48 protein-coding genes, 4 tRNA genes and 2 pseudogenes (1 of these 54 running past the window's edge) are annotated in these 56,837 nt (G+C 71.6%); 23 read left to right on the forward strand and 31 right to left on the reverse strand.

What is annotated here, in order from left to right; all coding sequences use genetic code 11:
* Positions 1-273: pseudogene (locus AB0F56_RS07250) on the forward strand (calcium-binding protein); the annotation flags it as partial.
* 141 nt (positions 274-414) lie between these two features.
* On the opposite strand, the gene AB0F56_RS07255 reads toward AB0F56_RS07250, so the two are convergent.
* Positions 415-645, reverse strand: a complete 231-nt coding sequence (locus tag AB0F56_RS07255) for a hypothetical protein (RefSeq protein WP_362005130.1) — start codon at positions 643-645, stop codon at positions 415-417.
* Between the two features lie 238 nt (positions 646-883).
* Between AB0F56_RS07255 and AB0F56_RS07260 the strand changes: the two genes are divergently transcribed.
* Both AB0F56_RS07260 and AB0F56_RS07265 read left to right on the forward strand, forming a co-directional pair.
* Complete coding sequence (locus tag AB0F56_RS07260) at positions 884-1,327, forward strand: MarR family winged helix-turn-helix transcriptional regulator (protein ID WP_362005133.1); 444 nt, start codon at positions 884-886, stop codon at positions 1,325-1,327.
* Between the two features lie 74 nt (positions 1,328-1,401).
* A complete protein-coding gene (locus AB0F56_RS07265; RefSeq protein WP_362005136.1) occupies positions 1,402-3,003 on the forward strand; it encodes an MDR family MFS transporter in 1,602 nt (533 codons plus the stop codon).
* A gap of 94 nt (positions 3,004-3,097) precedes the next feature.
* Here AB0F56_RS07265 and AB0F56_RS07270 read toward each other — a convergent pair whose 3' ends face one another.
* The 11 genes from AB0F56_RS07270 to AB0F56_RS07320 all read right to left on the reverse strand — a co-directional run bounded on the left by AB0F56_RS07270 (position 3,098) and on the right by AB0F56_RS07320 (position 15,151).
* A complete protein-coding gene (locus tag AB0F56_RS07270; protein ID WP_362006088.1) occupies positions 3,098-3,883 on the reverse strand; it encodes a TetR/AcrR family transcriptional regulator C-terminal domain-containing protein in 786 nt (261 codons plus the stop codon).
* A 48-nt stretch (positions 3,884-3,931) separates the two neighbouring features.
* Positions 3,932-5,506, reverse strand: coding sequence for an MFS transporter (locus AB0F56_RS07275; protein WP_362005138.1), 1,575 nt, complete (start codon positions 5,504-5,506; stop codon positions 3,932-3,934).
* Positions 5,507-5,582: 76 nt separating this feature from the next.
* Positions 5,583-7,748 carry a glycosyltransferase family 39 protein gene (locus AB0F56_RS07280; protein ID WP_362005141.1) on the reverse strand — a complete coding sequence of 722 codons (2,166 nt, stop codon included), beginning with the start codon at positions 7,746-7,748 and terminating at the stop codon, positions 5,583-5,585.
* Entirely contained in the window at positions 7,745-9,064 is a 1,320-nt protein-coding gene (locus tag AB0F56_RS07285; protein ID WP_362005144.1) for a bifunctional glycosyltransferase family 2/GtrA family protein, read from the reverse strand. Before AB0F56_RS07285 ends, AB0F56_RS07280 begins: the two co-directional genes overlap by 4 nt.
* 82 nt (positions 9,065-9,146) lie before the next feature.
* Positions 9,147-10,637 carry a HAMP domain-containing sensor histidine kinase gene (locus tag AB0F56_RS07290; RefSeq protein ID WP_362005146.1) on the reverse strand — a complete coding sequence of 497 codons (1,491 nt, stop codon included), beginning with the start codon at positions 10,635-10,637 and terminating at the stop codon, positions 9,147-9,149.
* A gap of 29 nt (positions 10,638-10,666) precedes the next feature.
* Entirely contained in the window at positions 10,667-11,407 is a 741-nt protein-coding gene (locus AB0F56_RS07295; protein WP_362005147.1) for a response regulator transcription factor, read from the reverse strand.
* A gap of 84 nt (positions 11,408-11,491) precedes the next feature.
* The gene (locus AB0F56_RS07300) at positions 11,492-12,322 is read right to left on the reverse strand and encodes an amidohydrolase family protein (protein ID WP_362006091.1); all 831 of its coding nucleotides are present in this window, start codon (positions 12,320-12,322) and stop codon (positions 11,492-11,494) included.
* Positions 12,323-12,389: 67 nt separating this feature from the next.
* Positions 12,390-12,722 (reverse strand): antibiotic biosynthesis monooxygenase, encoded by a 333-nt coding sequence (locus AB0F56_RS07305; protein ID WP_362005150.1) that lies wholly within the window; start codon positions 12,720-12,722, stop codon positions 12,390-12,392.
* A gap of 78 nt (positions 12,723-12,800) precedes the next feature.
* Positions 12,801-13,670 carry a DUF2797 domain-containing protein gene (locus AB0F56_RS07310; protein ID WP_362006093.1) on the reverse strand — a complete coding sequence of 290 codons (870 nt, stop codon included), beginning with the start codon at positions 13,668-13,670 and terminating at the stop codon, positions 12,801-12,803.
* Positions 13,671-13,932: 262 nt separating this feature from the next.
* Positions 13,933-14,715 carry a Bro-N domain-containing protein gene (locus AB0F56_RS07315; RefSeq protein ID WP_362005153.1) on the reverse strand — a complete coding sequence of 261 codons (783 nt, stop codon included), beginning with the start codon at positions 14,713-14,715 and terminating at the stop codon, positions 13,933-13,935.
* 133 nt (positions 14,716-14,848) lie between these two features.
* Positions 14,849-15,151 carry a hypothetical protein gene (locus tag AB0F56_RS07320; protein WP_362005156.1) on the reverse strand — a complete coding sequence of 101 codons (303 nt, stop codon included), beginning with the start codon at positions 15,149-15,151 and terminating at the stop codon, positions 14,849-14,851.
* 67 nt (positions 15,152-15,218) lie between these two features.
* Between AB0F56_RS07320 and AB0F56_RS07325 the strand changes: the two are divergent.
* A pseudogene (locus tag AB0F56_RS07325) lies at positions 15,219-15,458 on the forward strand (hypothetical protein); the annotation flags it as partial.
* Here AB0F56_RS07325 and AB0F56_RS07330 read toward each other — a convergent pair.
* A tRNA-Arg gene (locus AB0F56_RS07330) sits at positions 15,424-15,496 on the reverse strand. The pseudogene AB0F56_RS07325 and the gene AB0F56_RS07330 sit on opposite strands and share 35 nt — an antisense overlap.
* Before the next feature lie 240 nt (positions 15,497-15,736).
* A tRNA-Ser gene (locus tag AB0F56_RS07335) sits at positions 15,737-15,827 on the reverse strand.
* A gap of 213 nt (positions 15,828-16,040) precedes the next feature.
* Here AB0F56_RS07335 and AB0F56_RS07340 point away from each other — a divergent pair.
* Both AB0F56_RS07340 and AB0F56_RS07345 read left to right on the forward strand, forming a co-directional pair.
* Positions 16,041-16,472, forward strand: coding sequence for an SSI family serine proteinase inhibitor (locus AB0F56_RS07340; RefSeq protein ID WP_362005159.1), 432 nt, complete (start codon positions 16,041-16,043; stop codon positions 16,470-16,472).
* A 177-nt stretch (positions 16,473-16,649) separates the two neighbouring features.
* Complete coding sequence (locus AB0F56_RS07345; RefSeq protein WP_362005162.1) at positions 16,650-20,372, forward strand: PAS domain-containing protein; 3,723 nt, start codon at positions 16,650-16,652, stop codon at positions 20,370-20,372.
* A 78-nt stretch (positions 20,373-20,450) separates the two neighbouring features.
* Here AB0F56_RS07345 and AB0F56_RS07350 read toward each other — a convergent pair whose 3' ends face one another.
* The 8 genes from AB0F56_RS07350 to AB0F56_RS07385 all read right to left on the reverse strand — a co-directional run bounded on the left by AB0F56_RS07350 (position 20,451) and on the right by AB0F56_RS07385 (position 28,409).
* Entirely contained in the window at positions 20,451-22,097 is a 1,647-nt protein-coding gene (locus AB0F56_RS07350; protein WP_362005163.1) for a long-chain fatty acid--CoA ligase, read from the reverse strand.
* A 260-nt stretch (positions 22,098-22,357) separates the two neighbouring features.
* A complete protein-coding gene (locus AB0F56_RS07355) occupies positions 22,358-22,906 on the reverse strand; it encodes a SigE family RNA polymerase sigma factor (protein WP_362005166.1) in 549 nt (182 codons plus the stop codon).
* Between the two features lie 159 nt (positions 22,907-23,065).
* Positions 23,066-24,232, reverse strand: a complete 1,167-nt coding sequence (locus AB0F56_RS07360; RefSeq protein ID WP_362005168.1) for a lipid-transfer protein — start codon at positions 24,230-24,232, stop codon at positions 23,066-23,068.
* On the reverse strand, positions 24,229-24,630 hold the full coding sequence (locus AB0F56_RS07365; RefSeq protein ID WP_362005169.1) for a MaoC family dehydratase: 402 nt from the start codon (positions 24,628-24,630) through the stop codon (positions 24,229-24,231). Before AB0F56_RS07365 ends, AB0F56_RS07360 begins: the two co-directional genes overlap by 4 nt.
* Positions 24,627-25,721: an acyl-CoA dehydrogenase family protein gene (locus tag AB0F56_RS07370; protein WP_362005171.1), complete on the reverse strand. Its 1,095-nt coding sequence runs from the start codon at positions 25,719-25,721 to the stop codon at positions 24,627-24,629. Before AB0F56_RS07370 ends, AB0F56_RS07365 begins: the two co-directional genes overlap by 4 nt.
* 1 nt (position 25,722) lies before the next feature.
* The gene (locus AB0F56_RS07375; protein ID WP_362005174.1) at positions 25,723-26,709 is read right to left on the reverse strand and encodes a bifunctional MaoC family dehydratase N-terminal/OB-fold nucleic acid binding domain-containing protein; all 987 of its coding nucleotides are present in this window, start codon (positions 26,707-26,709) and stop codon (positions 25,723-25,725) included.
* A complete protein-coding gene (locus AB0F56_RS07380) occupies positions 26,706-27,872 on the reverse strand; it encodes an acyl-CoA dehydrogenase family protein (protein WP_362005177.1) in 1,167 nt (388 codons plus the stop codon). Before AB0F56_RS07380 ends, AB0F56_RS07375 begins: the two co-directional genes overlap by 4 nt.
* Positions 27,873-28,100: 228 nt before the next feature.
* Positions 28,101-28,409, reverse strand: a complete 309-nt coding sequence (locus AB0F56_RS07385) for a hypothetical protein (protein WP_362005180.1) — start codon at positions 28,407-28,409, stop codon at positions 28,101-28,103.
* 355 nt (positions 28,410-28,764) lie between these two features.
* Between AB0F56_RS07385 and AB0F56_RS07390 the strand changes: the two genes are divergently transcribed.
* Positions 28,765-29,646 carry a bifunctional DNA primase/polymerase gene (locus AB0F56_RS07390; protein ID WP_362005183.1) on the forward strand — a complete coding sequence of 294 codons (882 nt, stop codon included), beginning with the start codon at positions 28,765-28,767 and terminating at the stop codon, positions 29,644-29,646.
* Positions 29,647-29,932: 286 nt separating this feature from the next.
* On the opposite strand, the gene AB0F56_RS07395 is transcribed toward AB0F56_RS07390, so the two are convergent.
* Both AB0F56_RS07395 and AB0F56_RS07400 read right to left on the reverse strand, forming a co-directional pair.
* Positions 29,933-30,020 (reverse strand) — tRNA-Ser (locus AB0F56_RS07395).
* Between the two features lie 46 nt (positions 30,021-30,066).
* Positions 30,067-31,488: a trypsin-like peptidase domain-containing protein gene (locus tag AB0F56_RS07400; RefSeq protein ID WP_362005186.1), complete on the reverse strand. Its 1,422-nt coding sequence runs from the start codon at positions 31,486-31,488 to the stop codon at positions 30,067-30,069.
* A gap of 189 nt (positions 31,489-31,677) precedes the next feature.
* Between AB0F56_RS07400 and AB0F56_RS07405 the strand changes: the two genes are divergently transcribed.
* The 3 genes from AB0F56_RS07405 to AB0F56_RS07415 all read left to right on the forward strand — a co-directional run bounded on the left by AB0F56_RS07405 (position 31,678) and on the right by AB0F56_RS07415 (position 34,483).
* Positions 31,678-32,511: a glycerophosphodiester phosphodiesterase gene (locus tag AB0F56_RS07405; RefSeq protein ID WP_362005188.1), complete on the forward strand. Its 834-nt coding sequence runs from the start codon at positions 31,678-31,680 to the stop codon at positions 32,509-32,511.
* Positions 32,512-32,606: 95 nt separating this feature from the next.
* Positions 32,607-33,209 carry an ATP-binding protein gene (locus tag AB0F56_RS07410; RefSeq protein ID WP_362005191.1) on the forward strand — a complete coding sequence of 201 codons (603 nt, stop codon included), beginning with the start codon at positions 32,607-32,609 and terminating at the stop codon, positions 33,207-33,209.
* A gap of 305 nt (positions 33,210-33,514) precedes the next feature.
* Entirely contained in the window at positions 33,515-34,483 is a 969-nt protein-coding gene (locus AB0F56_RS07415) for a DUF5926 family protein (protein WP_362005194.1), read from the forward strand.
* A 1,095-nt stretch (positions 34,484-35,578) separates the two neighbouring features.
* On the opposite strand, the gene AB0F56_RS07420 is transcribed toward AB0F56_RS07415, so the two are convergent.
* The gene (locus AB0F56_RS07420; RefSeq protein ID WP_362005197.1) at positions 35,579-36,259 is read right to left on the reverse strand and encodes a bifunctional DNA primase/polymerase; all 681 of its coding nucleotides are present in this window, start codon (positions 36,257-36,259) and stop codon (positions 35,579-35,581) included.
* Positions 36,260-36,640: 381 nt separating this feature from the next.
* On the opposite strand from AB0F56_RS07420, the gene AB0F56_RS07425 reads away from it, so the two are divergent.
* Together AB0F56_RS07425 and AB0F56_RS07430 are read left to right on the forward strand one after the other, a co-directional pair.
* On the forward strand, positions 36,641-38,260 hold the full coding sequence (locus AB0F56_RS07425) for a PP2C family protein-serine/threonine phosphatase (protein ID WP_362006096.1): 1,620 nt from the start codon (positions 36,641-36,643) through the stop codon (positions 38,258-38,260).
* A 219-nt stretch (positions 38,261-38,479) separates the two neighbouring features.
* Positions 38,480-39,937, forward strand: coding sequence for an aminopeptidase P family protein (locus AB0F56_RS07430; protein ID WP_362005199.1), 1,458 nt, complete (start codon positions 38,480-38,482; stop codon positions 39,935-39,937).
* A gap of 87 nt (positions 39,938-40,024) precedes the next feature.
* Here AB0F56_RS07430 and AB0F56_RS07435 read toward each other — a convergent pair whose 3' ends face one another.
* Entirely contained in the window at positions 40,025-40,471 is a 447-nt protein-coding gene (locus tag AB0F56_RS07435; RefSeq protein ID WP_362005201.1) for an ATP-binding protein, read from the reverse strand.
* A gap of 221 nt (positions 40,472-40,692) precedes the next feature.
* Here AB0F56_RS07435 and AB0F56_RS07440 point away from each other — a divergent pair, with 221 nt between their 5' ends.
* From AB0F56_RS07440 to AB0F56_RS07480, 9 genes are all read left to right on the forward strand, one after another.
* Positions 40,693-41,499 carry a hypothetical protein gene (locus tag AB0F56_RS07440; RefSeq protein WP_362005204.1) on the forward strand — a complete coding sequence of 269 codons (807 nt, stop codon included), beginning with the start codon at positions 40,693-40,695 and terminating at the stop codon, positions 41,497-41,499.
* Between the two features lie 264 nt (positions 41,500-41,763).
* Positions 41,764-42,534, forward strand: coding sequence for a YcnI family protein (locus AB0F56_RS07445; RefSeq protein WP_362005207.1), 771 nt, complete (start codon positions 41,764-41,766; stop codon positions 42,532-42,534).
* Between the two features lie 88 nt (positions 42,535-42,622).
* Entirely contained in the window at positions 42,623-43,360 is a 738-nt protein-coding gene (locus tag AB0F56_RS07450; protein WP_362005209.1) for an SCO family protein, read from the forward strand.
* The gene (locus AB0F56_RS07455; protein WP_362005212.1) at positions 43,357-43,839 is read left to right on the forward strand and encodes a copper chaperone PCu(A)C; all 483 of its coding nucleotides are present in this window, start codon (positions 43,357-43,359) and stop codon (positions 43,837-43,839) included. Before AB0F56_RS07450 ends, AB0F56_RS07455 begins: the two co-directional genes overlap by 4 nt.
* Positions 43,840-43,863: 24 nt before the next feature.
* Positions 43,864-45,888 carry a copper resistance protein CopC gene (locus AB0F56_RS07460; RefSeq protein WP_362005215.1) on the forward strand — a complete coding sequence of 675 codons (2,025 nt, stop codon included), beginning with the start codon at positions 43,864-43,866 and terminating at the stop codon, positions 45,886-45,888.
* Between the two features lie 6 nt (positions 45,889-45,894).
* The gene (efeB, locus tag AB0F56_RS07465; RefSeq protein WP_362005218.1) at positions 45,895-47,166 is read left to right on the forward strand and encodes an iron uptake transporter deferrochelatase/peroxidase subunit; all 1,272 of its coding nucleotides are present in this window, start codon (positions 45,895-45,897) and stop codon (positions 47,164-47,166) included.
* Between the two features lie 28 nt (positions 47,167-47,194).
* Positions 47,195-48,130, forward strand: coding sequence for a prephenate dehydratase (gene pheA, locus AB0F56_RS07470; RefSeq protein WP_362005220.1), 936 nt, complete (start codon positions 47,195-47,197; stop codon positions 48,128-48,130).
* A gap of 574 nt (positions 48,131-48,704) precedes the next feature.
* On the forward strand, positions 48,705-49,994 hold the full coding sequence (gene serS / locus AB0F56_RS07475) for a serine--tRNA ligase (protein ID WP_362005222.1): 1,290 nt from the start codon (positions 48,705-48,707) through the stop codon (positions 49,992-49,994).
* Positions 49,991-50,806: an HAD family hydrolase gene (locus tag AB0F56_RS07480; protein ID WP_362005224.1), complete on the forward strand. Its 816-nt coding sequence runs from the start codon at positions 49,991-49,993 to the stop codon at positions 50,804-50,806. Before serS ends, AB0F56_RS07480 begins: the two co-directional genes overlap by 4 nt.
* Positions 50,807-50,973: 167 nt before the next feature.
* On the opposite strand, the gene AB0F56_RS07485 is transcribed toward AB0F56_RS07480, so the two are convergent.
* The 3 genes from AB0F56_RS07485 to lpdA form a co-directional block, all read right to left on the reverse strand.
* Positions 50,974-51,058, reverse strand: a tRNA-Ser gene (locus AB0F56_RS07485).
* Between the two features lie 117 nt (positions 51,059-51,175).
* The gene (locus AB0F56_RS07490) at positions 51,176-51,844 is read right to left on the reverse strand and encodes a rhomboid-like protein (protein WP_362005226.1); all 669 of its coding nucleotides are present in this window, start codon (positions 51,842-51,844) and stop codon (positions 51,176-51,178) included.
* Positions 51,845-51,958: 114 nt separating this feature from the next.
* Complete coding sequence (lpdA, locus tag AB0F56_RS07495) at positions 51,959-53,362, reverse strand: dihydrolipoyl dehydrogenase (protein ID WP_362005229.1); 1,404 nt, start codon at positions 53,360-53,362, stop codon at positions 51,959-51,961.
* A 161-nt stretch (positions 53,363-53,523) separates the two neighbouring features.
* Here lpdA and AB0F56_RS07500 point away from each other — a divergent pair, with 161 nt between their 5' ends.
* Complete coding sequence (locus AB0F56_RS07500) at positions 53,524-54,207, forward strand: FCD domain-containing protein (protein ID WP_362005232.1); 684 nt, start codon at positions 53,524-53,526, stop codon at positions 54,205-54,207.
* A gap of 53 nt (positions 54,208-54,260) precedes the next feature.
* On the forward strand, positions 54,261-55,487 hold the full coding sequence (locus tag AB0F56_RS07505; RefSeq protein ID WP_362005234.1) for an MFS transporter: 1,227 nt from the start codon (positions 54,261-54,263) through the stop codon (positions 55,485-55,487).
* A 63-nt stretch (positions 55,488-55,550) separates the two neighbouring features.
* Here AB0F56_RS07505 and AB0F56_RS07510 read toward each other — a convergent pair whose 3' ends face one another.
* Positions 55,551-56,270 (reverse strand): ABC transporter permease, encoded by a 720-nt coding sequence (locus AB0F56_RS07510; protein WP_362005236.1) that lies wholly within the window; start codon positions 56,268-56,270, stop codon positions 55,551-55,553.
* A gap of 14 nt (positions 56,271-56,284) precedes the next feature.
* A protein-coding gene (locus AB0F56_RS07515) for an ABC transporter ATP-binding protein (RefSeq protein ID WP_362005239.1) crosses the window boundary here: on the reverse strand, positions 56,285-56,837 show its 3' portion. The gene runs 359 nt beyond the window's last position; 553 of the gene's 912 nt are visible here — the last part of the coding sequence; its start codon lies off the right edge, out of view — the gene reads right to left on this strand; its stop codon occupies positions 56,285-56,287.

Consider the following 56,837-nt stretch of genomic DNA (forward strand, 5'->3'; position numbering starts at 1 on the left):
GACGTCATCTGCGCGCTCAGCGGCCACGACACCGTCAACGGCGGAGGCGGCAACGACACCGTCTACGCCGGACCCGGCAACGACCTGGTCAACGGTGGCAACGGAGCCGACCGCCTGATCGGCCAGAGCGGCAACGACCGCCTCAACGGCGACGCCGGCAACGACAACCTCGACACCCGCGACAGCGTCACCGGCAACGACGCCGCCTACGGCGGAACCGGCATCGACACCTGCACCACCGACACCGGCGACTTCCGCAACAGCTGCCCGTAGCGGGACGACACGGCCGACAGCGCCGATACGACTGACCCGGCCAACCCGGCCGATCCGGCCCGGAAGACCGTCACCGGAGCCCCCGAAGGGTTCCGGTGACGGTTCACGTCGGGCGCCAGGCCCAAGGCCGGAGTTCGGCTGTCAGGCCAGGGCCAGCCAGCCCACGGCCGCCAGGACCACGATCGCGGCGATCACGCCGACGATGAGGCCCACGCGGGGGCCGGAGGGCTGGGGCGCCGCGGCCTGACGGCCGCCGCCGCTCTGCGGGCCCTCGTCGACGAAGGCGCGGAACATCTGGGTGCTGCCGGCCGGGTCGTAGTTGCCCTCGGGGCCGGGGCCCTGGCCGTACGGTGCTTGGGGGTTGTGTGCCATGAGCCTGGACCCTAGCGAACCCCGGCTCCCGCCCCCAAGCCCCGGCCTCCACCCCGTCCCATCTGGCACCGGTCCGGCACTCGTCCGGCACGTCTCCCTCTCCTTCACCACACACAGCCCTTCACCACACACAGCCTCCCCGCCTTTGCCGATTCTTTAGCGCGGTTTGACCGATTTAGTTTGCCTGGAGCAACCATCCATCTCTATGGTTGCCCTAAGCAACAAGATGGGACAGGTCGTGGACAAGCCCAACCGGTACGAGAACCTCGCCCGCCAGGTGAGCGCCATCGGCGCGGTCAAGCGCGGCATGGCACGGTCCCTGCCCGTCGACTGCCCCGGTGGATCCGCCATCGTCCTCGCCCTCCTCAAGCACGACGGGGACATGCGGATGAGCCGGATCTCGGAGCGGATGGCGGTCGACATGTCCGTCAGCAGCCGGCACGTCTCCCACACCGTCGAACGCGGCTGGGTCGAACGGCTTCCCGACCCCGCCGACAGACGCTCCCGGATCCTGCACCTCACCGCCGAGGGCAGGGAGAAGCTCGACGAACTCGACCGCAGGCTGACCGCGATGCTCACCCGCAACCTCGCGGACTGGTCCGACGACGACGTCGAACTCCTCACCCACCTCCTCGCCCGTCTCCGCGACTCCTTCGGCGACTGCCGCGCCCACCACGCGTAGGCGCACCCCCAACGCACCCCCAACGCACCCCCAACGCACTCCACGAGCACGCCACGTAAGAGCAAAGGACGTCCATGGCCACGACCACACCCGCCCCGTCGAAACAGGCGGGCGGCCACCCCTCCGACGGTGCGGCACCCATGTCGCACCGTCAGATCATGGAGGCGCTCTCCGGGCTGCTGCTCGGCATGTTCGTCGCCATCCTGTCCTCCACGATCGTCTCGAACGCCCTGCCGGAGATCATCAAGGACCTCGGCGGCGGCCAGTCCGCGTACACCTGGGTCGTCACCGCCGCGCTTCTCTCGATGACCGCGACCACCCCCCTCTGGGGCAAGCTCGCGGACCTCGTCTCCAAGAAGCTGCTCGTCCAGATAGCCCTGATCATCTACGTCGCCGGCTCGGTCGTCGCCGGTCTCTCCCAGAACACCGGCATGCTCATCGCCTGCCGTGTCGTCCAGGGCGTCGGCGTCGGCGGTCTGACCGCGCTCTCCCAGATCATCCTGGCCGCGATGATCGCCCCGCGTGAGCGCGGCCGGTACAGCGGCTACCTCGGCGCCACCTTCGCCGTCGCCACCGTCGGCGGACCGCTGCTCGGCGGCGTCATCACCGACACCGACTGGCTCGGCTGGCGCTGGTGCTTCTACGTCGGCGTGCCCTTCGCGCTGATCGCGCTCCTCGTCCTCCAGAAGACGCTGAAGCTCCCGGTCGTGAAGCGCGAGGTCAAGGTCGACTGGGCGGGCGCGTTCATGATCAGCGCCGCCGTGTCGCTCCTCCTCATCTGGGTGACCTTCGCGGGCGACAAGTACGACTGGATGTCCTGGCAGACGGCCGCGATGGTCGGCGGTTCCCTTGTCCTCGGCGCGCTCTTCCTCCTCATCGAGTCCAAGGCCAGCGAGCCGATCATCCCGCTGCGCCTCTTCCGCAACCGGACCATCACCCTCGCCTCGCTCGCCTCGCTCTTCGTGGGTGTCGCGATGTTCGCGGGCACGGTCTTCTTCAGCCAGTACTTCCAGCTGGCCCGGAACGAGTCGCCGACGATGTCCGGCGTCCTGACCATCCCGATGATCGCCGGTCTGTTCGTCTCCTCGACCGTCTCCGGCATGGTCATCACCAAGACCGGCCGCTGGAAGGCCTGGCTGGTCAGCGGCGGCGCGCTGGCCGCCGGTGGTCTCGGGCTGCTCGGCACCATCCGCTACGACACCGCGTACTGGCACATCGCGCTCTTCATGGCGGTCCTCGGCCTCGGCCTCGGCATGATGATGCAGAACCTGGTGCTCTGCACGCAGAACCAGGTCGCCCCGGCCGACCTCGGCGTCGCTTCCTCCGTCGTCACCTTCTTCCGTTCCCTCGGCGGTGCGGTCGGTGTCTCGGCGCTCGGCGCGGTCATGGCCCACCGGGTCACCGACTACGTCAAGGACGGCATGGCCGAACTCGGCCCGAAGGCCGCCGCGGCGATGGGCCAGGGCGGCGGGGCGGGCTCCGGCTCGATCCCGGACATGGACGCGCTGCCGGCTCCGATCCGTACGGTCATGGAGAGCGCGTACGGACACGGTGTCGCGGATGTCTTCCTCTACTCGGCGCCGTTCGCGCTGCTCGCCTTCGTGGTGACGCTCTTCATCAAGGAGGTCGCGCTGAAGAGCAACAGCACGAGCAGCAGCACGGCCGCGGAAGGCTGACAAAGACTCCCGGCCGCGCTTCGAGCGGAGGCGCGGCCGGGTCGAGTACGGAGCGGCGGGCAGGGGACGGCCCGCCGCTCCGTCATGTCCGCTCTTACTGAGCCTCCCGAGCTTCCTGAGTCTCCCGCGCGACCATGACCTCGATCCCCGCGACCAGCACGTCGAGGGCGTAGTCGAAGTCGCGGTCCCAGATCTCGGTGACGCTGCCGTGCGAGGCCCGCTCGTCGAGGAGTTCCGTCATCGGTTCGAGCGCTTCGACGAAGTTCGGGTCGTCGCGGAAGGCCTTGATCGCCTCGCCGTAGAAGTCGTCCTGCGACATGCCGACCTCGGCCGCACGGCGCCCGAACTGGGACTCCATCGTCCCGTACCCGTACACGAACTGGAAGACGGACGACATGGCGCTCGGCTGCCGGCTCACCGGCAGGCCGGTGTCCCGGATCGCCTCCTGGATCTTGGCGCCGACGGCGATGGCGTGCGGGCCGATGTTCAGGTACTGGCCGGCGATCGGCGACATCCACGGATGGCGCACCAGCATCCGCCGGTAGTCCAGGGCGAGTACGCGGATCCGGTTCTGCCAGTCCCCGGCGGCGTCGACCGCGCCGAGGTCGATCTCCCCGTACACGGAGTCGACGGCGAACTCGATGATGTCGTCCTTGGTGTCCACGTACCAGTACAGGGACATGGCCGTGACGCCCAGTTCGGTCGCCAGCTTGCGCATGGAGAGGCCGGCCAGGCCCTCCTCGTCCAGCATCCGGATCGAGGTCGTCACGATCCGTTCGCGGTCGAGGCCGGCCGGGCCGCCTCCGCTGCGCGGAGTGCGCTGCTCCAGCCACACGCTGGAACGCGCCGGGTTCTTGGCCCGGTCGGCGGCCTTGACCATCGCGTTCCTCCGTGTGCTCACGTTCAGCGGTCCTTCACCGTCACCATGCTATTCAGCCGCCGCCGTCTTCTCCGACCGCTCCTCCGGCTTCTCCTGCGCCTTCTCCTCCGGCTTCCCCTGCGCCTTCTCCTCCGACCGCTCCGCCCGCTTGAGCAGCGCCGCAGCCAGCAGACCGCCGGCGAAGACGGAGATCGCGCCGACCAGCTGGCTGGTCTGGAGCCCGGAGGCGAACGCGTCCGAGATCGCCGCCCGCTCGGCGTCGCTCCCCGCCGCCGCGAGCGCTGCGGGCAGCGAGGTCGCGGTGACCGCGACGAGCGCCGCGAACCGGGCGTTGAGTACGGCGCCGAGGACGGCGACGCCCAGGCCGTTGCCGAACTCGGCGAGGGTGCCGTTGATTCCGGCGCCCACGCCCGCCTTCTCCGGCGGGATGGCGCTCATGATCGCGTTGGCCATGGCCGGGGAGGAGACCGCGATGCCCGCGCCCATCAGGACGAGGCCGAGCAGCATGCCCCAGTAACTCCCGTCCGTACCGCCGCCGAGCACGGCGATCGACAGCAGACCGCCGGAGACGAGCGTCATGCCGAGCAGGACGGCCGGAGGCGTACCGATCTTCATGACGAGGCGCGGGCCGAGGCCGGTCAGGTTGAGGCCGACGATCGTCAGGGCGAGCGGGGCCATCCGCAGACCGGCCTCCAGCGGCTCGTAGCCGAGGACGAACTGCAGGTGCTGGGTGAGGAGGAAGAGCGAGCCGCCCATGCCGAAGACGACGAGCAGCGAACCGCCGATGGCGCCGATGAACTTCTGGTTCCGGAAGAAGTGCATGTCGAGCATGGGGTACGGAATGCGCAGCTCCCACAGTGCGAAGGCGCCGAGGACGAGGACACCGACGGCGGCCGGGACCAGCACCTCCGCCGAGGTCCAGCCGTGCTCGGGGCCGGTGATGATCGCGTACACGACCGCCACCATGCCGATGGTGGAGAGCAGCGCGCCGAGCAGGTCGGGGCGGTCGCCCTGCGGGTTCTTCGACTCCGGTACGAGCTTGAGTACGGCGACGAGCCCTAGAGCCGCGACCGGGATGTTGATGAGGAAGATCATTCCCCACCAGTAGTGGTTGAGGATGACGCCGCCGATCAGCGGTCCGGCGGCGAAGCCGAGCGAGCTGACGGTGGACCAGAGGGCGATGGCCTTGACCCGCTCGGAGTCGTCGAAGATCTGCATGACGACGGCGAGCGTGGTGGTCATGAGCAGCGCCCCGCCGACGCCCATGCCGGCCCGGGCGGCGATCAGCTGGCCGGTGGACTCGGCGAGTCCGGCGGCGAGCGAGCCGAGGCCGAAGAGCGCGAGGCCAAGGGCGAGGAGCTTCTTGCGGCCGTAGCGGTCGGCGGCGTTGCCGGCGGTGAGCAGCAGGCCGGACTGGACGAGCGAGTAGGCGTTGATCATCCACTGGATGTCGCTGGTGGAGGCGTTGAGCTCCGAGGTCAGCGAGGGGATGGCGACGCTGAGGACGGTGTTGTCGAGCAGCACGGTGAGCTGGGCCAGGCAGATGACGCCGAGGATCAGCCAGCGCTGCGGGTGGCCGCCGGTGGCGGCGGGGGGTGAGGACTCGGTGGTCGTCGCCGTCATGGACAGCACTCCTTGTACGGTGTACGGGGCTTGGGCTCGTACACCGTACAAGGGACTCTCGTACGCTGTATAGCGATTACTTGGGGGCCGTCAGGTCGTAGAGCGTGGCGCCGTCGACGGTGACCTCCTGGAAGGTGGACGAGACCCAGCTAGAGATCTCCGAGCCGCCTCCGCCCATGCCACCGCCCATGCCGCCGCCTTCGCCTCCGCCGCCGCCTCCGCCGACGAAGTAGTGGATCTTGCCCTGGGCCACGTACTGCTTGAACTGGGCGAGGGTCGGGGACGGGTCGCTGCCGTTGAAGCCGCCGATGGCCATCACCGGCTTCTCGGTGGCGAGCTGGTAGCTGGCGGCGTTCTGCGCGCCGATCGCGGCCGCGACCCAGGTGTAGTCGTCGGCGTCCGCGAGGAGCGCGGCCTTGGCCTTCGCGCCGACGGAGGCTCCGTTGAGGAGACCGCCCATGCCGCCTCCGCCACCGCCACCACCGAATCCACCGCGCTCCATGGCGCCTCGAGGCGGGGTGCCGCCGGGCATCTGCCCCTGGCCCTGCCCCTGACCCTGACCACCGGGCATCTGCCCCTGCGGCGGGGTCCCGCCAGGCATCTGCCCCTGGCCACCGGGCCCCTGCCCCATCCGCATGCCGCCCTCGCCGCCGGCGCCGTCAGCACCACCCGGCACCCGACCACCGCCCATGCCACCACCCGGCCCGCCCATCCCCCGCCCGCCCGCAGGTCCGGCGGTCACGATCGAGCCCTGGTGGCCGGTGCTCAGCGTCTCCAGGGTGTACGCGAACGGCCCCGCGAGCCCCGCCGCCAGACCGAGGCCCGCGATCCCGAGCCCGATGCGCCGGTCGAGCCGGCCGGCAAGCAGCAGGCCGAGCGCGGCGAGCGAACCCGCGATCAGGACCGTCCAGCGCAGCCACGGCAGCCAGTCGGGCGTCCGGCCGAGCAGGACGTACGCCCAGACCGCCGTCGCCGCGACCGTCACCGCGAGGGCCGCCGAGGCGAGGAACCGGCCTCGTTCCTCCCACAGCACGCTCGCGCCCATACCGACGAGAGCGGCGACGTACGGGGCGAGGGCCACCGTGTAGTACTCGTGGAAGATGCCGGCCATGAAGCTGAACACGGCCAGCGTGATCAGCAGCGAACCGCCCCAGACCAGGAACGCGGACCGGGCCGTGTCCGTACGGGACGAGCGCCAGGTGATCACCAGACCGGCCACGAGCAGGATCAGCGCGGCGGGCAGCAGCCAGGAGATCTGGCCGCCGACGGCGTCGTTGAACATCCGCCCGATGCCGGTCTCACCCCAGCCACCGCCCCCGCGGCCACCACCGCCACCACCGCCACCACCCACGCTGCCGGTCTCGTTGCCGTTGATCCGGCCGAGCCCGTTGTAGCCGAAGGTGAGCTCCAGGAAGCTGTTGTTCTGCGAGCCACCGATGTACGGGCGGGAGCCCGTCGGCCAGAGCTCGACGAGCGCCACCCACCAGCCGGCCGACACGATCATCGCGAGCCCGCCGAGCGCCAGTTGGCCCATCCGGCGACCGAACCCGGCCGGTGCGCACACCGCGTACACGACCGCGAGCGGCGGCAGGATCAGGAACGCCTGGAGCGTCTTCGCGAGGAACGCGAGGCCGAACGCGACCCCCGCCCACACCAGCCACTTCGCCCCGCTCTTCGCGTCCTCGAGTGCGCGCAGTACGCAGTACACGGCAACGGTCATCAGCAGTGCCAGCAGCGCGTCCGGGTTGTTGAAGCGGAACATCAGCGCCGCGACCGGGGTGAGCGCGAGGACCGCGCCCGCGACCAGCCCGGCGCCCGCGCCGAACCGGCGCCGTACCGCCGCGTACAGGACGGCGACCGTCGCCACCCCCATCAGCACCTCCGGCAGCAGGATCTGCCAGGAGCCGAGCCCGAAGAGGCGCACGGACAGGGCCATCGGCCAGAGCGCGGCCGGCGGCTTGTCGACGGTGATGGCGTTGGCCGCGTCGAGCGAGCCGAAGAAGAAGGCCTTCCAGCTCTCGCTGCCGGCCTGGACGGCGGCGGAGTAGAAGGAGTTGGCGTAACCGGAGGCGCTCAGGTTCCAGACGTAGAGCGCGGTGGTGACGGCGAGGAGGGCCAGGAACGCGGGGCGCACCCAGGGTGCGTCCTCGGTCCGGCCGCGCCAGAGGCGGGCGGGGCGGCTGCGGGGCGGGGCGGCGTGCGCCCCCGCGCTGTGCGCGACCGAGGTCGTGGTCGTCGTCATCGGGTGTTCCTTGATGAGGAGGAGAGGGAGGCGTCCGGGAAGACCCAGAGCCGGAAGAGGAGGAAGCGCAGGACGGTCGCGGCGAGGTTGGCGACGATCAGGACGGCGAGTTCGGTGGAGTGCGCCGGGTCGCCGGTGGCCGCGCCGAGCGCGGCGAGCGAGCCGCTCGTCAGGGCGAGGCCGATGCCGAAGACGACGAGCCCCTGCGCCTGGTGGCGTACGGCCCGGTCCCGGCCCCGTACGCCGAAGGTGAGGCGGCGGTTGGCGGCCGTATTGGCGACGGCGGAGACCAACAGAGCAGCTGCATTGGCGAGTTGGGAGCCGACCCCGAGCCGGAAGGCCGAGTACAGGGCGAGGTAGAAGAGGGTGGACAGCGCGCCGACGGCGCAGAAGCCGACGAGCTGCCGGGCCAGTCCGCCCGGTACGCCCGTCAGTTGGCGGTCGCGCGGGTCGTCGCCGAAGGGGCGGGCGAGCCGGTCGAGCGGCAGGGAACCGGTCGCGAGCGCCCGGCCGACCCGCCAGACGCCCTTCAGGTCGTCCGTCGCGGTCTTCACGATGTGGACGGTGGAGTCGGGGTCGTCGACCCAGTCGACGGGCACCTCGTGGATGCGGAGCCCGGCGCGCTCGGCGAGGACCAGCATCTCGGTGTCGAAGAACCAGCCGGTGTCCTCGACCATCGGCAGCAGCCGCTCGGCGACCTCGCCCCTTATCGCCTTGAACCCGCACTGCGCGTCGGAGAACCGGGCGGCGAGCGAGCCGCGCAGGATCAGGTTGTAGGCGCGCGAGATGAACTCCCGCTTCGGCCCGCGCACGACCCGCGAGGAGCGGGCGAGCCGGGAGCCGATCGCGAGATCGGAGTGGCCGGAGATGAGCGGCGCGACGAGCGGGAGGAGCGCGTTGAGGTCGGTGGACAGGTCCACGTCCATGTACGCGAGGACGGGCGCGTCCGACTGCGACCAGACCGTACGCAGCGCCCGGCCGCGCCCCTTCTGCTCCAGCCGTACGGACCGCACCTCCGGCAGCTTCTCGGCGAGCGCCACAGCCACCTCGGGGGTCCGGTCGGTGGAGGCGTTGTCGGCGATCGTGACGCGAAAGCCGTACGGGAAGGTCCGGGTGAGGTGGTCGTGGAGCCGCAGGACGCACGGCTCCAGGTCCTTCTCCTCGTTGTAGACGGGGATGACCACGTCGAGAACGGGCCGCCCGCCGGTCGTGCCGCCGGCCGCTCCGACGGGGAAGTGCTCCCGGGCGGGGAGATGCTCCCGGGCGGGGAGGGCGCCCATACCGGAGTCGGGGCCCGCGATCGTTTGGGTTCGCATGACACAGACCCTCGCCAGGGCGGCTGTCACGGCTGTGTGCTCAGCCTGTGGGCAGGCTGTGAGTCGAGACCGGACGCCCGAACTACGTTGCCCGTGGCAGCCGTACGACGAAAACGGTCCGCCCCGGCCGGCTGCTGACCTCCACGTCACCGCCGTGCGCGACCACCACCGCACGCACGATGGCGAGGCCGAGCCCGGTGCTGCTCATGCCCTCGCTACGGCGGGTCCTGGCGGCGTCGCCGCGGGCGAACCGTTCGAAGACGGAGGGCAGCAGCTCGGCCGGGATGCCGGGCCCGTCGTCCTCGACCTCGACGAGCGCGGAGCCGCCCTCGGCGCGTACGCGGGCGGTGACGGTCGTGCCGGGTGGGGTGTGGGTACGGGAGTTGCCGAGGAGGTTGAGCAGCACCTGGTGGAGCCGGGCGCCGTCGCCCCGTACGGTCACGGCACCCCCCTCCCCACCGTCGGGCAGTTCGAGCCGCCACTTGTGGTCCTGGCCGGCCGCGCGGGCGTCGGAGAGGGCGTCCACGACCAGGGGCGCGAGATCAGTGCTCTCGTACGAGAGCGGGCGTCCGGCGTCGAGCCGGGCGAGGAGCAGCAGGTCCTCCACGAGCCCGGTCATCCGGGTCGCCTCGGACTCGATGCGCCCGAGCGCGTGCCGGGTGTCGGGCCCGCACTCCTCGCGGCCGCGCCGGGTCAGCTCCGCGTAGCCGCGGATCGAGGCCAGCGGGGTGCGCAGCTCGTGACTGGCGTCGGCGACGAACTGCCGTACCCGCGTCTCGCTCTGCTGGCGCGCGTGGAGCGCCGAGTGGACATGGTCGAGCATCCGGTTGATGGCGGCTCCCACCTGCCCGACCTCGGTCCGCGGATCGGCCTCGGGGACGCGGTGGTGGAGCGCGGGTTCGCCGCTGTGGAGGGTCAGTTCGGAGACCTGGGTGGCGGTCGCGGCGACCCTCCGGAGCGGACGCAGCGCGATCCCGACGGCGGCGCTCCCGGCGAGCGAGGCGGCGAGGAGACCGGCGCCCGTGACGCTCACCTCGACGAGGATGAGGGTGGAGAGCGAGCCCTGGAGCTCCTCGAGGGGCAGGCCGACGAGGACGTCGGCGTCGCGCCCGGAGACGTACGAGACGCGGTAGTCGCCGAGCCCCGGCAGCTCGACGGTGTGCGGCCGCCCGTCGCGGGACGCCCCGGCGAGCGCGGCGCGCTGCGCGTCGTCGAGCGGGTTGACGGTGGCCTTCGGCCCGTACCCGGCCTGCTCTATCTCGACGGAACGGTCGGCCGCGCCCAGCGTGCCGCCCTCTCCGACCACCGCGCCGACCGTGCCGAGCGGGGCGCCGGGACCGAGGACGAAGGCGAGCGGGTCGCGGTCGGGGGCCCCGGAGACGCGCATCGAGGGCGGCGGGCCCTGCGCGCGGTTCGCGACGTTCCGCAGCTGGTCGTCGGCCTGGTCGTACAGGTACGACCGGAAGGCTATCGTCGTGACCGTCCCGATGACGGCGGAGACGATCGCGATGAGGGTGACGGCGGAGACGACGAGCCGCGTACGGAGCGACCACGACCGGGGCGACCGGAACATCGGACGTACTTCTCCCACTCCCCGGCTTCCTACTCCCCCGGCTTGATCAGATAGCCCGCACCGCGCCGCGTGTGGATCATCGGGGCGCGCCCGGCGTCGAGCTTCCGGCGGAGGTAGGAGATGTACAGCTCGACGACGTTGGCCTGGCCGCCGAAGTCGTACGACCACACCCGGTCGAGGATCTGGGCCTTGCTGAGCACCCGGCGCGGATTGCGCATCAGGTAGCGGAGCAGCTCGAACTCGGTCGCGGTGAGGTGGATCGATTCGCCCCCGCGCGTGACCTCGTGGCTGTCCTCGTCCAGGGTCAGGTCCCCGACGACGAGCACCGACTCGCTGCGCGCCTGGGCGGTGCCGGACCGCCGGATCAGACCGCGCAGCCGCGCCACGACCTCCTCCAGGCTGAACGGCTTGGTGACGTAGTCGTCGCCGCCGGCCGTGAGCCCGGCGATCCGGTCCTCCACGGCGTCCTTGGCGGTCAGGAAGAGCACCGGCACCTCGGGCAGGTCGCGCCGGAGCCGGCCGAGGAGGGAGAGCCCGTCCATGTCGGGGAGCATGACGTCGAGGACCACGGCGTCGGGCCGGAACGCCCGGGCCACGCGCAGCGCCGAGGCCCCGTCGCCCGCGCTGTCGACCTGCCAGCCCTCGTAGCGCAGGGCCATCGAGAGCAGCTCGGCGAGCGAGGCCTCGTCGTCCACGACGAGGACGCGGACGGCGGAACCGTCGGGCCGGAGCATGTCGGTACGCCCCTGGGGCTTGGTCGCGGGTGTCATGGGACAACGGTGGAGGGGCGTACTGAGATCTCCCTTTCCGTTCCCTGTGAATTCCCTGAGAAGTAGCGCCTCAGGCCTCAGACCTCAGACGACGGAGAGGAGCGCGGCCCCATTCCCGTACAGAACACTCCGCAGCCAGTCGTCACCGAGCCCGAGGCGTTCGAGGGCGTGGAGCTGGTGGACGTACGGGTAGGGGATGTTGGGGAAGTCGGTGCCGAGGAGGATACGGTCCCGCAGCTCCCGCAGCCGGGGAAGCTCGGCGACGGGGAACGGCGCGAGGCGCTCGCTGAAGTCGGTGAAGGCCATGGTGGTGTCCAGGTGGACGCCGTCGTACCGCTCGGCGAGGTCGAGGAAGTCGGCGTACTCGGGCATCCCCATGTGCGCGACGATCACCCGCAGCCGGGGGTGCCGGGCGAGGAGCTGCCCCATGGGCCCGGGCCCGGTGAACTTGCCGGGGACGGGCCCGGAGCCGCAGTGGACGACGACGGGCACGCGCGCATCGGCAAGCGCTCCCCAACTACTGTCGAGCGAAGCCTCGTTGGGATCGAATCCCCCCACCTGAAGGTGCACCTTGAAGACAAGGGCGCCGGAGTCGAGCGCCCGCTCGACGTACGCGGTCGCGCCCGGTTCGGCGTAGAGGGTGGCGGTGTGGAGGCAGTCGGGCGTACGGGCGGCGAAGTCGGCGGCCCAGCTGTTGAGCCACTCGGCCATGCCGGCCTTGTGCGGATAGAGCATCGAGGTGAAGGCGAGTACCCCGAACTCCCGGAGGAGCGCCACCCGGCGCTCCTCCTCCTCGCGGTAGGTGATCGGCCACTCGACACCGGTCAGGGGACCGACGGCGTCGAAGTAGGCCCAGACCTTGTCGAGGACGTTCTGGGGCATGAAGTGGGTGTGGACGTCGACGAACCCGGGGATGCCGAGCCGCGAGGCGAACTCCCGCGGCGTCTCCCCCTCGCGTGGCGTCTCACCCTCCCGTGCCGACTCAGCGCTCAAAGCCGTAACTCCGCTCGACCTTGCCGATGTGAAGGCTGTAGCTCTCGTACCACTCCTCCCGCCCGCGCCGCTTCGCGGCCCGGTGCTCGGCGTTGTCCCGCCAGGCGTCGAGGGAGGCCAGGTCGCGGAAGTACGCGACGGAGATGGCGATGCCGCCGGGGGTACGGGCGGACTCGTACCCGAGGAAGCCGGGAAGGCTGCTGACGATCTCCTGCATACGGGCGCCGGTCTCGGCGTATCCCTCGGGAGCTTCGGGACGGATCGAGGTGAAGACAGCGGTGTAGTAGGGCGGTTCGAGGCCCGCCACCAGGTTCGGGGTCATGTGGATCACCCTCCGCCGGGCGGGGTGGGCGTGTCCATAAGGGCCGCCGGAAGGGATCCAAGTCTTTACTCCGGGCGGTCAGGGCGGGAAGAGCGTCTCCTGGAAGTCGAGGTCGACGCTCCTCACAGGCACGGTGACGGAGGCCGCGGTCTCGACGCCCGGATTCACCAGCGCCCACCCGCGCACGAGCCGGGTGTCGAGGGCGAGGCAGCGCCCGCCGCGATGGTCGCGCCCGTCGCCTTCGGCGAGGATGTGGAGGTCGGGCCCGGCGGCGGCGAGGAGGCGGCCGGCGACGACGCCGCCGTCGACGAGTTCGGTGACGGTGCCGGAGAGCGGCGGCAGCGCGGCGAGCCCGAAGGCCTCGCCGTGGTCGTACGCGCGGAACTCCAGCCGTTCCAGGGTCTCGGCCCATCCGGCGAGCGCGATGGCCCGCCCGTACAGCTCCTCGATCTCGCGGCGGCGCGCGTCGGGGCCGGGCAGGTCGTGCCGTACGGCGCGCTTTCGGTCGTACGGAATCCGGTCGGGCACCTTGAGGGCGTGCCGCAGCAGTTCCTCGGTCCGGCGGGCGGCCATGAGCGGCCCGCGCCCGAGCCAGCTGAAGGCGACGGCGCCCTGCTCCAGGAGGCGGGCGTCGCCGCGCTCCTCGGCGGTGATCCCGACCTTGGTCATGCCGGGCCCGAACCAGGCGAGGTACACGCGGTACGGCCGGGGGTCGTCGGCGATGGTGTCGGCGGCGACGGAGTGGGCCCGGTCGAGGCGGGCGCACTCGGGGCACTGGCCGCCGGTGGCGCGGGCGGGGACGGTCGCGGCGAGGGGGCAGGGGTTCGCGCGGGCGCCGGGGCAGAGCCGGGGCCCGACGGCACGGAAGGCGAGGACCTGCCCGTACGCGAGCGGGGACACGCGCCCGCCTTCCCAGCGCAGACCGGGCACACCACCGGCCCACCGCATCCCGGCACACCGCCACACCACGCGCAGCCTCCTCCGCCCTAGTCTCGTGAGCGTGCCCAGTCTCCCCGAGTCCGTCGTGTACGTCCGTTTCCAGTCCCCGACGAGAAGCGGGCGGGGCCACTTCCCGGGCGTCTTCGCCCTGACGAACGGGCTGGCGCGGGAGAGCAGGCTGTCGGCGAAGGATCGTGTACGCGGACGAGGCCCAGGTGGTGGCGGTCCCGGACAGGGTTGGCCGTCCCCCACGGCGGAACGTAAATCCTGCCTACGGCAGGAGATAGATCCGCGCCCCGTCGTCGGCGACGGCGCTCTCCCGGACGCAGCCGCGCTCGACGAGGAGCCCGACGCAGTCGCGTACGCGCTCGACGGCGAGCCCGGTGCGCCGGGCGATGTCCTCGAGGCGGTACCGGGCGCCGCCGCGCACGAGGGCGGGGGCGAGGCAGGCGGCGACGGCGTGCACGTCACCCGTGACCGCGCGGTGGTCGGCCTGCCAGGAGTCGAGGAGCTCCTGCGGCGAGACGGAGTGGCGTGAACGCTGAACGGGAACGTTGAGGAACCCGGCGTCCGTCTCGGCCCGTACGACGATGTCGACGAGCTGGGGAGGCATGACGTACCCCCAGTGGGCGGTCGAGGGTTCGAGGCCGTACGAACCGTCGCGCTGGATGCCGGCGACGACCTCGGAGACCCAGGCCTTGAAGGGCGCGCAAGCGGGCTTGGTGCCGGCGATGACGAGCTGGACGAGCCCCTGGAGGTCGAGCATCTTCATCGACTTGCGCAGCCCGCTCCCCGCGAGCACACGCGCGACCTCCTCCCCGCAGACCCCGCGCACGAGCTCGCCGAGCATCCGCTGCCGGGCGGCCGCCACATGGACGAGCACCGCCTGCCGGGTGTTGACGTACCCCAGCTGCCCCGCGGCGTCGGCGGCGGGAAACCAGTGCGTCCCGTCCGGCATCGTCAGCCGCCGCACCCGCGCACCGGTCGCGGCGAGCACGAAGTCGCCGATGTCGATCGCGTCCGCGTCCCCGTACCGCTGCTCGTCGTCGTCCATCGAGCACCACCTCCACCAGGGACGCTAGGCCGATGGCATATTCAACTGTCATGGAATGGGAGGACGTTCACCCGAAAGAAGACTTCCAGGGGGACTTCACTCAAAGCCACCTCGTCTCGCTCCGCCTTCGAGTTCAGGGGATGAGCCCTCCGTTCACGGCGCGGAGGTAGAGCCGTTGGTGCCACTCGTTGGCGTCCGGTCCAGGATCGGTGGCCAGCACGGGGTTCGGGCCGGTCTCGATGAGGTGCAGGAGGGACCACCCGATCCCGTAGCAGTCGTCCGGGCCGAAGCAGGCGACGAGCGCCTTGGCCTCCTCTCCCGTGACCGGCCTGGCGATCGCACGGAGCTGCTGGTCACGCCCTTCGAGTTCCTCCTCGGTCGCGTCCTCGTCGGGGAGCGGGCCGTCGGCGATGAACGTCTGCACTTCGGGTCTCATGGCCGAATCGTCCGCTGCCATTGCGAGTGCGGGCAAGACGTCTTGGCTGATCAGGCGGCTTCCACGCCTCCGGGCCATCCCGCTCCGGAGCACCCGGCACACGTGCAGCTCGCTCCTGGTGGCCCTCAAGGTCCACCCGAAGGTGGCACAGCGCACCCTGCGGCATTCGCAGATCGCCATGACGACGGTGGTCAAAGCGGTTGCGGTACTAGGTTGCGGTACGACCCCCAACGCAAGAGGCCCGGACTCTCGTCCGGGCCTCTCACCTGCTGTGCACTCGGCAGGATTCGAACCTGCAACCTTCTGATCCGTAGTCAGATGCTCTATCCGTTAAGCTACGAGTGCTTGTGCTTCTCGGCTTTTTTCTTGCCGGTCGGCGTTGCGTGGACAACATTACATGACCTGCGGCGTAGCGCGAAATCCATTAGCCAGACCCCCTCTGACCTGCGGAAACGTGATCCTGGGGCATCCGGGGCGGGCCCGGGCGGCGGCGCGTCGGCGGGTCGCGGCGGGGGGTTCGGGCGGGGAAGCGGGGGTGGAACGGCCGAAGCCCCGGCCGTGTGGGCCGGGGCTTCGGGGGTGGTGCGGAGGCGGAGGGATTTGAACCCTCGATGGGCTTTAAGGCCCAAACCGCATTAGCAGTGCGGCGCCATAGACCGGACTAGGCGACGCCTCCATCCGCACCGTCGCGCGGGCGCGAGTGGTGCGTGCAGATGATGACACAGGCGAGCCTGCTGTCACCAATCGCTTCTCACCGTACTAGTCCTCCGGGGCGGAGAGCAAAGCCCGTCGGCGCACCCCGCTTGCGCAACGAACGGCGGTACGGAGCGTTAGAGGGGCGGGGCCCGGCCCCCGGGACCCGGCCTACCCTCTGCCCCCTGGAGTTCCCATGCTGCGACGTCTCGTCCTCGCCTCCCTCGTCACCTCCGCCGCCGGCGTCGGTGCGCTCGGGCCCTTGCCCCTGCCGCTGCTCTCCTCGCCCGACGCGCTCACCGTGACCATCTCCAAGAGCGGGCATCGGAGTGCCGACGGGACCTTCAAGCTGGAGTGCACCGAGAAGGCCGGTGGGGATCACCCCGCCGCCAGCGCGGCCTGTTCGCGGCTCGCCGAGCACGCCAAGGCGGGGACCGACCCGTTCGCGCCCGTCGCGAAGGACCGGATCTGCTCCCTCCAGCACGGCGGGCCCGCCGTCGCACACATCACCGGCGAGTGGCGGGGACGTACCGTCGACGCCCGTTTCTCCCGCGCCAACGGCTGCGAGATCGACCGCTGGGACAACCTCACGCCCGTGCTGCCCCACCTGTCCCACGTGCGGGGATGAGGTGAGGATGCCGTTCGGATGTTGCCTCCGGCACGCGACCGCACCCCGCGACCGCCGAGCCTGCCTTTAGACTCCCCTCAGTGACAGGCTGCGGCCCGACGGGCAAGATGGGGCGGGTCGGCCAGCCGGGCAAGGCGCAGTGGGCAAGGTGCAGTGGGTCAGGGAGGAAGCGTCGTCGTGAGCAGCAGGCCATCCCGAGGCGCTGCTCGCCTCGCAGCCATACTTGACGCCCTCCCCGACGGCCTCGTGCTCGTCAACTGCAACGGCACGGTCGTCAATGCCAACACCATCGCCCTCGGCATGTTCGAGACCCCCGGCACCGCGCTCGTCGGGCGCGGGCTGCTCGATCTGCTCCCCGGGTTCGACTCGCGCCTGATCCCCGGCTCCATGCGGCGCCCCGAGGGCACCGACGAGCGCGGCCGTACGAAGCCCACGCGGATGATCGCCCGCCGGACCGACGGCAGCGAGTTCGCCGTCGAGGTGACCAGCGCCAGCCTGGAGGACGGCCGCGAGGCCTACGACTCGTACACCTCCTACACCGGCGACGAGCTGCTCATGCTCGTCGTCCGCGACCTCACCGGCACGCTCGACACCGAGGCCGAACTCGCCCGCTCCCAGCGCCAGACCGAGATGATCCTGCGCGCGGCCGCCGAGGGCGTCGTCGGTACGGACACCGACGGACGGGTCGTCCTCGTCAACCCCGCCGCCGCGCAGATCCTCGGCTACCGCGCCAGCGACCTCGGCGGCAAGGAGCTGCACCCGCTGATCCTGCACTCGCGGGCGGACGGCGAGCCGTTCCCGTACGAGGGCTCCCCGCTCGCCGACACCCTCAAGTCGGGGCGCAAGCACCGGGTACGCGGCCAGGTGCTGTGGGCGAAGAACGGCTCCCAGGTGCCGGTCGACCTCACCACCGCCCCGGTACGGGACGGGGACCAGCTCGTCGGCGCGGTGATGACCTTCACCGACCGCCGGCCGTACGAGCAGCTCACCGACGAGCACACCACCGAGCTCACCACGCTCACCGAGAAGCACGCCGCCGAACTCGCCGAGCTGAAGCGGAGCCAGGAGGAGCGGGCGAAGGGCGAGAAGGAGCGGTACGAGTCCCTGGCCGCCCGGCACGAGCAGCTGACGGCCGTCCTCGGCGAGTCGCTGCGCGGGCCGCTGGAGGAGCTGCGTACGGAGCTCTCCTCCCTCGCCGCCGACGACGCCGGGCAGCTGTGGCCCGAGGCCAACCAGCTCCTGCACCACCTGGCCGCCGGCTACGCCCGGATGACCACCCTCGTCGACAACGTCCTCGGCTACCAGCGGTTGAACGCCGGAGCCGAGTCGCTCGCCAAGTCCGTCGTCCTGCTCGACGGGGTCGTCACGGCGGGCGTCGACGGGGCCGTGGAGCTCATCGGGCCCGGCCGGGCCCAGTTCGCCGTGCACGCCCCGCCGATCGAGGCCGAGGTGGACGCGGGTCGCCTCGCGACCGCGCTCGCGCACCTCGTCGCGGACGTCGCCGGGGTCGACTCGACAGGCAAGGCCCGGGTCGTGCCGGGCGCCGGGTACACCGACTCGACGATCGTGGTCGCCGCCGCGCAGCGCGGTGACGTCGTACGCATCGAGGTCCGCGGGCCGTACGCCGGGGGCGACCCGGTGCACCAGCCCATCGTGCGCGGCATCGTGAGCGCGCACGACGGTGTCGTGCAGACGCACGAGGTCCCGGGGATGAGCGGCAGCGCGTACGTCCTCGAGGTGCCGATCGGTGCCGGTAGGGGCACGGTCACGCCTCCGCCGGCCCCGAACCCCGCCGCCGAGGGCGGCGCGCTCGCGCTGCCCTCGCAGGCCTCGGACACCAACGGCGGCGGCCGGCGCCGCGCCCGACGGGCGTCCACCGACGCCTTCCTGGAGAGCCCGATGGGCGGGGGTACGGATTCGGGGGCCGGTACTGGAACCGGTGCGGCCGTCGAGCCGACCGGGCGGCGCCGTGGGCGTACGGACGAGGCCCCTGCCGGACCCGCCGAACTGATCCCGGCCCAGAACGCGGGGCCGGTCGCCCCCGTCCCCGGTGCCTCCGGTCCTGGTGCCTCCGCTCCCGGTGCCTCCGGCTCGCCTGCCGCCCTCGAACCGACCGGGCGTCGGCGCGGGCGGCCCGCCGAGGGCGCCGTGGTGACCGCCGCCGAGGGCGCGCAGGGCCGGGCCGCGCTCGGCGACGCCGTACCCCCGCAGGGGGTACCGGTACCCGCCCAGGGCGCCCCCGCCGAGGCCGCCGCCCTCGCCCGGGCCCTGCCCGCCGCGCCGGGCGGCGGGGACGCGGCGCAGCAGCCCACCGGGCGGCGGGCCCGCCGCGCGCTGGCGGCGCAGGACCGGAACGCGGCCGCCGAGGCCGGACCGCGTACGCCGTTCGCGCTGCCCCCGGCCGAGGCCGACCGCGCCCCGGAGGCCCAGGCGGCCACGCCGATGCCCGCGGCCATGCCGGCGCCTGTGCCGACACCCATGGCGATGCCCCTGCCGATGCCCGCGTCGGCACCCATGCCCATGCCGATGCCGCTGTCCGTGGACGACGAGGGTCGCCACGACGCCGTACGGTCCGCGCCGGACACCGACCACACGCCGCCGCAGCCCCACCCGCTGCCCGAGCCGACCGGCCGCCGCCGCAACGCGAGCGGGCCGCAGGAGACCACCAGCGGTACGGGTACGGGATCCGTACCGCTGCCGCCGGAGATGCCGGCGCCCGCCGTACCCGCGGCTCCCGCAGCTCCCGCCGTGCCCGCGCCCGCCGCGCCGAAGGACGGGTCGCTGGGCGGGCGGGCGTTCAGCGTGCGGACGCTCGGGCAGGGGGTGCCCTTCGCCCAGCAGGCAGGCGCGACGAACAGCACCAACGGAACCAACGCGTCCAACGGGTCCAACGGCGGCAACGGAACCAACGGGTCCGGGCGGCGCCGCAAGCTCTCCACCCCGCCCGAGGGCGACCGTACGGCCGCGGCCGCCGCCGGGACCGAGACCGCCGCCCCCGAGCCCGCCGCCAAGCAGCACCCGCAGACCAAGCTGGCCCCCGCGGCCCCCGAAGGGCGCGCGTACGCGATAGGAGCGCCCGCCGAGGGCTCCGCCGAAGGCCCCGAGCCGCTCGACGGTCCCGGAGGCGCGGTCGAGGTCTCCAACCAGCCGCCGCCCCGGCCCGTCGACGACGAGCTGCCCCCCGAGCCCCTGGACAACCCGCGCCGGCTCCTCGTCTGGCCGGCGCCGGACGTCTCGACCCAGCAGGCGCTGAGCGACCGGGGCTACCGTCCGGTGATCGTCCACTCCCGCGAGGAGGTCGACGCCCAGATCGCCGCCTTCCCGGCCGCGCTCTTCGTCGACCCCCTGACCGGGCCGATCACCCGTACCGCCCTCCAGTCGCTCCGCCAGGCCGCCGTCGCCGCCGAGGTGCCCGTGCTGCTCGCGGCAGGGCTCGGGCAGGCGACGCGGGAGGCGGCGTACGGCGCCGATCCCGCCGTACTCCTCAAGGCGCTGGCGCCCCGCGACAGCGAGCAGCACCCGTCGCGCGTGCTGCTCATCGAGGAGGACGAGGACATCGCGCAGGCGCTCGCCGCGACCCTGGAGCGGCGCGGGATGCAGGTGGCGCGGGCGTCGGCGGACGCCGACGCGGTCACGCTTGCCACCCAGATCCGGCCGAACCTGGTGGTGATGGACCTCATGCAGGTGCGCCGCCGCCGGGCCGGGATCATCGACTGGCTGCGCGCGAACGGGCAGCTGAACCGCACCCCGCTCGTCGTCTACACCTCCGCCGGCCTCGACGCGGAGGAGCTGCCGACACTGTCGTCGGGCGAGACGGTCCTCTTCCTGGCCGAACGCTCGACGAGCGCGGAGGTCCAGTCGCGCATCGTCGACCTGCTGGCGAAGATCGGCACGAACTGAGCGGTACCAATGGAGAGAGGGGGAGCGGTCGGTAGACCGCTCCCCCTCTCCTCTCTTCCGTGCGAACCTCCGTACTGACTACAGCTGGGTGACGTCCAGTACCCCGTCCGCGTACTGCCTGCGGATCACCTTCTTGTCGAACTTGCCGACGCTCGTCTTCGGTACGGCCGCGATGATCGCCCAGCGCTCGGGCAGCTGCCACTTGGCGATCGACTCGGCGAGGAAGTCCCGCAGCGTCACGTAGTCGGCCGTCGAACCCTCCTTGAGGACGACGGTCGCCAGCGGACGCTCGCCCCACTTCTCGTCCGGGACGGCGACGACGGCCGCCTCGGCGACCTCCGGGTGCGCCATGATCGCGTTCTCCAGCTCGACCGACGAGATCCACTCGCCGCCGGACTTGATGACGTCCTTGGCGCGGTCGGTGAGGGTGAGGTAGCCGTCCGGGCTGATCACGCCGACGTCGCCGGTCTTCAGCCAGCCGTCCTCGCTGAACTTGTCGGCCGGGCGGTCCGGCTCGCCGTCGATGCCACCGAAGTACGCGCCCGCGATCCAGGTGCCGCGTACCTCCAGCTCACCGGCCGACTCGCCGTCCCAGGGCAGCCGTTCGCCGCCGGGGCCGACGAGGCGGGCCTCGACGCCCGCCGGGAAGCGGCCCTGCGTGATGCGGTACGGCCACTGCTCCTCGTCGGACAGACCGGCCGGCGGGTGGGCCATGGTGCCGAGCGGGGAGGTCTCCGTCATGCCCCAGGCGTGGAAGAGGCGGACGCCGAGCCGGTCGTACGCCTCCATGAGGGCGGGCGGACAGGCGGCGCCGCCGATGGTGACCTGCCGCATGGAGGTGAGGTCGCGCGGGTTGGCGGTGACCTCGGCGAGCAGGCCCTGCCAGATGGTGGGGACGGCGGCGGCGTGGCTCGGCTTCTCGCGCTCGATCATGTCGGCGAGCGGGGCGGGCTGGAGGAACCGGTCCGGCATGAGCATGTTGATGCCGGTCATGAACGTGGCGTGCGGCAGGCCCCAGGCGTTGACGTGGAACTGCGGGACGACGACGAGGGTCGTGTCGCGGTCCGTCAGGCCCATCGACTCGGCCATGTTGACCTGCATGGAGTGCAGGTAGATCGAACGGTGGGAGTAGACGACACCCTTGGGGTCACCCGTGGTCCCGGAGGTGTAGCACATGGCGGCGGCCGAACGCTCGTCCAGCTCGGGCCAGTCGAAGGTGGTGGGGCGGCCCGCGATCAGCTCCTCGTAGTCGTGCACGCGGGGCGTCACGCCGTCGAGGACGGAACGGTCGCCGGGGCCCGCGACCACGATGTGCTCGATGGTCGGCAGGTGCGGGAGGAGCGGGGCGAGGAGCGGGAGCAGCGTGCCGTTGACGATGACGACCCGGTCGACGGCGTGGTTGACGATGAAGACCAACTGCTCAGGGGGAAGCCGTAGGTTGAGGGTGTGCAGCACGGCGCCCATGGAAGGGATGGCGAAGTACGCCTCGACATGCTGCGCGTTGTTCCACATGAGCGTGGCAACACGCTGGTCGCCGGTGACTCCGAGCTCGTCACGCAGGGCGTTCGCCAGCTGGGTCGCGCGGGCGCCCGTCTCCGCGAAGGTCTGGCGGTGCGGCTCGGGCTCCCCGGTCCAGGTGGTGATGACGGACTTTCCGTGGATCGTCATCCCGTGGTTCAGGATGCGGCTCACAGTCAGCTGTACGTCCTGCATGGTGCTCAGCACGGCGTCCTCCCGGTGGGCGCTACGTGGCAGTAGTAGGGGTGTCCAGATTCTGCTCACGTACCACGCGGTATGTCACTACCCGGGAGTACGGAAATTGCCAGTGATCGCTGGCAGAGGTGGGGACGGCGGGGCTGAACGGGCTGTGGGGGCTGGCGGGGCGAGGGGGTCACGAACTGCCGGGGCCGACAGTCACGAGCTGCCCGGGCCGGGGACTGCCCTAGGGCTGGGGCTGCCTGGCGGCCAAGAGGCGGCGCCGTCCCTCACCGCACCGGCGCCAGCTCCGGGTCCTCGCGGAGCTTGCCGAGCGCCCGCGACACCGCGCTCTTGACCGTACCGATCGAGACGCCGAGCACCTCGGCCGTCTGCGCCTCGCTGAGGTCCTCGTAGTACCGCAGGACGACCATCGCCCGCTGGCGGTCGGGGAGCTTCATCACCGCACGCCACATGGCGTCGTGCAGCACCTGCCGCTCGGCCGGGTCGGGCTCGGGCAGTCCGGCCGGCTCCGGCAGCTCCTCGCACGCGAACTCGTCGACCTTGCGCTTGCGCCACTGGGACGTACGAGTGTTCACCAGCGCACGCCGGACGTAGCCGTCCAGGGCGCGGTGGTCCTCGATCCGCTCCCAGGCGACGAACGTCTTGGTCAGCGCGGTCTGCAGCAGGTCCTCCGCGTCCGCCGGGTTCGCGGTCAGCGAGCGGGCGGTGCGCAGCAGCACGGGCCCCCGAGCCCGTACGTAGGACGAGAACGACGGGTAGCCGGCGGCGGCCGTGGAGGCGCCGACGCAGACGGGGCCGGAAGGTGGCGGAGTCATGACTCCACGCTAGGAGCGGGCACCTGGCGGCGGATCGGCCCCAGGTCCCGAACCGCACTCCCCCTCAGGTTGTAGGGGTGGGGACAGCTGGACCTCCTGAAGGTGGAGGGCGGGCGACGCGCGAGTAGGGGTCCGCCCGCCCCGGCTCACCCCCGCGCGTCAGCCGTCCGCCGCCAGGATCAGACCGGAGGTCGGGACTCCGGTGCCCGCCGTGACCAGCGTCCTGGCCGCGCCGGGTATCTGGTTCACGGACGTGCCCCGCACCTGGCGCACGGCCTCCGCGATGCCGTTCATCCCGTGGAGGTACGCCTCCCCCAGCTGGCCGCCGTGCGTGTTCAGCGGCAGCGCGTCCGCAGCGACGAACTCGGACGCCTCCCCCGGTCCGCAGAACCCGAACTCCTCCAGCTGCATCAGCACGAACGGGGTGAAGTGGTCGTAGAGGATGCCGACGTCGATGTCGGCGGGTGCGAGGCCCGAGGTCTGCCACAGCTGTCTCGCCACCACGCCCATCTCGGGCAGGCCGGTCAGGTCGTCGCGGTAGAAGCTGGTCATCGCCTCCTGGGCGCGGCCGGCCCCCTGCGCGGCGGCGACGATCACGGCGGGCGGGTGGCGCAGGTCGCGGGCGCGCTCGGCCGAGGTGACGACGATCGCCTGGCCGCCGTCGGTCTCCTGGCAGCAGTCGAGGAGCCGGAGCGGCTCGACGATCCAGCGTGAGGCGGCGTGATCCGCCAGGGTGATCGGTTTGCCGTGGAAGTACGCGGCGGGGTTGGTCGCCGCCCACCGACGGTCGGTGACGGCGACGTGCCCGAAGGCGTCCGGTGTCAGACCGTACGTGTGGAGGTACCGCTGGGCGATCATCGCGACCCAGGAGGCCGGTGTGAGCAGCCCGAAGGGGAGCTGCCAGCCGAGCGCGGCGCCCTCGGCGGAGGGCTCGCGCTGCTGGACCCCCGAGCCGAAGCGGCGTCCCGAGCGTTCGTTGAACGCCCGGTAGCAGACCACGACTTCGGCGACCCCGGTAGCGACGGCGAGGGCAGCCTGCTGGACCGTGGCACAGGCGGCCCCGCCTCCGTAGTGGATGCGGGAGAAGAAGGACAGCTCGCCGATGCCGGCCGCCTGGGCGACGGTGATCTCCGGATTGGTGTCCATGGTGAAGGTGACCATGCCGTCGACGTCCGCCGGGGTCAGCCCGGCGTCGTCGAGGGCAGCGCCCACCGCCTCGACGGCCAGCTTGAGCTCGCTGCGGCCCGAGTCCTTGGAGAACTCGGTCGCGCCGATCCCTGCGACGGCGGCGCGCCCACCGAGCAGGTCGGCCTTCCGGATGCTCATGCCCCCACCTCCGGCAGCGTCGGCAGCGTCACTGTCACCGTGCCGGTGACGTGGTGACCGAGCCCGTTGGCACCGACCACCCGCACCTGGGCGGTGACGCCGTCGACCTCGGTGACCGTCCCCGTCAACGTCATCGTGTCTCCGGGGTAGTTGGGCGCGCCGAGCCGTATCGCCACCTTGCGCAGCACCGCGCCGGGGCCCAGCCGGTCGGTGATGTACCGCCCCACCAGGCCGTTGGTCGTCAGGATGTTCATGAAGATGTCGGGGGAGCCCTTCGCTCTCGCCGACTCCGCGTCGTGGTGCACGTCTTGGTAGTCGCGGGAGGCGACGGCCCCGGCGACGATCAGGGTGCGGGTGATCGGCACGACCAGGGGCGCCAACTCGTACCCGGGTTTCATGAGGCCTCTCCGTTCGCGATCAGGTCGCCCAGTTCGGCGAGGAGTTCGGTGCCGCAGCCGAGGTACGCGTCGAGCTGCCGGCCCCAGAGGAAGTGCCGGTGGACGGGGTGGTCCAGATCGGCGCCCATGCCGCCGTGCAGATGCTGGCCCGCGTGCACGACCCGCTTGCCCGCCTCCGACGCCCACCAGGCGGCGGTCAGCGCGTGCTCGGCGGCCGGCAGGCCCTCGTCGTGACGCCAGGCGGCCTCGTAGGCGGTCACCCTGATCGCCTCGGTGTCCATGTGGGCGTCGGCGGCCCGGAGCTGGACGGCCTGGTGGGTGGAGAGGGGGCGGCCGAACTGCTCCCGTACCGAGGTGTACGCCACGGCCCGGGCCAGAGACCCGGCGCAGACGCCGGCCTGAAGCCCCGCGAACACGACCCGGGCCATCTCCAGGACGTCCGCGCGGGCGTCTCCGCGAGCGTCCGAGCCCCCGATCCGCTCCCCGCGCGCACCGTCGAGAACGAGCCGCCCCGCGGCCCACGGCGCGGTGAGCTCGACGGGCTCCACCGAAACCGAGCCACCCGCCGAAGCGCCCCCCGAGCCGCCCACCGAACCGCCGACCGACCCGTCCGCCGTGGGCACGAGCCAGAGCGTGCCCTCCTGGTCCGGTACGAGGACGTGCGTGGCGTCCCTGAGCCAGGGCACCCACTCCACCGTCCCCGCGAGCAGGCCGTCCGCTCCGGCCCGTACATGTCCGACGGGCGGGAAGGCTCCGGTCGCCACCGCCGTACCGTCCCGGAGACCCGGCAGCAGCCGCTCCCGCTGCTCGTCCGTACCGTGCCGGGCAATGGCGAGGAGGCCGAAGACACAGCTCGCGGCGAACGGCACCTGGGCCGTCACCCGCCCCTGCTCCTCGGCGAGCAGCACCAGGCCGAGCAGCCCGATCTCCTCGACCGCCCCAGGCAGCCCGGCCGCGCACAGGGCCTTCCACAGCTCGGCGTCCGTGCCCGTGCCGGCCGCCGCGAGCCGCTCGTGCGTGGCGAGATCGCCGAAGATCCGGGCCGCCAGCTCCTGGGCCGCGCCCTGCTCCTCCGTGGGCGTGAAGTCCATGTCAGCCCTCCCCGCCGTCCTGCGCCCGGAACACGGGCAGCTCAAGGTCCTCGTCCACGCGGAGGAACTCCAACCGGACCGGCATCCCGATCCGGACCTTGTCGTACGGCACCCCGACCACGTTGCTGATCATCCGCACGCCTTCGGCCAGTTCGATCAGCCCGACGGCATAGGGCGGGTCGAAGGCCGGGAAGGGCGGGTGGTGCATCACCACGTACGAGAAGACGGTCCCGGACCCGCTCGCCTCGACCGTGTCCCACTCCTGCGATCCGCAGGCGTTGCACCCCGGGAGCCAGGGGAAGCGGAGCGTCGCGCAGCCCGTGCAGCGCTGGATGAGCAGCCGGTGCGCGGCCACGCCCTCCCAGAACCCGGCGTTGTCCCGGTTGATCACCGGCCGGGGCCGCCGGGCGGCAGGCTGAGCGCCGCTCGCCTTCGGCTTCACCGCCGCCGGCGCGTACTTGAGGATGCGGAAGCGGTGGGTGCCGGCCAGTTCGCCGTCGGCGTGGATGTCCATGCGGGTCGTGACGAAGTGCCCCGTGCCGAGCTTGGTGGTCTTGCGGTCCGAGACCGATTCGATGACCGCGTCGAAGGTGATCGCGTCGCCCGGTCGCAGCGGCCGCACGTACTCCTGCTCGCAGTCGGTGGCGACGACGGACGTGCACCCCGCCTCGTCGAGGAGTGTGAGCAGCTCGTCGTAGGCCCCGGAGCGGTCGGTGTGGCCGGACAGACCGCCCATCGTCCACGCCTGGAGCATCGTCGGCGGCGCGACGGCGTCCGGCCCCCGGTAGGCCGGGTCGGCGTCGCCCATCGCCTCGCACCAGTGCCTGATCATCGGCTCGTTGACCAGGTCCTTGCCGGCGCCCGCGGTGGCGGCGGCCTGCCCTTCGTAAGCCTTCAGCCGCTCGTACAGCCCATCCGGTCCGCCCGGTCCGCCGCCCAGCCCGTCCTGCCCGTCCAGTCCGCCCCGTCCGTCCAATCCGTCCCTCATCGCCGCCCCCTCCCCTTCATGCCGAGTCGCATCGTCGCGACGATCTCGCGCTGCACCTCGCTCACCCCTCCCCCGAAGGTGTTGATCTGCGCGGCGCGGTTCATCCGTTCGAGCTCACCGCCGTCGAACTCCCCCGGCGACCCCGCCCTCACCAGTCCCGCTCCGCCCGCGATCTCCTGACATATTCGGTACACCTCCACCGCCGATTCGGTTCCCACGAACTTCACCCCGCTGGCGTCTCCGGGGGCCAGCCGACCCGCCCCCACATCCCCCACCAAACGCCAGTTGAGCAGGCGCGTTGCCGCGAGCCGGGCATGTGCCTCGGCGGCTCGAATCCGTATCCACGGCTCGTCAACACGGCGCCGCCGCGTCACCGGATCGGGGGTGCGTGCCCGGCCGAGCGCGGCCGCGTAGAAGTCCTCGGCCTGCATGCCGATCGCGGCGAGGGCGACCCGTTCATGGTTGAGCTGGTTGGTGATCAGCCCCCAGCCGCCGTTCTCCTCGCCGACCAGGTTCCCGGCGGGGACGCGGATGCCGTCGTAGTACGTCGCCGTGGTCGTCAGCCCGCCGACCGTCTCGATCGGCGTCCACGAGAAGCCGGGGGCGCCCGTCGGGACCAGCACGATGGAGATGCCCCGGTGCTGCGGGGCGTCGGGGTCGGTGCGGCAGGCGAGCCAGATCCAGTCGGCGTTCTGGGCGTTCGAGGTGAAGATCTTCTGCCCGTCGATCAGCCAGGAGTCCCCGTCCCGTACGGCCTTCGTACGGAGCGAGGCCAGGTCGGTGCCGGCCTCCGGCTCGCTGTACCCGATGGCGAAGACGGTCTCGCCGCGAAGGATCCGGGGCAGGAAGTACGCCTTCTGCTCCTCGGTCCCGTACTTCATCAGGGTCGGGCCGACGGTGTTGAGCGTGACCATGGAGACGGGGGCACCGGCGCGGTACGCCTCGTCGAAGAAGACGAACTGCTCGTCGGGGCCTCGGCCCTGGCCTCCGTACTCCTGCGGCCAGCCGAGCCCGAGCATGCCGTCTCGGCCGATCCGCCGGAGCAGCGCGCGCTGCGCGGCGGTGTCGGCGGGGGGCGGTGGGCCGTCGGGCATCACGTCACGGAAGTACGCGCGGAGTTCGGCGCGCAGCCGGAGCTGCCGCTCGGTCGGGGCGAGGTGCACGGCGACGGCCTCCCGGGGGTACGACTAAGGTTTCTGACTGTCCGTCAGATACCGGGAGCCTGTCAAGGTCACGGACGCGCGCGGCCCAGGTGGGCACATGGCGCGCATGCCTCCACAAGGCATGCGCACACACGACAGCGGCCCGCGCGCCGATGCCGAAGCACCGTCGCGCGGGCCGCCTTTCACCCCGCCGTCATTCCCCCCGTCGGGCCGGACCCAGCTGGGGAACTAGAACCACCAGGGGTAGAAGTTGACCGTCGCGTTCGACTGCTCGATGTTCGTGAACGCGGAGCCGTTCACACTGGCGGTGTTGTTCTGATTGGAGGCACCGGAGCCGGTGGCCACCTGCTGCGTGGTGGTCGAGTTGCCGTAGTTGTCGCCACCCACGCCGCTGCCGATGACGGAGGCGACGCTCGTGTTCGATCCGTCGTCCGCGAAGCCGCCGTTGTCGGCCTGGGCAACGCCGGTGAAGAGCGCGGCGGCCAGGGGCAGCGCGGCGGCGGCGGCGAGAACGCGGGCGGTACGGATGCTTGCCATGTCATTTCCTCCGTGAGCTGAAGCTGTGTATTGCCGTTCACTGAAGTACGGCTGATTCCAAGGCAGTTGGCCGACCGCCTCGGTCGTTGTGCTCGACGTCGCGACTCCAGAGTTGCCCACACAATCCCCGGCGAACCACCCCTCAGCGGCCGATTCCCCCTCAAGCGTGAGGACAAGTCGATAAACCACCTTCGCGCCTTCAAAGGCGCAGCTCACCCGCCCGACGACGGCCTCGCGCCACCGGAGGCGAGCCGCCGCAAGGGAGGAAGCGTTCCGGCAGATTTTCAGCCAATCCTCCCGACCGCCCACACCCTGCCCTCTTCCCTTCTTCGAACGTGTGTACGAAACTGGTCGCATGGCCACCTCCGACCGGCGCTCCGCCACCCTGGCCCTCGCCCACGCGCTGTCAGCGGCAGAGCGCGGGCTCCCCGTCATCCCCCTGTCCGCCACGAAGCTCCCCGCGATCCGCTCCCCGCACCGGGACGAACCGCACCCCTCCGGCTGCCACGGGGAGTGCGGCCGCCCCGGACACGGCGTGCACGACGCGACCACCGACCTCGCGGGGGTACGGGCGCTGTTCGCGGCCGCGCCCTGGGCCACCGGTTACGGCATCGCCTGCGGGCGCCCGCCGTACCACCTGATCGGCGTCGACCTCGACGTCAAGCACGCGGACGCGCCCGCGGACGTCACGGCCGAGCTGCGCCACCTGGCGCTCGAACACCTCTTCACGCTGCCGCCCACGGTCACGGTGCTCACCCCGAGCGGCGGCCGGCACCTGTGGCTGACCGGCCCGCCGGACGTCGTCGTCCCGAACTCGGCGAGCCGCCTCGCCCCCGGCATCGACATCCGCGGCGCCGGCGGCTACCTGGTGGGACCGGGCTCGGTCACGGCCAAGGGCGCGTACCGGCTGGCCCCGGGCAGCGAACACCTCGACCCGGCCCCCTGCCCCCGCCCCCTCCTGACCCTGATCACACCCCCGGCACCACCGCGCACCCGCCCGGACCACACCCCGGGCCACGGCCGAGGCCTGATCCACTTCGTCCGCACGGCCCACGAGGGCCAACGCAACACGCGCCTCTTCTGGGCGGCCTGCCGCGCCTACGAGAACGGCCTCGGCGACTCCCTCACCGAAGCCCTCACCACGGCGGCGATCTACACGGGCCTGACCGAACACGAGGCCCGCACGACCATCCAATCGGCGGCCCGCCTGACCCAGCACACCGAGAACGCACGGTGAACGCCCTCCCGGCCCCACCCGACGGGCAAGCGCGGAATCCCGTCGCGGCCGCTGCCCCCGACAGCGAGGGGGTGCCGTCTGGACGGTCATCCGCACCCTCGCGAGGCTGCACGGCGACGAAGGAGTCCGCCTGGTCGTCTGGTTCGACGGCTGACCGCACCAGGGTGATCCCGGCGGCTCGATGAAGTCGGTGGCCACCAGGAGGAACCACGGCCGGTCCTGGCGCCTGGCGCCAGGCAATGCGAACGGCCCCTGACCGATGATGCTGGTCAGGGGCCGTTTCGGGTGGCGGTGGGTGTGGGATTTGAACCCACGGTGACTCGCGCCACGACGGTTTTCAAGACCGTTCCCTTAGGCCGCTCGGGCAACCCACCCCGCGCCGGGTCCCGTTCGGGGTGGCGCGGGGGACAGCCTAGCCGGTCAGTTGTCGCCCGTGCGTTCGCCGAGGGTGACCGTGGTCGTCGTCGGCTTGCCGTCGCGCTCGTAGGTGAGCTTGATCGTGTCGCCCGACTTGTGGGTCCAGATCTCGCTGATGAGCGTCGGGCCGCTGTCGATCTGGCGGTCGCCGAGGGAGGTGATCACGTCGCCCGGCTTCAGGCCCGCCTTCGCCGCCGGGCCGTTCGGGGTGATCGCCGGCGTGCCGCCCGCGCCTTCCTGGGCGATCGTGGCGCCCTCGCCCTTGTCGGTCATGTTCACCGTCGCGCCGATCACCGGGTAGACCGGCTTGCCCGTCTTGATCAGCTGCTCGGCCACGTTCTTGGCCTGGTTGACCGGGATCGCGAAGCCGAGGCCGATCGAGCCCGCCTGGGACTGGCCGAAGCCGTTGCCGGTCGACTGGATCGCCGAGTTGATGCCGATGACCGCGCCGCTCGCGTCCAGGAGCGGGCCGCCGGAGTTGCCCGGGTTGATCGAGGCGTCCGTCTGCAGGGCGCTCATGTACGAGTTGTTGCCGCCGGAGCCGTCGCCCGAGGCGACCGGGCGGTTCTTGGCGCTGATGATGCCCGTCGTCACCGTGTTGGACAGGCCGAACGGCGCGCCGATCGCGATCGTCGAGTCGCCCACCGCCACCTTCTCGGAGTCGCCGAGCGGGAGCGGAGCCAGCCCGTCCGGGGCCTTCTTCAGCTTCAGGACGGCCACGTCGTAGCCCTCCGCCCGGCCCACGACCTCCGCGTCGTACGTCTTGCCGTTCGAGAACGTCGCCGAGAGCGTGCCGCCCTCCGCCGCCGACGCCACCACGTGGTTGTTGGTGACGATGTGGCCTTCCTTGTCGTAGACGAAGCCGGTGCCTGTGCCGCCCTCGCCCTCGCTGTCACCGCCGCCACCGCCACCGCCACCGGACTTCGCCTGGATGGTCACCACGCTCGGCAGCGCCTTGTTCGCCACCGCCGCGACCGTGCCCGGGTCACGCTTGAAGGACGCCGGGGAGTCGCCCACCGAGACCGTCGTCGAGCTGATCCCGTCGTCGCCGCGCTCTGCCGCCCAGTAGCCGATGCCGCCGCCGACACCGCCGGCCACCAGCGCCGCCACCAGAACCGCCGCCACCAGGCCGCCGGTCCGCTTCCGCGGCGCCTCCGGGGCGGGCGGGACCGACGCGCCCCAGGCTGCCGGTACGGCCGGGGGCGGCGGAGGCCAGCCACCCGCCGCGACAGTCGCCGGTTCCGGTGCTGGTGCCTGCGTCGGCGCGTGCGCCTGTGCGTGTACCTGGGGCTGCACCTGCGTCTGCCGCTCCGGGTGGACGTCGTCCGCCGACGACGGGGGCGTGGGCGGCATAGGAGGGGCGGGAGGGGCGGACGGGGCACTCGGGTCCGCCGGAACCTCGGTGCCCTCGTTCTCGGTGCTCACGGCTCTCTCCTCGTTCACTGCGGTTCACTGCGTGGGTGGGTGGTTTTCTACAAAGGTGCTGCGAACAGCTTTTCCCACTGGACGTCAGGCCACTGTAAGGCGGAGCTGTGCATCTGCGTCCGATTCTTTATTTACGGACAGAACGGACGCGCCTCCATGTGCCCGCTCCGCCAATGGCACCATGACGCGGTGACCCACGCACGGCAGCACCCTCGGCCGCACCCGAACCCCACCCCTGTCCAGGTGGTCGCCCACCGCGGAGCCTCCGAAGAAGCCCCCGAGCACACGCTCGCCGCCTATGTGAAGGCCATCGAGTACGGCGCCGACGCCCTCGAGTGCGATGTCCGGCTCACTGCCGACGGCCACCTCGTCTGCGTCCACGACCGACGCGTCGACCGCACCTCCAACGGCCGCGGCGCCGTCTCCGCGCTGGAGCTCGCCGACCTCGCCGCCCTCGACTTCGGCACGTGGAAGGGGCGCGAGGAGGCGGGGGAGAGCCCGGACTGGAAAGACCAGGGACTCACCTCCGTACTGACCCTGGAACGCCTCCTGGAGCTGGTCTCCGACGCCGGGCGCCGCGTCGAGCTGGCCATCGAGACCAAGCACCCCACCCGCTGGGCGGGCCAGGTCGAGGAACGGCTCCTCCACCTGCTCAAGCGTTTCGGCCTCGCGGAGCCGGCCACCCCCGAGGAGTCTCCCGTACGGGTCATGAGCTTCTCGGCGCGCTCCCTGCACCGGATCGCGGCCGCCGCGCCGACCCTCCCCACCGTCTCGCTCTCGCAGTTCGTCACCCCCCGGCTGCGCGACGGCCGGCTCCCGGCGGGCGCGGTGATCGCCGGACCGTCGATCCGGATCGTCCGCCACCACCCCTCCGTGATCCTGCGGCTCCAGAAGGCCGGACACCAGGTCCATGTATGGACAGTGGACGAGCCGGAGGACGTCGAACTCTGCGAGCGGCTCGGCGTCGACGCGATCATCACCAACCGACCCCAGCAAGTGCTGTCCCAGTTGGGCCGTCTTTGACCCCATCCCCGGCCCCTCCTGACCCGTCCGCCCCATCCGTCTCTCGGCTAACAGGGAGTGCACCGGCGCGTTCGGTCCGTACTCGATCGTCACGAGTGCGTCACCGCACGCTCATGGGGCGGTTTCCGGTCCAGGCCATTGGGGCATCCACACCGTGGCGTGGGGCAAAGGAGGTCTCGGGGGTGGCGTTGGTGGTGGCACAGGAGGTGCCCACGTCGTCGAGCATGGCCGTACCCCATGGCCCTGCGGGCGTGGGTGAAGCGAGACACCGTATGCGGGAGCAGTTGATCCGCAGCGGGATGTCCGAATCGGTCGTCGACGACGCGGTACTGATCCTTTCCGAGCTGCTCAGCAATGCCTGCCGACACGGCAGGCCGCTGGGGCGGGCGGACGTGGGCGACGGGGATGTCCGGGCGGCCTGGCGGGTCGATCCGTCGGGTGGGCTGACGGTCGAGGTGACGGACGGCGGTGGCCCGACCCGGCCCGTTCCGTCGACGCCCTCGGTCACCGCGCGCGGCGGCCGCGGGCTGAACATCATCAGCGCCCTGGCTCAGGACTGGGGCGTACGGGACAGCGCGTCCGGCGAGGTGACGGTCTGGGTGCTGGTCACCGAGGGCCATCGCCGCGAGGACTTCGCAGCGCGGGTCGGCGGCGGCTCGAGCTTCGAGTTCCTGGACGCGTACGACGACCTCGATTGACGCGCGCGCGTCCGGCAGCCTGGATTGACGCGCGCGCACCGGCGGCCTCCACCGGACGCGTACGACGGCGGCCCCCACCGGACGCGTACGACGGCCTGAACCGTCGCCTACCCAGGTCCGGGAGACCGCCGGGCACTGTCGGTCCGGAGGGCCGCCGGGCACCGTGCCCTCGGCCTCCCCCGAGTAGTGAACGTCCCCGCTTGAGCCCCTCGGCACTCCCGTACGGCTAGGCTCGCCCGACACAGAGCCGTGCACCATGTGCGGCCCTGCATCACAGCACTGCCGCTATCGGGAGAAGCCACACCATGGCCAAGAAGCGCCCCCAGACGAAGGCCGCCAAGGCACAGGTCACGAACGGGGAGATCCCGGTCGTCGGTGCGCGCGAGCCGTGCCCCTGCGGGTCGGGCCGCCGTTACAAGGCGTGTCACGGCCGGGCCGCCGCGCACGCCGTGACCGAGCTGGTCCAGCGTCCCTTCGAGGGACTGCCCGGCGAGTGCGACTGGGTCGCGCTGCGCGAGCTGGTGCCCGCCGCCACCGTCCCGCTCACGCTGAAGGACGGCCTCCCGGAGGGTGTCCCGTCCGTGACGCTCGCGACCGTGCTGCCCATGGCATGGCCCGCGCTCCGCCGCGACGACGGCTCCGTCCTCCTCGCCCTCCAGAACGACTCCTCCTCCGGCGACCTCGCCCGCGACCTCGCGGACACCCTGCTGCGCGCCCTGGAGACGGAGCCGGGCTCTCCGGTCACCCCGCGCCGCGTGCCGGCCGACGGCCCGCGCCTGCAGGATCTGCTCGACCCGAACAGCGATTTCGCGCCGGTCGTGCACACGGGCTTCGAATTCTGGATTCCGGAGTCCGCCGACAACTCCAACGCCGAGGTCACCGCCTCCCTGGAGCGCGCCAACGCCGCCGCGATCCCCACGGTCAAGCTGACCGGCGTGGACTCCTCGTACTGGTGCGAGACCCCGGACAAGAACCACCTGCGCTGGGTCATGCCGCACCCCGAGGAGAAGCTGCTCGACGCGCTGGCCCGGCTGCACGCCGCCGGCACGTCCTCCCTCGGCGAGAACACCCGTCTGGTCGGCTCCTTCCGGGCCCACGGCCTCATGGTCCCGGTCTGGGACCTGCCGACGTCGATGAGCGCCGAGGACTGCGAGAAGCCCGCCGCCGAGCTCGCCGAGCGACTCGCCGCGGCGCTGGCCACCGACGCCCCGCTCACCCCGGAGGAGCGCCGGGCTCGCGGCGGTCTCACCAACCGTCAGGTCACGCTCAGCTGATACGCGAGGGGCGTGTGGTGACGGTGTGGACTGACAGACCGACCAGTCGGTGACATCCGCCACAACTCCTCGTGCGGTCGGGTAAATCCCTGTCCGAATAACCGAGATCGAATTTGCGAACCGCAGATCTCTTGTTACCGTTCTAGAAGCCCGGTCGCTGGTGCATCCCCCGTCGCCAGCGATCGGGTCTTCTCATACCCGGACGGATCACCACGACACCGTCCGGAATCTCAACTTCCGCCTGCACCGGCCGTGTTGCTCCCGGCCCGCAGCAGCAGCGGCGTACTGGATCCCTCTCCCGCACCCGCGAATTCCGCTACGGCCGAATATGCCGAGACCGCGCCCCGCGCACGCTCCCTGGGCGTCTCGCACGCCCCCGGTTCATCCCGCGCGACAACGGCACAACGCACTTGTACGGTCCGCCCCGCGGGCCCCATCAGGGTGAGTACGGCGTCGAGCCGCTGGCCACCGGCGTTGCGGTAGTACGTACGTCCCCAGGTGTCTCGGCCCTCGGTGAGCACACAGGTCTGTGCCTCGATCCCGTCCGGGGAGGTCAGTTCCGGGCCACAGTGCGAACTGCGGGCGGGGGCAGCCGCCGGCTCGCCCGGCGGGGAGGCCTGGGGGCCGTCCTGAGGCGGGGGTGTGGGCGTAGGCCGTGACGGTGTCGTCTGCCCGCCCCCGAGGCCGAGACCCGGCAGCAGACCGCCCTCCGCGCCTCGGTCCGCCTGGGGCTTGGCGTCGCCGTCCGGGCCTGGGCCGGACGCCTGGCCGGCGAGGGCGACGAGCGGCAGGAGCGTGGCGCACGCCACGGCGGCCCCGAGCCCGATCATGCGGAGATTCAAGGGACCCACCTGCCCGGCTGGCTATGACGCTTCGTGAACGGTCCGCCGAAGATATCGGCGGACCGGCGGCGCATCGCGCGCCGCGCGCCCGTTTCCCGTATAAGTCGGGCGGCCTCACACCCGTATGGGTGAGGCCCCGCCTCCGTGCACAGCCAGTACGCCCGGCAGCACCACCCGTCGGTGCGCCCGTCAGTGCCGCCCGTCGGTACGCCGTCAGTGCCGCCCGTCGGCAGGCGCCCCTCAGCGCCGCCCCTCAGTACGTGAGTCTGCTGCCGCCCCCGGGCGCGCCCGTGCTCGCCTCGACCAGGGCGTCCACGACCGCCTCCACGTCCGGCAGCCAGGGGCTCGCCGAGCCCTCCAGCGGGGCGCGCTCCCAGCGCACCTGGCCCGTCCCTGCGACCGACGGCGGCAGCAGCAGGTAGCCGCCCTCGCCGTGGAACCGCAGCGAACTGGGCACGTCGTCCTTCGCGTACAGGAGATCGCCGAGCTGTTCGAGGCCGTACGGGGCGACCAGCAGCGACCAGCGCGTGGGCGTCGCCACGATCGGGCCGAGCCGCATGCCCATCGTGTCGAGGGCGGCCAGGGCGCGCGCTCCCGCGACGGCCGGCAGGCTGACCGCGCAGGGCGCGCCGCCTCCGGTGGCCAGGACGATCGGGGCGTCCGGGCGCCGGGTCCACCACCAGCGGATCATGCGCTCGTCGGTGGTGGCCGCGAGCAGTCCGGGGTCGAAGGGGTGTGCGCCGGGTACGACACACCCGGGGTCGGGGCAGGCGCAGCCGGCCCCTCTGGACGTACGGGTCGTCGCCTTCAGCCCGACACCGGGCAGAACGGGCCAGCCCCACTCGGTGGCGCACACGAGCGCCGCGTCGAGCTGGACGGTCCTTTCCCTGCGCCGAAGCCGGAACCTGCGTCGCCTTCCGAGGATCTCGCGCATGAGCGCTCGTTCCTTTCCGTTGAACGCCGAATCCACATCACACCATGTGCAGATCACTTCACCGTGCGTAGCAGCGCGTACAAGGTCGGCGGGTCACCGCCCCGTGCGGTGGGGCGGGAGCGGCCGAGCTGAGGCTCGTCGTCCACTGGAGGGGCGCGGCCTGCGGCGGTGAGGACGCCCAGGCACCTTGCCAGGTTCCGGGGCAGCTTCAACTGCCCCTGGCCATCACCGATTACGTACCCATCACGTTCAAATCAACGCGCTTTCAAACGACGCCAGTCGACCGCAAATGGTGCACCGAGGGGGCAATTTTCGGCCAACTTGGCCTGCACTTCAACCCTTCTGCCAAACCCCACGGACACCACAAGTCCCGTGGGGACAATGCTGGACATCGCTCCTCTTGTGCGTGTACATGTGGATGCATTGCTAGCGGCGCAGATTGACATGGGGGTTTGCGATGCTATTGAGCGAAACGCACCCGTCGGAAAGCCGTCCGACATGAGCGCCCCACACCTGCCGAAAGTGGCTGGAATCGATTCCACGGTTCCCTCGCCCGCGCACACTACCGCGCCCGTCCCGACCGTAAACCCCTCCGCGGCGGCCCTTCCGGGCATCCCCGGCGCACTGATCCAGGACCGGCTGGCCGGCTGGGTCTCCGACCTCACCACCCTCCATGAACTCACCGAACGCCTGATCAAGACCGCTTCGCTCGACGAAGCGCTGCGCGAGGTGCTGCGCGCCGGAGCCGCCCTCGTCGGCGCGCGCCGCGGCATGGCGGTCTTCGAACCGGCGGACGGCCGCGGCCCCGCCTCCACCGTCGGACTCGGGCTCGCGCACGCCGAGCTCGGCACGATCGAGACGGTTCCGCGGAGCGCCACCTCGTACGGCCGTATCCTGGACGGGCTCCCAGAACCGGCGGGGTCGAGAGCCACGACCGCCCCCGCCGACCCACTGGCCGCCCCCGGCCCCGGCTCCTCCGAGGCACGCTCCGGCACCGCCGCCATCCCCGACCCCATCGCCGTCCCCGACCTGCTCGGCGAGCCCGAGCTCGACCCGCGTCACCGCGAGGTCGCCGCCCGGCTCGGTTACGCCGCCAGCTACGCGCTCCCCCTCGCCACCGAGGCCGCAGGCAAGCTCGGGGCCGTCGTCTGGCTCTACGACGAGCCCGCCGAACCCGTCGAGCGCCAGCGCGATCTCGTCGGTCTCTACGGCCGCTACGCCACCGAGCACCTCGCCCGCCTCCTGGAGCTGGAGCGCGCCCGCGTCCAGGTCGCCACCGTCGCCGAGGAGTTGCTGCCCAGCCGGCTTCCCCGGGTCCCCGGCGTCCAGCTCGCCGCCCGCCACCGCACCGGCCCCCAGGGCGGTGGCGACTGGTACGACGCACTGCCGCTGCCCGAGGGCGCCCTGGGCCTCGCCGTCGGCTCCGTCTCCGGGACCGGGCCGAGCGCACTCGCCGCGATGGGCCGGCTGCGTGCCTCCCTGCGGGCGTACGCGGTCATGGAGGGCGAGGATCCGGTCGCCGTCCTCTCCGACCTGGAACTCCTGCTCCGGCTCACCGAGCCCGCCCGCTCGGCGACCGCGCTCTTCGCGTACTCCGAGCCCAAGCAGCGCAAGATCGTCCTCGCCGGAGCGGGTCACACGCCTCCGCTGATCATCGGCGAGCACCGGACCGAGTTCGTCGAGACCTCGCTGTCGGCACCGCTCGGCATGCTCGCCTGCTGGGAGGCGCCGAGCGTCGAGATCGCCCCGGCCCCCGGAGAAACGGTGCTGCTCTACACCGACGGGCTGCTCCGCCGGACCGGCGACCCCATGGACCGGGCCTTCGCCCGGCTGCACGCCGCCGCCGCGGGCGTCCCGAAGGCGGACCGTACGGATCCCGGAGCCATCGCCGACCACATCCTGCGCACGCTGCTGCCGGAGGGGATGGGCGGCGATGCCGCCGCTGCCGCTGCGGACGTCGAGGGAGAGGACGTGGTCCTGCTCGCGGCCCGCTTCGAATGACGCTCGGGCGGGACAGGTGGCCGGGCTGAAAGCGGGTCTGAAAGCGGGACTGTGAGCGGGTCTGAATCCGGGCCGTTCCGGCGGGTCTGAATCAGGGCGATTCGGGCACGTCGAGTGAGCCCCGCGTGACGCTGCGGTGACGGGTCTTCCGGCCCTGGGCCTTCTTCCGTACGACCGTACGATGGAGTGGGTTCAGCGTCGTACCAAAGGAGACCCCCCGTGGCAGACGAGCTCACCCCGGAAACCCCGGACGAGACCGAAGAGCCGATCAAGCAGCGCAAGAACGGCCTGTACCAGGGCGTGTCCGACGAGCTCGCCGAGAACATGAAGTCCGGCTGGGCGGACACCGAGCTGCACGACCTGCGGCCCATCGCCCAGGCCGCGCACACCGCCGACCGGCGCGCCGCGCTCTCCGCGCGCTTCCCCGGTGAGCGCCTGGTGATCCCCGCGGGCAACCTGAAGACGCGCTCGAACGACACCGAGTACAGCTTCCGCGCCTCGACCGAGTACGCCTACCTCACCGGCGACCAGACCGAGGACGGCGTCCTCGTCCTGGAGCCGACGAAGACCGGCCACCGGGCGACGATCTACCTGCTGCCCCGCTCCAACCGCGAAAACGGCGAGTTCTGGCTCGACGGCCAGGGCGAGCTGTGGGTCGGCCGCCGCCACTCCCTGACCGAGGCCGAGCAGCTGCTCGGCATCCCGGCCAAGGACGTCCGCGAGCTGGTCGCCGCCCTCAAGGAGGCCACCGGCCCGGTCCGCGCCGTGCGCGGTCACGACGCCGGCATCGAAGCCGCGCTGACCGACAAGGTCACCGCCGAGCGCGACGAAGAGCTGCGCGTCTTCCTCTCCGAGGCCCGTCTCGTCAAGGACGAGTTCGAGATCGCCGAGCTCCAGAAGGCCTGCGACTCCACCGCCCGCGGCTTCGAGGACGTCGTCAAGGTCCTCGACAAGGCCGAGGCGACCAGCGAGCGCTACATCGAGGGAACGTTCTTCCTGCGCGCCCGCGTCGAGGGCAACGACGTCGGCTACGGCTCCATCTGCGCCGCGGGACCGCACGCCACCACCCTCCACTGGGTGCGCAACAACGGTCCGGTCCGCTCCGGTGACCTGCTGCTCCTCGACGCCGGCGTCGAGACCAACGAGCTCTACACCGCCGACGTGACCCGCACGCTGCCGATCAACGGCCGCTACACCGAGCTCCAGCGCAAGATCTACGACGCCGTGTACGAGGCGCAGGAGGCGGGCATCGCCGCCGTCAAGCCGGGCGCCGCCTACCGCGACTTCCACGACGCCGCCCAGCGCGTGCTCGCCGAGAAGCTCGTCGAGTGGGGCCTGGTCGAGGGCCCCGTGGACCGCGTCCTGGAGCTCGGCCTCCAGCGCCGCTGGACCCTGCACGGCACCGGCCACATGCTCGGCATGGACGTCCACGACTGCGCCGCCGCGCGCACCGAGGCGTACGTCGACACCACGCTCGAGCCGGGCATGTGCCTGACCGTCGAGCCGGGGCTCTACTTCCAGGCCGACGACCTGAGCGTGCCGGAGGAGTACCGGGGCATCGGCATCCGGATCGAGGACGACATCCTCGTCACGGAGGACGGCAACCGGAACCTCTCCGACTCCCTGCCGCGCCGGTCCGAGGAAGTCGAGGCGTGGATGGCCGGCCTGAAGGGCTGAGCCTGGACTCGCACCTGTGACGGGAGGGGCCCCCACCGACGACGGTCGGCGGGGCCCCTCCCGTACGTATGGGGGCGGGGAGCTGCTTCAGGTCAGCGCCAACGGCGCGTCAGCGCGCCACTTCACGATCTTGTCGAAGCTGACCAGCGCCCCGCCCCGGCCCGTGCGGCCGAAGTGGACGTGGTCCGCGAGTTCCTCGATCAGCCGCAGCCCGCGCCCGCTCTCCGCGTCCGAGGCGACGGCGGCAGCGGGGCGCGCCACACCGGCGAAGCCCGGGCCCGCGTCCGCGACCTCGATACGACAGGTCTCGCCGTCCAGATAGGCCGTGACCCGGTACGCCTCCGAAGCCGGGCCGGAACCGGTGGCTCCGCCGTGCTCGACGGCGTTGGCGCATGCCTCGGTCAGGGCCACCGACAGGTCGTAGGAGACATCGGGGTCGACCCCGGCCGTCTCCATCGTGCCGAGCAACAGCCGCCGGGCGAGCGGAACGCTCGCGGCCTCGCGCCTCAGATGGAGGGACCACCAGATGCTCATGCTTCAGCCTCCTGGCTGCGGCTCGACATGCTGCGGCGCGACATACCGTTACCTATTGCCACGCCTGGAGGTCCGTAAGCCCCTGGGAGCCAGAAGAGCGCTCGTTCAGCGGATGTGCGCACACCGTGCGCCGGTGTATGTCCCGCCCGAAGAGGCCGAAATGCGATCTTCCGGACCTGCCGCATGGAGGGACGGGGCCTGGTGCGATGATGTCTCCCGCCATGTCTGCCCCCGCGCTCGCGCCACGTCTGCTGAGGGCCGCGGTGTTCACCGCGGTCTGCGTCGTGCTGTCCGGCCTCGGGCACGCGATCGCCGCCTGCGCGGGGATCGCTCTGTGGACTCTGGTCGCCGGGTTCCTGTTGATCTTCGGCGTCACCGTGCTCTTCGCCGGACGGGAACGCTCGCTGCCCGTCATCGTCGCGGCCCTGACCGGTGGACAGCTCGGGCTGCACGTCCTGTTCGGGCTCGGGCAGCGGCCGCTCTCGGTCTCCGCCCTGGGGCCGGCCACCGACGACGCGCTGATCCGGATGGCCGCGAAGCTCGTCTGCGGCCCGACCACGGCCCCCATGAGCGCCGCGGACGCCACCCGGATCCTCGCCGACGCGGGCGTCGACCCGGCCTCCGCCGCCACCCACGCGCACCCCGGCCACGCCGCCCATCTGGCGACCGGGGCGGCCGCGCAGAGCGGCGAGCTCCTGCCCAACCTGCCGATGGTGCTCGGTCACTTGCTGGCCGCGCTCGCCACCGGCTGGCTGCTGCGCCGCAGCGACCTGGCCCTCCGCCGGCTCGCCCGGCTCTCCGCGCACGGGGCGACCGAGCTCGCCGAATGCGCCTTCGTACGCTCCCTGCGCGCCGCCCTGACGCTCGTACGGGCACTCCTCACCGGCCTTCCCGGGCTTCCGGCGGCCGAGCCGCGCCGGCCCGCCAGGACCGGCGACGACGCCTCACCGCCGTCCGGCGCGGAGGCACTCCAGCACACGGTCATCCGGCGCGGGCCGCCCGCCTCCGCCCTCGCCCTCGCGGCCTGACGCGGACCGCCGACGCCCCCTGAGGGACCGCTCGCGGACCGCTCATCGAGGGCGGAACCGCCCGCTGCCCTTCGTACGCCGCGTACGCCGTACCCGGATCTCACCGTTCCGTACGACCCCGTTGCGTACGACCGGCACACGTACGACCGGCACCTGTACGACCGGCCCCGTACCACCAGCACCCGCACGTACCCGGATCGCAAGCCTCCGGTCGTCGGCGTGCCGGAGCCCCGACCCCTCTCCCGAGCTGGAGTGTCTTCTGCCATGAACGTTTCCCGTATCGCCGCCACCGGCGGCATCGCCCTCTCCTCCGTCGTGCTGCTCTCCGGCACCGCGTTCGCGCACGTCGGCGTGCAGCCGCAGGGCGAGGCCGCGAAGGGCGGCTACGCGACCGTCAACGTCAAGGTCCCCAACGAGCGCGACAACGCCTCCACCGTCAAGGTCGAGGTCAACTTCCCGGCCAACCACCCGCTCGCCTCGGTGATGCCGCAGCCCGTCCCCGGCTGGAAGGCCGAGGTCACCAAGTCCAAGCTCGCCAAGCCGCTGGAGCTGCACGGCAAGACCATCAACGAGGCCGTCACCAAGGTCACCTGGACCGCCGAGGGCGGCGCGAAGATCGGCCCCGGCCAGTTCCAGCAGTTCCCGCTCTCCCTCGGCCAGCTGCCGGAGAACGCCGACCAGCTCGTCATCAAGGCCATCCAGACCTACGACAACAACGAGGTCGTCCGCTGGATCGAGGAGCCCAAGGAGGGCGCCGCCGAGCCCGAGCACCCCGCTCCCGTCCTGAAGCTCTCCGCGGCCAAGGACGACCACCACGGCGGCGGCGCCACGACGGACCCGAAGACCGACGAGAAGGCCGGTCACGACCACAAGTCGGACGCCAAGGCCGAGGACGGGAAGGGCCACACCGAGTCCGCCTCCTCCGCGTCCGACAGCAGTGACACCACCGCGCGCGTGCTCGGTGTCGTCGGCATCCTCATCGGCGTCGCGGGCGTCGCCTTCGGTCTGCTCGCCGGCCGTCGCCGCTCTGCCTGACCCTGCGCCCTGAGGGCGCAGAGGGACCAGAGAGACCGACGGACACGCGAGTCACGAGAGACACGAGAGAACCGAGAGAGCACGTTCCATGTCAGTCCAGAAATCGGCCGACCCGGCCACCGACGAGCGGGCCAGGCCCAGCCGCCGCGCACCCCTGATCGCCGCCGCCGTCGCGGTCGTCGCCGCCCTCGCGGTGACGGTCGCGGTCGGCCTCGGCGGCGGAGACGACAAGGCGGGCGGTTCCGGGAACGGAGCCGTCGCCGAGGTCTCCACCGAAGGCGGCAGCGGCAGCGACAAGGCGGCGACCGTCCTCGACCGCCCCTTCACCAAGCCCGACCTGGTCCTCACGGACACCAAGGGCCAGAAGTTCGACCTCCGCGCGCAGACCAAGGGCAAGCCGACGCTGATCTACTTCGGCTACACGCACTGCCCCGACGTCTGCCCGCTGACGATGAGCAACATCGCCATCGCCAAGAAGCAGCTCCCCAAGGCCGACCAGGACAAGCTCCAGGTCGTCTTCGTCACCACCGACCCCGAGCGGGACACCCCGGCCGAACTGGCCAAGTGGCTGCCCGCCGCCGGCGACCCGGCCTTCATCGGCCTCACCGGCGACTTCCCCGCGATCCAGGCCGGCGCCCGTTCCATGGGCATCGGCATCGATCCGGCGAAGAAGGAGAAGGACGGCTCGGTCGTCTCCATGCACGGAGCACAGGTGATCGCGTTCTCGCCCACGACCGACCAGGGCTACGTCCTGTACGGCGAGGACACGACCGTCGACGACTACGCCAAGGATCTGCCAAAGCTCGTCAAGGGGGAGAACCCGTGAACCGCCGCACCACCGTCCTGTCCACCACCGCCGTCGCCCTCGCGGCCGCCCTGGCGCTGTCCGGATGCTCGTCCGACAGCTCCGCCGACGGCGCCGCCAAGGCCGACGGCAAGCCCGAACTGAAGGTCAGCGGCGCGTTCATGCCGCAGCCCGTGATGGACATGGCCGGCGGATTCCTGACCATCAAGAACGAGAGCGGCACCGCCGACAAGCTCACCTCCGTCACGAGCCCCCTCTCGGACGACGTCCAGATCCACGAGACGAAGAACCAGAAGATGCAGCAGGTGAAGTCCTTCGACATCCCCGCGAACGGCGAACTCGACCTCGAACGTGGCGGCAGCCACATCATGTTCATGGGGCTGAAGACCAAGCCGAAGCAGGGCGAGAAGGTCAGCATCGAGCTGCACTTCGAGAAGGCCGACCCCATCAAGGTCGACCTTCCCGTCGAGGCCGCCACCCACAACCCGAAGCAGCACTGAGCTACTTGAGGGACTGACACACACATGCCCACCACCACCGCCCCGCGCCTCGGAACCGCCCTGGCCCGGCTGCTGCTCGTCGCGGCCGCACTCCTCGGCGCGCTGCTCGCCGGCGCCGCCCCCGCGTCCGCGCACGCCGCGCTGACCGGCAGCGACCCGCAGGACGGGGCGGTGGTCGCCACCGCCCCCAAGGACGTCAACCTCACCTTCTCCGAGCAGGTCGCCATGGGCGGCGACTCGATCCGGGTCCTCGACCCCGCCGGGAACCGGGTCGACACCGGAGAGATCCGCGACCTGTGCAGCGGCAACATCATCCGGTACGGAGTCGGCCTCCGCTCCGGACTGCCCGAGGGCACCTACACCGTGGCCTGGCAGGCCGTCTCCGCCGACAGCCACCCCATCGCCGGCGCCCTCACCTTCTCCGTCGGCGCCCCCTCCGAGACCTCCGTCGCCCTCCCCGAGCAGTCGGTCGGCGGCGGCCTTGTCGGCGCGCTCTACGGCATCGCCCGCTATCTCTCGTACGCGGCCTTCACCGTCCTCGTCGGCGGCAGCGCCTTCGTCCTCGCCTGCTGGCCGCGCGGCGCGAGCGTCCGGCCCATCCAGCGGCTCGTCGTCCGCGGGTGGCTCACGCTCACCGCGGCCACCCTGGTGATGCTGCTGCTGCGCAATCCGTACACCGGCTCCGGCGAGCTCGGCGACGCCTTCGACCTCGGCGGGCTCAAGTCCGTCCTGGAGACGAAGACCGGCGCCGCGCTCATCTCCCGGCTGATGCTGCTCGGCGCGGCCGCGCTCTTCGTCGCCGTGCTCTTCGGGGCGTACACCAAGCGGACGGACCCGAAGGAGAAGAAGGACCTCACCTTCGGGCTCGCGATCGGCGGCACCGTGGTGGCCGCCGGCATCGCGGGCACCTGGGCGCTCGCCGAGCACGCCTCCACCGGCATCCAGCCGGGCATCGCGATGCCCGTCGACCTCCTGCACCTGCTGGCGGTGGCCGCCTGGCTGGGCGGCCTCACCACGCTGCTCGTCGCCCTGTACCGCGGGCCCGGCATCGAGCGGGCCGCGGTGGAACGGTTCTCGAAGATCGCCTTCGGTTCGGTCGTCGTCCTGGCGGCGACCGGGCTCTACCAGTCCTGGCGGCAGGTCGGCTCCTGGTCCGCCCTGACGGGCACGGCGTACGGCCGGCTCCTCCTGGTCAAGATCGGCCTGGTGGCCGTCCTGCTGGGCATCGCCTGGATATCCCGCCGCTGGACCCAACGCCTGGGAGCACCGGCGGTGCACCGGGCGACGGACGAGACGGCCGAGGCGGACGGGACGGCGGAGGCCGAGGGAACGGCCCAGGCGGAGGAGACGGCGGAGGCCGACGGGACGGCACAGGCCGAGGAGACTCCCGAGGGCGACGATGCGGCCGAGGAGGGCAAGGACTCCGAGAAGGACCAGGAGTCCGGCGCCACCGGCGGCGACGCCGTCGACCCCGTACGCGCCGCCCAGCTCGCCCGGCAGCGGGCCGCCGTCGCCACCGCCCGCACCAAGCGGGACCGCGACGCCGACCCCGAGCGGACCGGTCTGCGCCGCTCCGTCATGACCGAGGCCTTCGTCGCCGTGGTCCTGCTCGCCGTGACGACGGTCCTGACGTCGACCGAGCCCGGCCGTACGGAGGAAGAGGCCGGGCGTTCGCAGTCCGCCTCGGGCTCGACCGCCGTGCCCGAGCGGCCCGTGGACATCCGGCTGCCCTTCGACACCGGCGGCGTCAACGGCAAGGGGACGGTACGGCTCAGCCTCGACCCGGGCAGGACCGGCGCCAACGCGCTGCACGTCTTCGTCGACGGCCCGGACTCCCGCCCGCTGGACGTTCCCGAGCTGAAGGTCGCCTTCACCCTGAAGGCGAAGGCCATCGGCCCGCTGCCGGTCGTCCCCGACCGCATCCAGGCCGGTCACTGGAGCGCCAGCGGGGTGCAGATCCCGATGGCCGGCGAGTGGCAGATCCAGGTCACGGTCCGCACCTCCGACATCGACCAGACCACCATCGACAAGAACGTGAAGATCGGCTGACCTTTCGTGAGCAACGACGACGACAACCTTGAGATCTCCCGGCGGCGGCTTCTCGGCACGGTCGGCGCAGCGGGCGCGGCCGGTCTCGCGCTCGGTGCCGCAGGCGGCGCCGGGGTGTACGCGGCGGCCGCCGATTCCGGCTCCTCGGCCTCCGGCGCGGGCGGTGCAACCGCGCTGACGACGGTCGGTGCGACGGAGGCGGTGTTTCACGGGAAACATCAGGCGGGGATCACTACTCCTCTTCAGTCACGCGGCCATCTGATCGCCTTCGACCTGGCGCCCGGCGCGGGCCGCAAGGAAGCCGCGGCCCTGCTGCGGCGCTGGTCGGCGACGGCCAAGGCCCTGATGGCGGGCGAGCCCTCGGCCGACGACACCGGCATCGCCCTCGACGCCGGTCCCTCCTCTCTCACGGTCACCTTCGGTTTCGGTCACTCCTTCTTCGGGCGTACGGGACTCACGGCCCGCCGCCCCGCGCAGCTCGACGCGCTGCCCGCCTTCTCAGCCGACGCGCTCGACCCGAAGCGGTCCGAGGGCGACCTCTGGGTACAGATCGGCGCCGACGACGCCCTCGTCGCCTTCCACGCGCTGCGCGCGCTGCAGAAGGACGCCGGAGCGGCCGCGAAGGTCCGCTGGCAGATGAACGGCTTCAACCGCTCGGCGGGCGCCACCGCCAAGCCGATGACCGCCCGCAACCTCATGGGCCAGGTCGACGGCACCGGCAATCCGAAGCCCTCCGAACCCGACTTCGACCAGCGGATCTTCGTCCCCCAGGGCACCTCGGGGCCGCAGGACTGGATGGCCGGAGGCTCGTACGCCGTCGTCCGCCGGATCCGCATGCTGCTCGACGACTGGGAGCGGCTCCCGCTGGACAAGCAGGAGAAGGTCATCGGCCGGCGGAAGTCCGACGGCGCGCCCCTGACCGGCGGGACCGAGACCACCGAGCTCGACCTGGACAAGACCGGCCCCGACGGCAAGCTCGTCATCCCGGACAACGCCCACTCCCGGATCTCCGCCCCCGAACAGAACGGCGGAGCCGCCATGCTGCGGCGTCCCTTCTCCTTCCACGACGGCATCGGTCCGGACGGCACACCCGACGCCGGGCTGCTCTTCATCTGCTGGCAGGCCGACCCGCTCCGGGGCTTCGTGCCCGTCCAGCGCAAGCTCGACCGGGGCGACGCGCTCTCGCCCTTCGTCCGGCACGAGGCGAGCGGCCTGTTCGCCGTGCCGGGCGGGGCCGCGGAGGGCGAATACGTGGGTCAGCGGCTTCTGGAGTCCTGAGCCGGCCCGCGCCTATTAGGGTGACCGTATGTCAGCCACCCGGTATACGTATCTCGGTCCCGAAGGCACGTTCACGGAGGCCGCGCTGCGTACGCTGCCCGAGGCCGCGACCCGGGAACTCGTCCCCATGGTCTCCGTCCCGGCCGCCCTGGACGCCGTACGCAACGGGGAGGCGGCTGCCGCGCTCGTACCGATCGAGAACTCGGTGGAGGGCGGGGTCACCGCCACCTTGGACGAGCTGGCCTCGGGCGAACCGCTGATGATCTACCGCGAGGTGCTCCTGCCGATCGCCTTCGCGCTGCTCGTGCGGCCGGGGACCACACTCGGCGAGATCAAGACGGTCACCGGTCACCCGGTGGCGCAGCCGCAGGTACGGAACTGGCTGCGGACCCACCTGCCCGACGCCCTGTGGGAGTCGGCGGCCTCGAACGCGGACGGTGCCCGGCTGGTGCAGGAGGGCCGGTTCGACGCGGCCTTCGCGGGCGAGTTCGCGGCGACGACCTACGGCCTGGAGGCCCTGGTCACGGAGATCCACGACGCGGAGAACGCCGAGACCCGGTTCGTCCTGGTGGGCCGGCCGGCCCGGCCCTCGGCGCCGACCGGGGCGGACAAGACGTCGGTGGTGCTGTGGCTGGGTGATGACCATCCGGGTGCCCTCCTCGAGCTGCTTCAGGAATTCGCGGTGCGCGGGGTGAACCTGATGTTGATCCAGTCCCGTCCGACGGGCGCCGGCATCGGGAACTACTGCTTCGCCGTGGACGCCGAGGGCCATATCTCGGACCGGCGCGTGGGCGAGGCGCTGATGGGGCTCAAGCGGATCTGCCCGAAGGTGCGCTTCCTCGGGTCGTACCCGCGGGCGGGCGTCGCGAGGGGGGATGTGGCCACGCTGCGGCGCGGGACGTCGGACGCGGAGTTCATGGCTGCCTCCGATTGGCTGGCGAGGGCCCAGGACGGTCGGGCCTGAATCGATCGTGCCCCACCGCCCCCTCTGCCGGGGGCGGTCGTCCACAGGCACGGACCACTAGTCCTACCTGCATATTTTCGACCCCCACACAGAGTTATCCACAGGCACCTCGCCCGCCCTGGGGACAAGTCGATACGGCGCTCCGCCAAGGTCGACAAATCTCCCCAGTCGGCATCCGTTCACCCACAGGGCGCAGATCAGCCCGCGTCACCCCCGTTCCATTGATCAACTCTTTAGAGCGAGGAATTCCCACTCGGACGAGTGTGCGCAGCGGGTTTGATCATCATTACGCCCAGGAATTCGTTCACCATCCACAGAAGTTCCGCACAGCCTGTGGAAAACTCCACGGGGCTCGCGCCCGCTGTGGAGAAGTCCGGCGAAGCCCGGGGGAAGTCCCTTGATCCACAGGGCGGTTCGGTCAAGGAACGGACACCGATCCGCCCCTTTTCGGGGGTCCCTGCACCGTTTATTGACGAATAGGGAGAGCGTTTCCCAATACCGGCAATTCGGGCAAAGCGACACGCACGGCTATATCGGGTGGGGTGGCGCGAGCCCGCACCGGTAGCCTGGTGGGGTGATTGACCTTCGCCTGCTCCGTGAGGACCCCGACCGTGTTCGCGCCTCCCAGCGCGCCCGTGGAGAGGACGTCGCACTCGTCGACGCCCTGCTCTCCGCCGATGAGCGGCGCAGGTCGTCCGGCGTCCGCTTCGACGAGCTCCGTTCCGAGCAGAAGGCGCTCGGCAAGCTGATCCCCAAGGCCTCCCCCGAGGAGCGCGCCGAGCTCCTGCAGAAGGCCGAGCAGCTCAAGACCGACGTCAAGGCCGCCGAGGCCGAGCAGAACGAGGCCGACGAGACCGCGCGCGCCCTCCTGCTCCAGCTCGGCAACATCGTCCACGCGGACGTGCCGGTCGGCGGCGAGGAGGACTTCGTCGTCCTGGAGACGCACGGCACCGTCCGCGACTTCGCGGCCGAGGGCTTCGAGCCCAAGGACCACCTGGAGCTGGGCGAGGCGCTGGGCGCCATCGACGTCGAGCGGGGCGCCAAGGTCTCCGGCTCGCGCTTCTACTACCTCACGGGCGTCGGCGCCCTGCTGGAGCTGGCCCTCGTCAACGCGGCGATCGCGCAGGCGACCGAGGCCGGCTTCATCCCCATGCTGACCCCGGCGCTGGTCCGCCCGCGTGCCATGGAGGGCACCGGCTTCCTCGGCCAGGCCGCGGAGAACGTGTACCACCTGGAGAAGGACGACTTCTACCTCGTCGGCACGTCCGAGGTGCCCCTCGCGGCGTACCACATGGACGAGATCATCGACGCCGACAAGCTGCCGCTGCGCTACGCCGGCTTCTCGCCGTGCTTCCGCCGCGAGGCCGGCACGTACGGCAAGGACACCCGGGGCATCTTCCGGGTCCACCAGTTCGACAAGGTCGAGATGTTCTCGTACGTGGCTCCCGAGGACGCCGAGAACGAGCACAAGCGGCTCCTCGACTGGGAGAAGCAGTGGCTCACCAGCCTCGAACTGCCCTTCCAGGTCATCGACGTGGCCACCGGCGACCTCGGCTCCTCCGCCTCGCGCAAGTTCGACTGCGAGGCGTGGATCCCCACGCAGGGCAAGTACCGCGAGCTGACGTCCGCGTCGAACTGCGACGGCTTCCAGGCCCGCCGCCTGTCCGTGCGGATGCGCGACGAGCGGAACGGCAAGAAGGTCGTGCAGCCGCTGGCCACGCTCAACGGCACCCTGTGCGCCGTACCGCGCACGATCGTGGCGATCCTGGAGAACCACCAGCTCCCGGACGGCTCGGTGCGCGTGCCGGAGGTCCTCCGGCCGTACCTGGGCGGCCGCGAGGTCCTGGAGCCGATCTCCAAGTGAGCCCCTTCCCGTACAAGCTCGTCGCGACGGACCTCGACGGCACGCTGCTGCGCGCCGACGAGTCGGTCTCGGACCGTACGCGTGACGCCCTCGCCGCCGTGGTGGCGGCGGGGGCCGCGCACATCGTGGTCACCGGCCGATCCGTCCCCTGGACCCGGCACATCCTCGACGACCTCGGCTACGAGGGGCTCGCGGTGTGCGGTCAGGGCGCGCAGGTCTACCACGCGGGCGAGCACCGGCTGCTGACCTCGGTGACCCTGGACCGGCAGCTGGCGGGCCTGGCGCTCTCGAAGATCGAGGCCGAGGTGGGCCCGCTGGCCCTGGCCGCGAGCCGCGACGGCCTGGACGGCGAGGTGCTGATCAGCCCCGGCTACCGGGTGCAGGAGGGGCCGCTGCCGTACGTCCCGTTCGAAGACCCGGCGGAGCTGTGGTCCGCCCCGCTGAACAAGGTCTACATCCAGCACCCCACCCTCTCCGACGACGAGCTGGCGGGGGCCGCCCGGCAGACGATCGGCAGCCTGGTGGACGTGGTCATGGCCGGCCCGGGGGTCGTGGAGATCCTCCCGCTGGGCCTCAGCAAGGCCACCGGCCTGTCGCTCGCCGCCCGCCGTCTCGGCGTGAAGGCGGCCGACACGATCGCCTTCGGCGACATGCCCAACGACATCCCGATGTTCGGCTGGGCGGCGCGGGGCGTGGCGATGGCGAACGCGCACGAGGAACTGAAGGCGGTCGCCGACGAGGTGACGACCTCGAACGAGGACGACGGCATCGCGGTGGTCCTGGAGCGCCTGCTGACCTCTGACCGGGCGTAGGGACGGGTTCCCACGTCTGACCGGGCGTAGGGACGGATTCCCACGTCTGACCGGGCGTAGGGACGGATTCCCACGTCTGACCGGGCGTAGGGACGGATTCCCACGTCTGACCGGGCGTAGGGACGGATTCCACATCTGGCCGGCGTACGGGCGGGTTTCCACAGCGGCGGAGGATGCGCGGATCGAACGCGCGCGGGGGTGACCCCGACGACGGCTTAGCAAGCCGCTGCCTTACCACTCGGCCAATCCTCCGGGTGGGCGGCCCGCGCGGAGAACCCGCGCGCTCGAAGCGGCCGCCCCGGCGGCGCTAGGGGGCGCCGCCCTGCAGGGAGCTCGACGGACTCGAACTCCGGCTCGAACTGGTGTCGGTCATGGTCGTGCTCCTCCCCGGTCTCGTGGCGGGCGTCTCCCGCACAACCAGTGTGCGGGCGGCGGACCTTCGTAGGCCAATGAATTACCGCGCGGGCCGACGCCCCTCGTCAGCGGCCAGAACGCGAGACCGATGGCCAGCGAGATCGCGTGCCCCAGATCCGTGTACGTATGACTCGTGCACAGCGGTACGGCGAAGAAGGCCACCGCTCCCGCCAGATAGAGCCACCGCCAGGGGCGCGGGATCCGGTACGTCAGGATGCCGATCGAGGCCGCGAGCCCGTAGCTGACCCCGATGTCGACGACGTGCGCCATGCTGCGCGGCACGTCGTGGTCCTGGATCGCCTCCAGGACGACCTTCTGGCTGATGAGCGTCGCCGCGATGTGCGCCGTGGCGACCACGACGAACCAGCGCAGCGTGCCGAGCCAGCGCTCGACCGGCGCGTGGAAGACCTCGAACAGCACCGCGTACAGGGCGAAGTCCGCCGGGTCGACGATCCAGAAGGCGCTGCCGAGCAGCGCCCGGAGCGGGTGGTGCGAGAGCTGGTAGAGGTTGCTGCTGTTGCGGTGCAGGAGGTAGTGCTCCAGACCGTCGGAGGACAGCGCGATGACCAGGCTGGTGATCGCGATGACGAGCAGCCACAGATGCGTACCGGGTGACGAACGCACCCACGACCTGATCGGTCGGGACGGTTCGCCACCCGGCTCGCCACCAGGTACGGCGGCGGGGAGGGGTTCACGCGGCACATTCCGTGCCTATCACCCCAAGCTGCGGGAAACCACTCAGAAGTTGATCATGTGGCCCGCGAGGCCGTGGATCGCTTCCTTCACGGCCTCGCCCAGGGTCGGGTGCGCGTGGACGTTGCGCGCGACCTCGTTGACCGTCAGGTCCCACTGCTGCGCCAGCGTCAGCTCGGGCAGCAGCTCGGTGACGTCGGGGCCGATCAGGTGGGCGCCGATGATCTCGCCGTACTGCGCGTCGGCGATGATCTTGACGAAGCCGGTCGAGTCGCCGAGGCCGTGCGCCTTGCCGTTCGCGGTGAACGGGAACTTGGCGACCTTGACGTCGTACCCCTTCTCCCGCGCCTGCGCCTCGGTCCAGCCGAAGCTGGCGATCTGCGGCTGGCAGTAGGTGGCGCGCGGGATCATCGGGTAGTCGAGCTCCATGGTCTCGGCGTCCCCGATGGTCTCGGCGGCGACGACACCCATGGCCTCGGCGGTGTGCGCGAGCATCAGCTTCGCGGTGACGTCACCGATGGCGTAGATGTGCGGCACGTTGGTGCGGCAGCGGCCGTCGACCTCGATGGCGCCGCGCTCGGTGAGCGCCACACCGGTGCTCTCCAGGCCGAAGCCGGAGACGTTCGGGGCGAAGCCGATGGCCTGCAGGACCTTGTCGGCCTCCAGGACCTTCTGCGCGCCGTCCTTGCCGGTGACCGTGACACGGACCTGCGGGCCGGACTCGTCGATCGTCTCGACGCGGGTCGAGGTGAGGACGTCGATGCCGAGCTTGCGGTACTGCTTGGCCAGCTCCTTGGAGACGTCCGCGTCCTCCAGCGGCGCGATCCGGTCGAGGAACTCGACGATCGTGACCTTCACGCCGTAGTTGTGGAGCACGTACGCGAACTCGATGCCGATCGCGCCGGCGCCCGCGATGATGATCGACTGCGGCACGTCCTCGGCGAGGATCTGCTCCTCGTACGTCACCACGCGCTCGCTGCGGGCGGTGCCCGGCAGCAGACGCGGAGTGGCGCCGGTGGCGATGATGCAGTTGTCGAACGTGATCGTCTGCGCGGTGCCGTCGGCCTTGTTCACCTGCAGGGTGTTCGCGTCGAGGAAGGTGCCCCGGCCGTCGAACTCCGTGATGTTGTTCTTCTTCATCAGGAAGTGGACGCCCTTGACCCGGCCGTCCGCGACCGTGCGGCTGCGGCGGAACGCCTCGCCGTAGTCGAAGGAGACCGTGCCGTCGACCTTGATGCCGAAGGTCTTGGCCTCGTGGTTGAAGATGTGGGCCAGTTCGGCGTTGCGCAGCAGCGCCTTTGTGGGGATGCAGCCGACGTTCAGGCAGACACCGCCCCAGTACTTCTCTTCGACGACCGCGACCCGCTTGCCCAGCTGGGCGGCGCGGATGGCGGCGACGTAGCCGCCGGGGCCAGCTCCGAGTACGACGACGTCGAAGCGGTCTGACATGACTGACTCCCGAGGGTGGTGAGGGTGTTCGTGTCCCGTACGGGCCCACAGTAGTCCGGCCTCTCCCGGGCGGCCCCGGGAGCCGGGGAGGGCGAGCGGGGGCGCGTTCGTGCAGTTGTAGGATGACTGGGCAACCGGGCGAATGAGTGGACGGAGTGGTGATGGCGGCGCTGAAGGCGGCGGGGCGGACCTCGCTGGTGGACTCGGTCGTCGAGCAGTTGCGGGAGCAGCTCGCGGCGGGAGAGTGGCCGGTCGGCGAGCGCATCCCGACCGAGCACGAGCTCGCCGAGCAGCTGGGCGTCGGCCGCAACACGGTCCGCGAGGCGATCCGGGTCCTGGTGCACGCGGGGCTTCTTGAGCCGCGTCAGGGCAACGGCACCTTCGTCCGGTCGACCGCCGACCCCGCCGCCGTACTGCGCGGCATGCGCCACGCGGGCGCGCGGGACGTCCTGGAGCTGCGGGTGGCCCTGGAGGCGGAGGCGGCGCGCCTCGCGGCGGTACGGAGGGACACCCACGACCTGCTGCGGCTGCGGGCCGCGCTGACCACCCTGCGCGAGGAGGGCGACCGCGACGCGGACGCCGACCTCGCCTTCCACCTGGCCGTCGTCTCCGCCACGCACAACGCGGCCTTCACGGAGGTGTACCGCTTCTTCTCCACCCAGGTCCACGAGGTCCTCGTGGACGCGCTCGGCGACCGCGAGATGCCGCCGGTCGACATCGACGCGCACGAGGCGCTGGTCGCGGCGATCGAGTCGGGCGACGCGGAAGCCGCGGAGGCGGGGGCGCGGGAGCTGCTGCGGGTGCCGATGGAGACGGTGGCGGCGCTGACGGGGGAGTCGCGGTGAGGGCTGCTGGCACTGCCGTCGGGCCTGAACCCGGGACCACACCGGTCCTCGACGTGCGGGCGGAGAAACGGCCCTCAGGGCGGCGCGCCTGGTTCGCGCACCCGCTGCTGCTCATTGCCGCGATCGTGCTGGCCTCGCTCAACATGCGGGCGGCCCTGGCGAGCGTGGCGCCCCTGGTGGGCGAGATCGCGGCGGAGTTCGGCCTGTCGTCGACGGCCAGTTCGCTGCTGACGTCCGTGCCGGTGCTCTTCCTCGGCGCGGGCGCGCTCGTCGCGCCGTGGCTGGGGCGGCGCCTCGGCGTCGAGGCGGTGCTGCTCGGAGCGCTCGTGCTGCTCGGCGCCGGCATCCTCGTACGGGTCCTGCCGTCGGTGTACGCGCTGTACGGCGGCGGTGTCCTGGTCGGTACGGCGATCGCCCTGCTCAACGTCTTGATGCCGGGCCTGATCAAGCGGGACTTCCCCGACCGGGCCGCGTCGATGACCTCGCTCTACACGGGCGCGATGATCGCGGGCGCCACGGTCGTCGCAGCGGCCTCGGTGCCGTTGGAGGAGGCGTTCGACGGGAGTTGGGAGGCGTCGCTCGCCTTCTGGTCGCTGCTCGCCGCGCTCGCGGCGACGGCCTGGCTGCCTCAGGTGCTGCTCGCCAAGGGCGGTGCGCGACAGGGGAGTCGTACGGGACACGGTGTGCGCACTACCGCCGCTCCCGGGACGCGGAGCGTCTGGCGGTCAGCGCTCGCCTGGCAGGTGACCCTCTTCATGGGCCTGCAGTCACTCTGGACGTACGTCCTGATCGCCTGGATGCCGACGATCTTCACGGACCACGGCATGAGCCGCTCGACGGCCGGAGTGATCTTCGCCTTCAACAACCTGACCCAGGTGGCAGGCGCCTTCGCCGTGCCGCTGCTCGCCGGCCGGATGCGGAGCCAGCGTCCGCTGGTCGTCCTCGTCACGACGCTGGTCGCGGCGGGGTACGCGGGGCTGCTCACCGCGCCCGTGCAGGGGGCCTGGCTGTGGTCCGCGCTCCTCGGCGTCGGACAGGGCGGGGCGGTCGGCCTCGCCCTCACCCTGATCGTGCTCCGGGCGGGCGACGCGGTGACCGCGTCCCGGCTCTCGGGGATGGCCCAGACGGTCGGCTACCTGCTGGCGGCAGCAGGGCCGTTGGCCGCCGGTGCGGTCCACCAGGCGACCGGTTCGTGGACGGTGCCGATCGCCCTGGTGCTGTGCGTCTGCGCGGCGGCCCTGGGCGTGGGGCTCCTCGCGGCCAGGGACCGCAAGGTCTGAGTCCGCCGAGTGACGGCTAAGGGGCCCCTCCATGGGGCCCCTCGGCCGTCCTTGCTCCTGCTCCTACTCCTCGCCCGCCAGCTTCAGCGTCCGCAGCTTCTGGCCCGCGTACCAGGTCGCCAGGACCGTCACGCCGACCAGCAGCGACACGGCCAGCGGAAGACCGACGTCCGAGGTGACGAGCCCCTCGCCGCTGACCTTCTGGGCGACCGCGAGCGACCACTGCTGCACGCTGAGCGTCTTGGCCCCGTCGATCAGGGAGCCGAACAGGGTCTCCCAGACGAGCGCGTAGACAAGGCCGATGACGACCGCGTGCCGGCTGACCGTGCCGAGCAGGAGGAAGAGCGCGCTGTACGCGATGGAGGCGACCAGCGCCGCCACCGTGTACGCGACCGCCACCTGCTGGCCGTTGCCGTTGAGGATCATGCCGGCGAGGAACGTGGGCACGGCCGAGAAGGCCATGGTCACGGCGATCGCCACGATGAGCTTGGTGAAGATGATCGAGGGCCGCTTCACGGGCTTGGACAGCAGATAGACGATCGAACCGTCGTCGATCTCCGGTCCGATCGCGCCCGTTCCGGCGATGACACCGATCAGCGGCACCATCGTGGCGAGCGCGAATCCGCCGAGGACGTCGGCCGCGACCTGGTCGTCGGCTCCGTTGAACAGCCGTACCGCGGCGGCGATCAGCAGCAGGAGGGCGGGCAGCGCGAAGAGGATCAGCGCCCGCCGGCGGCCGAGGAGGGCCCGGTAGGTGAGCCGGGCGACTGTGGGGTTGTACATCGGTCAGGCTCCTTTCAGGCCGCTACGAGGTACGAGAAGACCGACTCGAGGGACTCGTCCGAGGGCGAGACCGTCAGCAGTCGGATGCCCTGCTCACGGGCGACCCGGGGCAGCAGCTCCGTGAACCGGCCGAAGTCCACCGCCTGGACGCGCAGGGCGCCTTCGGCGAGGTCGACCTCGATGCCGGCCGTGGAGGGGTCGGCGATGAGGGCCGCCGCGAGCGCCCGGTCGTCGCTGGACCGGACGAGGTAGCGGTGCGGCCGGTCCGTCATGAGCCGGCGGATCTTGCGGAAGTCGCCCGAGGCGGCGTGCCGGCCGGCGACGATCACCTCGATGTGCGAGGCCAGCTGCTCGACCTCCTCCAGGATGTGCGAGGAGAAGAGCACCGTGCGCCCTGCCGAGCCCATCCGGCGCAGCAGCTCCATCAGCTGCATGCGCTGGCGCGGGTCCATGCCGTTGAACGGCTCGTCGAGCAGCAGCACGGACGGCTCGTGGACGAGGGCCGAGGCCATCTTCACGCGCTGCCGCATGCCCTTGCTGTACGTGGCGATCTTCCGGTCCTGCGCG

The organism is Streptomyces sp. NPDC026092, from assembly GCF_040638605.1.
Classification (GTDB): domain Bacteria; phylum Actinomycetota; class Actinomycetes; order Streptomycetales; family Streptomycetaceae; genus Streptomyces.

What these genes read in the sequence shown, in the direction of transcription:
- AB0F56_RS07315 (WP_362005153.1), bottom strand. Translation starts at nt 14,715, where the DNA reads ATGGACGACGACGAGCAGCGGTACGGGGACGCGGACGCGATCGACATC.
- AB0F56_RS07365 (WP_362005169.1), bottom strand. Translation starts at nt 24,630, where the DNA reads ATGAAACCCGGGTACGAGTTGGCGCCCCTGGTCGTGCCGATCACCCGC.
- AB0F56_RS07420 (WP_362005197.1), bottom strand. Translation starts at nt 36,259, where the DNA reads ATGCGCGAGATCCTCGGAAGGCGACGCAGGTTCCGGCTTCGGCGCAGG.
- AB0F56_RS07385 (WP_362005180.1), bottom strand. Translation starts at nt 28,409, where the DNA reads ATGGCAAGCATCCGTACCGCCCGCGTTCTCGCCGCCGCCGCCGCGCTG.
- AB0F56_RS07370 (WP_362005171.1), bottom strand. Translation starts at nt 25,721, where the DNA reads ATGGACTTCACGCCCACGGAGGAGCAGGGCGCGGCCCAGGAGCTGGCG.
- AB0F56_RS07320 (WP_362005156.1), bottom strand. Translation starts at nt 15,151, where the DNA reads ATGAGACCCGAAGTGCAGACGTTCATCGCCGACGGCCCGCTCCCCGAC.
- AB0F56_RS07355 (WP_362005166.1), bottom strand. Translation starts at nt 22,906, where the DNA reads ATGACTCCGCCACCTTCCGGCCCCGTCTGCGTCGGCGCCTCCACGGCC.
- AB0F56_RS07295 (WP_362005147.1), bottom strand. Translation starts at nt 11,407, where the DNA reads ATGACACCCGCGACCAAGCCCCAGGGGCGTACCGACATGCTCCGGCCC.
- AB0F56_RS07340 (WP_362005159.1), top strand. Translation starts at nt 16,041, where the DNA reads ATGCTGCGACGTCTCGTCCTCGCCTCCCTCGTCACCTCCGCCGCCGGC.
- AB0F56_RS07280 (WP_362005141.1), bottom strand. Translation starts at nt 7,748, where the DNA reads ATGACGACGACCACGACCTCGGTCGCGCACAGCGCGGGGGCGCACGCC.
- AB0F56_RS07375 (WP_362005174.1), bottom strand. Translation starts at nt 26,709, where the DNA reads ATGAGGGACGGATTGGACGGACGGGGCGGACTGGACGGGCAGGACGGG.
- AB0F56_RS07275 (WP_362005138.1), bottom strand. Translation starts at nt 5,506, where the DNA reads ATGACGGCGACGACCACCGAGTCCTCACCCCCCGCCGCCACCGGCGGC.
- AB0F56_RS07265 (WP_362005136.1), top strand. Translation starts at nt 1,402, where the DNA reads ATGGCCACGACCACACCCGCCCCGTCGAAACAGGCGGGCGGCCACCCC.
- lpdA (WP_362005229.1), bottom strand. Translation starts at nt 53,362, where the DNA reads ATGTCAGACCGCTTCGACGTCGTCGTACTCGGAGCTGGCCCCGGCGGC.
- AB0F56_RS07390 (WP_362005183.1), top strand. Translation starts at nt 28,765, where the DNA reads ATGGCCACCTCCGACCGGCGCTCCGCCACCCTGGCCCTCGCCCACGCG.
- AB0F56_RS07255 (WP_362005130.1), bottom strand. Translation starts at nt 645, where the DNA reads ATGGCACACAACCCCCAAGCACCGTACGGCCAGGGCCCCGGCCCCGAG.
- AB0F56_RS07445 (WP_362005207.1), top strand. Translation starts at nt 41,764, where the DNA reads ATGAACGTTTCCCGTATCGCCGCCACCGGCGGCATCGCCCTCTCCTCC.
- AB0F56_RS07440 (WP_362005204.1), top strand. Translation starts at nt 40,693, where the DNA reads ATGTCTGCCCCCGCGCTCGCGCCACGTCTGCTGAGGGCCGCGGTGTTC.
- AB0F56_RS07360 (WP_362005168.1), bottom strand. Translation starts at nt 24,232, where the DNA reads ATGAGCATCCGGAAGGCCGACCTGCTCGGTGGGCGCGCCGCCGTCGCA.
- AB0F56_RS07305 (WP_362005150.1), bottom strand. Translation starts at nt 12,722, where the DNA reads ATGACCCCGAACCTGGTGGCGGGCCTCGAACCGCCCTACTACACCGCT.
- AB0F56_RS07425 (WP_362006096.1), top strand. Translation starts at nt 36,641, where the DNA reads ATGCTGGACATCGCTCCTCTTGTGCGTGTACATGTGGATGCATTGCTA.
- AB0F56_RS07500 (WP_362005232.1), top strand. Translation starts at nt 53,524, where the DNA reads ATGGCGGCGCTGAAGGCGGCGGGGCGGACCTCGCTGGTGGACTCGGTC.
- AB0F56_RS07460 (WP_362005215.1), top strand. Translation starts at nt 43,864, where the DNA reads ATGCCCACCACCACCGCCCCGCGCCTCGGAACCGCCCTGGCCCGGCTG.
- AB0F56_RS07510 (WP_362005236.1), bottom strand. Translation starts at nt 56,270, where the DNA reads ATGTACAACCCCACAGTCGCCCGGCTCACCTACCGGGCCCTCCTCGGC.
- AB0F56_RS07310 (WP_362006093.1), bottom strand. Translation starts at nt 13,670, where the DNA reads ATGCGGTGGGCCGGTGGTGTGCCCGGTCTGCGCTGGGAAGGCGGGCGC.
- AB0F56_RS07290 (WP_362005146.1), bottom strand. Translation starts at nt 10,637, where the DNA reads ATGTTCCGGTCGCCCCGGTCGTGGTCGCTCCGTACGCGGCTCGTCGTC.
- AB0F56_RS07285 (WP_362005144.1), bottom strand. Translation starts at nt 9,064, where the DNA reads ATGCGAACCCAAACGATCGCGGGCCCCGACTCCGGTATGGGCGCCCTC.
- AB0F56_RS07435 (WP_362005201.1), bottom strand. Translation starts at nt 40,471, where the DNA reads ATGAGCATCTGGTGGTCCCTCCATCTGAGGCGCGAGGCCGCGAGCGTT.
- AB0F56_RS07450 (WP_362005209.1), top strand. Translation starts at nt 42,623, where the DNA reads ATGTCAGTCCAGAAATCGGCCGACCCGGCCACCGACGAGCGGGCCAGG.
- AB0F56_RS07415 (WP_362005194.1), top strand. Translation starts at nt 33,515, where the DNA reads ATGGCCAAGAAGCGCCCCCAGACGAAGGCCGCCAAGGCACAGGTCACG.
- AB0F56_RS07270 (WP_362006088.1), bottom strand. Translation starts at nt 3,883, where the DNA reads ATGGTCAAGGCCGCCGACCGGGCCAAGAACCCGGCGCGTTCCAGCGTG.
- pheA (WP_362005220.1), top strand. Translation starts at nt 47,195, where the DNA reads ATGTCAGCCACCCGGTATACGTATCTCGGTCCCGAAGGCACGTTCACG.